Raw genomic sequence first — 57671 nt, 5'->3', positions numbered from 1 at the left:
CCCACCCGCTCGGCGATGGACGCGATGGACGCCCCGGTGTACCCGCGCTCGGCGAACACCTCGAGCGCGGCCAGCAGGATCTCCTCACGCCGGTCCCCACGCCGGTCCCTCCGCCCCGCCATGGGCCACTCCCCTTCACGCTGTCACGTCGTCCTGTCACGTCGTCTTGTCGCGCGGTCCTGTCGCGCCGTCCGGCCAGGGCAGCGTAGCCGCCTGGAACGTCTATAACGTGTTCATCTCATAACCTACCGAGTACTCGGTAAGTTTGTTCATACTCCAAGAAGACGAACGCGTCGCCGGCGCCGTCCTGGTCACCCGCATCAAGGGAGTTCGCTGAAAGTGTCCGAGAACAACACCACACATAGCACCGGGGAGAACGCGGAGCGGCCGGAGCTCCAGCCGGTGGAGCGTGCGCTGAGCCGCCTCGGCCTGGACGACAAGGCCCGCATCCTCGCCGGGCGGGACATGTGGACGCTGCCGCCGTTGCCGGAGATCGGCCTCGCGCCGATCGTGATGTCCGACGGGCCGATCGGCGTGCGCGGCACGCAGTGGTCCGGGGGCGACCCGTCGATCGCGCTGCCCAGCCCCACCGCCCTCGCCGCGACCTGGGACGTCACGCTCGCCCGGCGGGTCGGCAACCTGCTGGCGCAGGAGGCCCGGCGCAAGGGCGTCCACGTCCTGCTGGCTCCCACGGTCAACCTGCACCGCTCCCCGCTCGGCGGGCGGCACTTCGAGTGTTACTCCGAGGACCCGCTCCTCACGGGCGAGATCGCCGCCGGGTACGTCACCGGGGTCCAGGAGGGCGGGGTCGCGGTCACCGTCAAGCACTTCGTGGCCAACGACTCCGAGACCGAGCGCATGACCGTCGACGTGCTGGTCGGCGAGCGCGCGCTCCGCGAGCTCTACCTCGCGCCGTTCGAGACCGTGGTCAGGAAGGCCGGACCGTTCGGGATCATGGCGGCGTACAACTCCGTCAACGGGCACACCATGACGGAGCACGCCGAACTGCAGAACCGGATCCTGCGCGACGAATGGGGTTTCGACGGCTTCATCGTCTCGGACTGGACCGCGGCACGCGACACGATCCGCGCCGCCCTCGGCGGGCTCGACGTCGCCATGCCCGGCCCCTCCACCGTGTACGGCGAAGCGCTGGCGGCGGCCGTACGCGCCGGGGAGGTGCCGGAGGAGGTCGTGGACGAGCACGCGCGCCGGGTGCTGACCCTGGCCGCCCGGGTCGGCGCGCTCGAGGGCTCGCCACTGCCCGCCGTCCCTCCTGTCGTCGACGGCGAGGCGCTGGCGCGGGAGGTGGCCGTCCGCTCCTTCACCCTCCTGCGCAACGACGATGTCCTGCCGCTCGCCGGGGATCCCTCCGTCGCGCTCATCGGCGGCGCGGCCAAGGATGCGCGCGTCATGGGAGGAGGCAGCGCCCAGGTCTCCCCCGAGCACACCGTCTCCCCGTTCGACGGCCTCACCGCCGCGGGGGCGCGGCTGACGTACGCCAGGGGCGCCGACCCCGGCGATCGGCTCGCCCCCGCGCGCTTCCCCGTCCGGGCGGTCTGCCGGGCGGAGGACGGCCGGGTCCTCAGCGAGTTCCCGCTGCCCGAAGGCGAGGTCCAGTGGCTCGGTGAGCTGCCAGAAGGCGTCGTGTTCGAGGAGCTGCGCAGCGTCGAGATCCGCGGCACGTTCGTCCCGGAGACCAGCGGCGCGCACCGGTTCTCGGCCATCGGCATGGGCCGGTTCCGGCTGACCGTCGGCGGCCGCTCGTACCTCGACGAGATGATCACGGGCGAGAGCGACGACCCCATCGCGCTCTTCCTCGCGCCACCGCAGGCCGTCGCCGACATCGATCTCTCCGCCGGAGAGCCGGTCGAGGTCAGTCTCGTTCACGAAACGCTCCCCTCCGAGCTGCTGCCGTTCCCGTTCGTGGGGTTCACGCTGGGCCACCGGGAGCCGTCGCCGGGGCCGGACGAGCTGATCGAGGAGGCGGTGCGCGCCGCCGCGGCGGCCGACGTGGCCGTCGTCGTCGTGGCCACCACCAAGGAGGTCGAGAGCGAGGGCTTCGACCGCACCTCGCTGAAGCTTCCTGGACGCCAGGACGAGCTGGTGTCGCGGGTGGCCGCCGCCAACCCCCGCACGGTCGTGGTGGTCAACTCCGGCTCCCCGGTCGAGATGCCGTGGCGGCACGAGGTCGCGGCGATCCTGCTCACCTGGTTCCCCGGCCAGGAGGGCGGGCACGCACTGGCCGACGTGCTGCTCGGTCATGCCGAGCCGGGCGGGCGGCTGCCCACCACCTGGCCGGCCACGCTGGAGGACTGCCCGGTCGTCGAGGTGACGCCCCGCGACGGCGCCCTGCCGTACGACGAGGGGGTGTTCATCGGCTACCGGGCCTGGGAGCGGTCGGGCACCGCGCCGGCCTTCGGCTTCGGCTCCGGCCTCGGTTACACGACCTGGGAGTACGAGTCGGCCGAGTACAGCGGCGAACACGGCGGCGGGACGCTGACGGTGAGAGTGCGCAACACGGGCGGGCGCGCGGGCCGCGAGGTCGTCCAGGTCTACCTGGCGCCGGTGGCATCAGACGGGCTGGACGAGACGGCGACGCAGGGCGGTCCGGTGACGCCGGACGGGACCGTGACGCCGGACGGGACGCGCCCGGCGCGCTGGCTCGCCGGGTTCGCCGTGGCGGAGGCCGGGCCGGGCGAGACCGCCGAGGTGGTGGTGGAGATCCCGCGCCGCGCGGCCGAGATCTGGGCCGACGGCGGCTGGCGGCTGGTCGAGGGCGCCTACACGCTCCAGACGGGTCACTCCCTCGACGACATCCGGCTCACCACGGCCATCACGTTCGACTGATCAGCCCCCCGATCCTCGTGCCCGGGCGCGGACGTACGCGCCCAGGCGCGCGGCCCCGCCGTCATCTCGTCTCAGCCGGTTCTCAGGAGATCTCAGTAGGCTCTCGGCATGACGTTTCGGGGTGGGCGGCGTGCCCTTGCCGCACTGGTGGCGCTCGCGCTGGTGGTCGTCGGCGGCCTCGCCTGGCTCCTGTGGCCGTCCGAACCGCGGGTGCACGGCCAGGACGTGGCCATTCCCGTGGTGGACGGCCCGGCCGACGACCAGCGCGTGACGCTGGACGCCACCTTCTACCCGCCCGCCTCCGGCGGCCGGGCCCCGGCGGTGCTGCTCGCCCACGGCTTCGGCGGCAGCAAGGACGACCTGCGGGACGAGGCGGCGCGGCTGGCCGGGCACGGCTATGCCGTACTGACCTGGTCGGCCCGGGGGTTCGGGCGGTCCACCGGCGAGATCGCGCTGAACTCGCCCGACTACGAGGTGAAGGACGTCCGCCAGCTCGTCGACTGGCTCGCCCGGCGGCCCGAGGTGCGGCTCGACGGGAACGGCGACCCGCGCGTGGGCGTCGCGGGCGGCTCGTACGGCGGGGCCATCGCCCTGATGGCCGCCGCCTACGACGACAGGATCGACGCCATCGCCCCCCAGATCACCTGGTACGACCTGGCCGACGCGCTGTTCCCGGAGTCCACCGGGCAGGGCCCCGAGCAGGGCGTGTTCAAGAAGATGTGGGCCGGTCTCTTCTTCGGCGCCGGCGGCAGCACGTCACCCTTCGGCGGCCCCATCGGTTCCGCCGCCGGTTTCGCTGGCGGTTCCACCGGCGGTTCCACCGGTCCGGCGCCGGGCGGCCCGGCGCCGACGGCGCGGCAGGTCCAGTGCGGCCGGTTCCTGCCCGAGATCTGCGAGATGTACCAGACCGTCGCCAAGACCGGCCGGGCCACCCCCGAGGCTGTGAAGCTGCTGCGTGCTTCCAGCCCGGTCTCCGTGCCCGGGCAAATCAGGATCCCGACGCTGCTGGTCCAGGGCCAGCGCGACTCGCTGTTCCCACTGGGCCAGGCCGACGCGAACGCTCGCGTCATCGCGGCGACGGGGGCGCCCGTCGAGGTGATGTGGATGGGCGGTGGGCACGACGGCGGCGGCGACGACGCCGACAGCGACTGGGTGCGCGAACGGGTCACGGCCTGGCTCGACCGCTGGCTCAAGGACTCTCCCGTGCCGGGCGTGGAGGCGGGCCGGGCATCCGACGCGGGCGCAGGGGCAGCGGCACCCGGCATCCGGGGTCCCGATGTCTTCACCGTTTCCCGGGACGGCGGGCGGGACGCAGGAACGCGGCGTCCCGTCGTCGTCCACGCGACCGGAACGGCCTATCCCGGCCTGTACGGCGCGACCCGGTCACAGCTCCGGATCTCCGGTCCCGACCAGGAGATCGCCAACCCTCCCGGCGGATCGCCAACCTCGGTCTCGGCGGTCCCCGGCCTCGGCAGCCTCCTCGGCGGTGCCGCCGCCGGCTCGGGCATGGCCATGGACGTGCCCGGCCAGAGCGCGGTCTTCGAGTCCGCGCCGCTCTCCCGGCCGCTGCACGTCACCGGCACGCCCATGGTCCGGATCAAGGTGTACGGCACCGGCGAGGTGACGCTTTTCGCCAAGCTCTACGACGCGGGCGGCGGGCGGCCCGTCCTGCCGTCGAATCTGGTGGCCCCGTTGCGCGTCGCCGCGACGGAGAAGGGCACGGAGGCGACGGTCACGCTGCCCGCCATCGACCGGAGTTTCGCCGCGGGCCACCGGCTGCGGCTCGTGCTGACCACCACCGACCTCGGATACGCCACGCCCACCGCGCCCGCCGTGTACCGCGTCGGCCTGGCCGAAGACGCCCTCACCATTCCCAGCGACGCGTCGCTCGCGACGCCCGCGACCGGGCCGGGCTGGTGGACGTGGGCCCTGCCGCTCGCCGCGATCGTCATCGCCACCGGGCTCCTCCTCACCGGCCGCCGCCGTACAGCAGCGGCCGAGGACGGCGCGCCGGACGGCATCCCGCTACGGGTGACCGGGTTGACCAAGCGCTACCGCAACGGCGAGAAGGCGGTCGACGACCTCTCGTTCCAGGTCGAGAAGGGCCAGGTGCTGGGCCTGCTCGGACCGAACGGCGCGGGCAAGACCACCACGCTGCGGATGATGATGGGACTGATCCATCCGGACGAGGGCGAGATCCACATCTTCGGCCGCCGCGTGGTCCCCGGCGCGCCGGTCCTGTCGCGGCTCGGGTCGTTCGTGGAGGGCCCGGGGTTCCTGCCGCACTTGACCGGCCGGGCCAACCTGGAGCTCTACTGGCAGGCCACCGGACGGCCCTCTCGCGACGCGCACCTTGAGGAGGCGCTGGAGATCGCCGGGCTGGGGTCCGCGCTGGACCGCGCGGTGCGCACCTACTCCCAGGGCATGCGCCAGCGCCTGGCCATCGCCCAGGCGATGCTCGGCCTGCCCGACCTGCTCGTGCTCGACGAACCCACCAACGGCCTGGACCCGCCCCAGATCGCCGAGATGCGCGAGGTGCTCAAGGCGTACGCCGAGGGCGGCCGTACCGTGATCGTCTCCAGCCATCTGCTCGGCGAGGTCGAGCAGACGTGCAGCCACGTGGTCGTGATGCGCCGCGGCCGACTCATGTTCCACGGCTCCGTCGGCGACCTGCTCGGTGTGCGGTCGCCCTCGGACGGACCGGGTCCCCGCCTGGAGGACGCCTTCCTCGACCTGATCGGAGAGAACCGTTGAGCGTGAACGGGAACCCCGCGGCCCCCGGCTACGCGCCCGGGTACGCGCCCGGACGGACGCTGTCACTCCGCGTGGAGTTCGTCCGCCAGTTGCGCCGCCGCAGGACGAAGGCGATGTTCGGGCTGCTGCTCGCCCTACCGTGGATCCTGGTGGTGGCGTTCCAGTTCGGCCCCGGACCCGCCGGCCAGGGCAACACCCTGCGGCTGTCGGATCTGGCCACCCAGGGAGGGCTGAACTTCGCCGCCTTCGCCTTGTCGGTGTCCGCGAGCTTCCTGCTGGTCGTCGCGGTGGCGCTGTTCTGCGGGGACACTGTCGCGAGCGAGGCCGACTGGTCGTCGCTGCGCTACCTGCTGGCCGCGCCCGTGCCACGGGACCGGCTGCTACGGCAGAAGCTGATCGTCGCGATGGGTTACTCCGCCGCGGCGGTGACCGTGCTGCCGCTCATGGCGCTGGTCGCGGGCACGCTGGCCTTCGGCTGGAACGACATCCAGGTGCCGGGCACCGGCGAGACGATCCCGGCCGCCGACGCGCTGCCGAGGTTCGCCGTCGTCGTGGGGTACGCCCTGGTGAGCCAGTTCGTCGTCGCCTCCATGGCGTTCCTGCTGTCGGTCAGCACGGACTCGCCCCTCGGCGCGGTCGGCGGCGCCGTCGGCCTGGTGATCGTGAGCAGCATCCTGCAGGCGGTGGAGGCGCTCGGCTCCATCCGCGAGTTCCTGCCCACGTTCTGGAACAACGCCTGGACCGACGCCCTCACCCCCGACCCGGACTACAGCGGGATGATCAAGGGCGTGGCCGTCTCGGTGACGTACTCGGTGATCCTCATCGCGGTCGCCTTCCGGCGCTTCCGCGCCAAAGACGTGGTGTCCTGACGCGCCGAGCAGGACGGCCCAGAGCGGCCCACACGACACCCAGCCGCGCGCCGGTCCGCACCATCCGCTTCTGGTTGCGACCTAGTCCCAGTGCGGTGGGCGCTCCTCGATCAGCCGGGCGTCGTCGGAATCGGCGTCGCCGCGCCACTCGCCCCACCCGAGGTCGGTGTCGTCGCTGGTCTGGTCGGGCAGCACCGGCAGTCCCTCGTCAAAGAGGTCCACCGGCCGCATGTCATCCGGGTGCCGCTCAGTCACACGACGATGGTAACCGGACCGGCGGCCGGCCGCGTGCCCCGTCGGCGCGTCGCGGCCGTCATCCCAGATGGCCGTAAATCACGGTGAATTACACCGGAATATGCCGCTAAAAGGTGATTCCTTACTAGAGGTGACAGTCGAAGATCTCAGACCCGAACATTCAACCGGCAGCAAAGGTACGATGCGGAAACAGGTAGCAGGCCGGACGCGACCCCCGTGAGGCGGCATGGCAACGCCAGCAGGATGGCGTCGAGAGGGCAACCTGCCCGCGGAGCTGACCAGCTTCGTGGGCCGAACCAGGCTTCTCGCCACCATCAGACAACGACTGCACGACTCCCGACTGGTCACCGTGACCGGGATCGGAGGCGTCGGCAAGTCTCGTACGGCTCTGCGCATCGCCCATCTGGTGCGTCAGCAGTTCAAGGACGGCGTCTGGTACGCCGACCTCGCGCGGCTGCAGGACGCCGGGATGGTCCACCACACGATCACGTCGGCGCTCGGCATCGCCGACCAGTCGCACCGGGCCGGTTCCGAGACCCTGGCCGAGTGGCTGGGCGACCGTGAGCTCCTGCTCATCCTGGACACCTGCGAGCATCTGGTGGACGCCTGCGCCGAGCTGATCCAGGAGCTGCTCCTCCGAGCGCCCAACCTGCGGATCATCGCGACGAGCCGCCGGTCGCTCAACGCCCCGGGCGAGTACACGATCGCGGTCCCGCCGCTCGCCGTGCCGGGAGACGATCCCTCGGAGAACCCGTACACCAACGAGGCGGTGCAGCTCTTCGCCGTGCGGGCCAGCGCGGTGGTGCCCGACTTCGTGGTGGACGAGAGCAACGTGTCGGCCGTGTCCGAGCTGTGCCGGCGACTTGACGGGATCCCGCTCGCCATCGAGCTCGCCGCCGTCCGGCTGCGCGCGTTGTCGGTCGAGCAGATCCTCGCGCTGCTCACCGATCGGTTCAGCCTGCTGGCCGGCGCCAGCCGTACGGCACTGCCGCGGCACCAGACGCTGCGCGCCGCGATCGGCTGGAGCCACGAGCTGTGCGAGCCGGCCGAGCGGCTGCTGTGGGCCCGCCTGTCGGTGTTCGCGGGCGACTTCGACCTGGACGCGGCCCGTTACGTCTGCGTGGGCGACAGCCTGGAGGCCGCGACCATCCTGGACGTGATCACTGGCCTGGTCGACAAGTCGATCCTGTTCAGCTTCACCACCCCGGTCGGTCAACGGTACCGACTGATCGACACGCTCCGGCAGTACGGCGCCGAGTGGCTGGAGAAGCTCGGCGAGACCGAGACGCTGCGGCGCCGCCACCGCGATCACTACCTCCAGCTCGCCAGGGACGGCGAGCACTCCTGGTCGGGTCCCCGGCAGGTCCAGTGGTACATCCGGATGGGGCAGGAGCACGACAACATCCGGGTCGCGCTCGACTACTGCCTGTCCGACCCGGTCGAGGCGCGCGTCGGGCTGGAACTGCTGTCGTCCCTGTGGTTCCTCTGGGTCGCGTGCGGGTTCGCCCGGGCGGGCGCGGTCTACCTGGAGCGGGCGCTCGCGGCGTCACGCGTGACGAGCAAGGAACGGTGCAAGGCCCTGTGGGTGCTCGCGTACATCCGCAGCGCTCAGGGCGACCTGCCGGGCGCGCTCGCGGCGGCCGAGGAGTGCAGCAGCGAGGCGGTGCGCGCGGGCGACTCCGGGGCCGTCATCCTGGCGACCAAGATGCAGGGCACCACCGCCATGCTGCAGGGCGATGCCAATAAGGCCACGGCCCTGCTCGGCGTGGCTATCGAGTTCCACCGGGGAGGGCGTGAGCTCAACCCCGGGTTACTGCCCGCGATCGTCGAGCTGTCCATGGTCCTGTTCGCACAGGGGGACCATGCCGAGGCCGCAGAGCTCCTCGGCGACTGCATCAAGGTGTGCACCGAGCGCGGGGAGCAGTGGCTGCGCTCGTACGCGTGGTATGCCACCGCACAGGTCCAGCGGGCCACCGGCCGTCGCGACGACGCGCTGGAGAGCTGCAAGTCCGCGCTGCGGATCAAGCGTCACTTCCACGACGTCCTGGGCATCGTGCTGTGCGTGGACGTGATGGCGGGGCTCTACCTCGAGATGGGGCGGCCGGAGTACACCGCCCACCTGCTCGGCGCGGCCCAGACCAACTGGCGGACCTTCGGGCTGCCGCAGTTCGGGTCGCCCTTCTTCACGAACGAGCACGAGCAGTGCGTCAAGGAGTGCGAGAAGCTCCTCGGCGACGCCGCCTACCAGGAGGCGTACAGCCGGGGCACGCGGCTCTCGCTCAGCGAGCTCATCGAGTACGCGCTGGACGACTTCGAGGAGCCGCACGCCCTGGACTGATCGGCCTCGTGCTCAGACGCCGGTGTTCATGTGCCGGTGTTCATGTGCCGGTGTTCATGTGCCGGTGTTCGTGTGCCGGTGTTCATGTGCCGATGTTCGTGTGCGGGCTTTCACGGGTCGGCGTTCAATCGTCGACGCCGGGCAGCGCCGGTGCCGGCCACGCCTGCGAGTAACGGGAACTGGTCAGCGAGTAGTCCACGCTCCCGCTGATCCAGCACTCCAGGCCCTTGACGTACGCCGCGACCCCGGGCGAGCCGAGGGCGTCGAGCCGGGGCTTCAGCGACACCATCCCGGCGACCGCCTCGTTGCGCATCCCTCCGATGAGGTCCATGGCCTCCTGGGTGGAGCACCCTTTGTGCCGGCGGAGCACGCTGACCAGGTTGTTGTTGATGTTCGGGCCAGAGCGCTCCTTGGCGTACGAGATGAGGTCGTTGTCCCAGACGACGACGTCGTTCGCGTGCTCGGTGATCGCCCGCACGTCGGGGAGCCGCCACTCGTCGGGGGTGAGGTAGCTGCCGGCGGCCACGTCGATCAGCGCGAAGACCGTGAGCATCGCGCCGGTCCTGCGCCGCATGACGATGTAGTCGTCGAAGGACGGGACGACGTCCTGCTCCCTGTTGGCGGCCTCCCAGACCTGGGCGAAGAGGTAGTCCTTGGTCATGGCCCGCCAACGGTCGAGTTGGTCGGCGTTCCCCGCCGCGGCGATCCTGGTCTTGATCTCCAGCAAGGACCGGGCGAAGACGTTGCCGACCTGGTCGCCGTCGTCGAGGTCGTCGATGACGGAGATGAACAGCGGGAGAGCGCTGGCGATCTCGGCCGCCGCCCGGTCCGACTCACAGAACACGTCGTCGAACGCGAACAGCCACACGCACCAGTCGGTGACGAGCCGGCACAACTCCCGGGTGGCGTACGGATAGGTTCTCGCGCCAAGCCAGCCGTACCTGGCCGCGCCGTAACGTCCGAGGTTTTCGGTCCCCTCGATCATTCCGGACGCGGCCAGCCAGGCCAGCGTGTCCCTGTCCACTTCCTCGACGTACGGATTGACCTCGCTGGGGAACGGGCAGGTCAGCGCGGGGATGCGCAACAGCGGTCTGCTTTGGGAAAGCGCGGAAGGATTAGACACGCCCAACAGCATGACTATCGCTTCAACAAATAGCTAGAGTCACAGCAAATACCCGAATTGCGGACTTAGTGGAAATACCACCCCGCGTGGGATATTCCTCTACCTCCGGATCACTCTTCTCGAACGGCCCGTCCAGCCCGAAACATGCAGGGGGTGCCGAGCCCGGGCGGCTTGGTCGCGAACTCCTCCAGTTCCGGGTCCGACTCCATGGGAGCCGTTGTCCACCCGGTAGGGTCCACCACACCGACGCGGAATCCACGGGACCTCTCGCTGGTTCACCAGAGAAGCGTTCATGAGGAAAGGCTGGGACTCAGGTGCTCGACCCGACGGATCTCTACAGGCTCGACGGCGACGCCCCCGAGCTGGCCGATCCGGTGCTGCTCTACCACTTCGAGGGCTTCGTGGACGCCGGTGGCGCGGGCAGACTGGCCCTCGGGCACCTGCTCTCCGAGCTGGACCACCGGCTGATCGCCACGTTCGATGTGGACAGACTCCTTGACTACCGCTCGCGGCGCCCCGTGATGACCTTCGACGGTGACCACTGGGCGGACTACGACACGCCCGAGCTGGCCGTCTACCTCGCCGACGACGTGACCGGCACGCCTTTCCTGATCATGACCGGTCCGGAGCCCGACCGCGAGTGGGAGCTGTTCACCGAGGCTGTGGGCATGCTCGTGACCCAGCTCGGCGTCGGCAAGCTGGTGACTGTGCACGGCATCCCGATGGGCGTCCCGCACACCCGCCCGCTCGGCCTCACCGCGCACGGCAGCCGGCCCGAGCTGGTCGCCGGGCCGCCCAGCCCGTTCGGCAAGGTCCAGGTGCCAGGCAGCATCGCCGCCCTGATCGAGCTGCGCCTCGGCGCGAAGGGGCACGACGCGCTCGGATACGCGGTGCATGTCCCGCACTATCTCGCTCAGGCGGAGTACCACCAGGCGGCGGTGGCGGCCCTGGAGGCGGTCACCAGGGGCACCGGCCTGGTCTTCCCCACTGAGGCCCTCCGGGACGCCGCCGAGAAGACCAACCGCGAGATCGAGGAGCAGATCCAGGCCTCCGACGAGCTGTCGAGCGCCATCCAAGGGCTGGAGCAGCAGTACGACGCGTTCCAGTCGGGCGCCGAACGGGAGAACCTCCTCGCGGAGGACACCCCCATGCCGACCGGCGACGAGCTGGCCGCCCAGTTCGAGGCGTTCCTGGCCGAGCGCGACGACCGGGACAACTGATCCGCCGCCCGGCGACGATCACTCCGTCAGGCCACATGGGTGGCCGGGTCGGCCCTTCAGAGGACGCGTCGCGGGGCCAATGGGGCTAATGGGGCTAATGCGGCTAATGGGGCTGATGGGGCCAATATCGTTGGGCCATGCCGTACGAGTCTGAGATCCGCGTCGGCCTCGCCGGGTACGGGACGGCCGGCGCGTTCTTCCACGCGCCGCTGATCGCGGCCACCCCCGGCCTCCGGCTGGCCGCGGTGGTCACCAGGGACCCCGAACGAGCCGGCCGGGTACGGCACGCGTATCCCGGCGCGGAGGTCGTGACGTCGGCCGAGGAGCTTCCCGGCCGATGCGACGTGATCGTGATCGCCTCGCCCAACCGCACGCACGTGCCGCTGGCGCGGGCGGCGCTCGGGGCGGGTCTGCCGGTCGTGGTGGACAAGCCGCTCGCCGGCACCGCGGCGGAGGCCCGTGGCCTCGTCCGGCTGGCCGGCGAGCGCGGCCTGATGCTGACGGTGTTCCAGAACCGGCGGTGGGACGGCGACTTCCTCACCATCCGTCGCCTGCTGCCGGAGCTCGGCCCGATCCACCGGCTGGAGTCCAGGTTCGAGCGCTGGCGTCCGGTGCCCAAGGGCGGCTGGCGCGAGCTGGGCGGCGTGGACGAGATCGGCGGCGTGCTCTACGACCTCGGCAGCCACCTCGTGGATCAGGCGATCCAGCTCCTCGGCCCCGTGTCCACCGTGTACGCGGAGACCGACGTGCGGCGGGCGGGCGTCCTGTGTGACGACGACGCCTTCGTGGCGCTGACCCACGCGAACGGAACGCGTTCCCACCTGTGGATGAGCGCGGTGGCGGGACGGCTCGGCCCCCGGTTCCGGGTCCTCGGATCGCGGAGCGCGTACGTGAAATGGGGCCTCGACCAGCAGGAGGACCGCCTGCGCGCGGGCGAGCGCCCGGGCGGCGAGGGCTGGGGTGTGGAGGCGCGGGAGCGCTGGGGTGAGCTCGGCGTCGAGGGCGACAACCGCACGGTCCCGACGGAGCCGGGCGCCTACCAGGAGTTCTACGCCGGTGTCGTGGCGTGCCTGCGGGACGGCGCCCCGCCGCCCGTCGATCCGCGCGACGCCGTCGAGTCACTCACCGTCCTGGAGGCGGCCAGGCACTCCGCGGCCACCCGTACGACCGTTGCCCTGGAGACGCGCTAGGCGGGTCCACCGCGCCGGGTGCCCGCGCGATCCTCAGCGGGCAGGCGGCGCGCCGTCCCCGGGTGGATCGGTGATGCGGTAACCCACGCCGGGTGTGGTGGTGATGATCGGGGGGTCGCCGAGCTTGCGGCGTAGCCGGCCGATGGTGACGGTCACGGTGTTGGTGAGCGGGTTGGCGTGTTCGTCCCAGACCTGTTCGAGCAGGTCTTCGCTGCTGAGGAAAGCGGGGCTGGCGCGCAGGAGGGTTTCGAGGAGGGCGAACTCCTTGACCGACAGATCGAGCAGCCGGCCGTCGCGGGTGACGGTGCGGCGTAGGGGGTCGAGTTCGATGCCCGCCGCGCGCAGGGTCCGGGGGCGGGCGGAGGGTTGGCGGCGGGCCAGGGAGCGGATGCGCAGGACCAGTTCGGGGAAGTGGAAGGGCTTGGCGAGGTAGTCGTCGGCGCCCAGGCTCAGGCCGGTGACCCGGTCGCCGGGTGAGCCGGCCGCGGTCAGCATCAGGACCATGACGCGGTCGTCGCGTTCGGTGATCATCCGGCAGAGGGTGTCCCCGTGGATGCCCGGCAGGTCGCGGTCGAGGACGACCACGTCGTAGGCGTTGAGGTCGAGCTTGGCCGCGGCTTCCAGGCCGTCGTACGCCACGTCCACGGCCATGCCCTGATCGCACAGCCCCTCGACCAGGACGGCGGCGAGGGCGCGCGCGTCCTCCACTACCAGGACCCTCACGCCGGGACACCCGCCTGTGCGCTCGTCAGAGGGAGCGAGACGGCGACCCGGAGGCCGCCCTCGGGCCGGGCACGCAGGTCCAGGGTGCCGCCGTGCGCGGCGGCGACGGCGGCGACGATTGACAGGCCGAGCCCCGAGCCGTTGCCGGAGCCGGTCCGGTCCGCGCCGAGCCGTTGGAACGGCTGCGCCAGCAGCGCGACCTGGCCCTGATCGAGAACGGGCCCGCCCGTCTCCACGATGAGGAACGCGCCCTCGCCCTCGGCCCCGGTCGCGCACCGGATCCAGCCGCCGTCGTGGTTGTGCTTGACGGCGTTGTCGATCACGTTGTCGATCATCCGGGCCAGTAGTGTCGGGTCCCCCCGCGTCCACGCGCGGTCGTCGACCGTACCGTCATGAACGGTCAGTCCCTTGGCCGCGATGTCGGCGGCGCGGGCGTCCAGGGCCGCGGACACCGCGCGGCCGAGGGAGAACGCCGTACTGTCGGACGACGCGCCGTGCTGGGCGCGGGCAAGGAGGAGGAAGCCCTCCAGAAGCCGGTCGACCTGGTCGAGTTCGGCGCGGAGCCGGTCGGCCAGCGCGGCCGTCTGGGCCGGCACCGGCTCCGGCTTTGCCATGGCCACGTCCAGCGAGGCCCGCATGGTCGTCAGCGGGGTGCGCAGCTCGTGGGAGGCGTTGGCGACGAACCGGCGTTGGGCGGCGAAGGACGCCTCCAGGCGCTCCAGCAGTCCGTCGATGGTGTCGGCGAGGTCCTTCACCTCGTCGGCCGGGCCCGCCACGGCCAGGCGTTTGTGCAGGTCGTCGGCGGAGATCTGGCGGGTGGCCGCGGTGATCGTGCGCAGCGGGCGCAGCACCCGGGCCGCGACGACACGGCCCAGCGCGACCGACACCACGGCCATGACGGCCAGCGCGACAATCGAGCCGACCAGGAGCTGACGCGATTGAGCGGCCTTCACCTGCGACAGCTCGGCCTGGAGGAGCTGGTTGAGCTCCATGGCGGCCTCGAGCGTGGCCGGCCGGCCCGGCGCGGCGCCGGGAGGCAGGGCGTGGCTGGTCTGCGTCCCCCACAGTCCCACCAGGTTGTTGATGACCAGCAGTCCGGCACCGGACATGAGGAACGTGGCACCGTACAGGGCGGTGAACCGCCACCGCACGGTGCGGGCCCGCATGGCCAGACGACGCGGCGTCCTCATCGGTCATCTCCTTGCTCGGTGCCGACCTTCAGGATGCCGTGCCCGACCTAACACCGATGTGACAGGACTCGTTCGGGCCGTGTTAGGTCCGGGTCCGTACAACCGGAGCCATGCACGCAACCATCGAAGTCCACGGCCTGCGCAAGCGGTTCGGCCAGACCGTGGCGCTGGACGGGATGTCCTTCACCGTGTCCCCGGGACACGTCACCGGCTTCGTCGGCCCCAACGGCGCGGGCAAGTCCACCACGATGCGGGTGATCCTCGGCCTGGACGCGGCCGACGAGGGCACCGCGTTGGTGGGCGGGCGGCCGTACCGGAGCCTGCGCACTCCGCTGCGCCACGTCGGCGCCCTGCTCGACGCCGCAGCGCTACAGCCCAGCCGTACCGCGCGCAACCACCTGCTGTGGCTGGCGCACTCCCAGGGTCTGCCCGCCGGGCGGGTCGACGAGGTGCTCGATCAGGTCGGCCTGCGATCGGCGGCCCGCCGCAGGGCCGGCGGCTTCTCCCTGGGCATGCGGCAGCGTCTCGGCATCGCCGCCGCACTGCTCGGCGACCCGCCGGTGCTCATGCTGGACGAGCCGGTCAACGGCCTCGATCCCGAGGGCATCGTGTGGATCCGCGGCTTCCTGCGCTCGCTGGCCGCGCAGGGCCGCGCCGTCCTGGTCTCCAGCCACCTGATGAGCGAGCTGCAGGACACCGCCGACCATCTCGTGGTGGTGGGCCGGGGGCGGGTCGTGGCCGACACCAGCGTGGCCGACCTGATCGCCGCCGCGTCCCGTGACCGGGTCAGGCTGCGTACGACGGCCCGGGAGCGGGCGACGACGGCGTTGTCGCAGGCCGGGGCCACCGTGGCCGTCGCCGACCGCGATGTGATCACCGTCTCGGGGCTGGCGGCCGAGCGTGTCGTGGCGGCACTCACCGCCGGCGCCGTGCCGTTCTCGGAGGTGGCCGCCGACCGGGCCACGCTGGAGGAGGCCTACCTGGAGCTCACCCGGAACGCGGTCGAGTTCCGCGCGGCGGACGCCGAGGCGGGCCGATGAGCGCCGGCACGGCCCCGCGACGCGGCGGCTTCGGGCGCCTGCTCCGCGCCGAGTGGACCAAGTTCAGGACGGTACGCGGCTGGGTGCTCGGCCTGGCGGTCGCGCCGCTCGTCATCGTGACGCTCGGGCTGGTCTCCGCGTCGGGCAGCCACACCTCGTGCGGCGGTCCGTACGATGTCTGCCCCGCCGTTCCGGTGGGGCCGGGCGGGGAGGCGGTGGACGACAAGTTCTACTTCGTGCACAAGCCGCTGACCGGCGACGGCAGCATCACGGCGCGGGTGAGCTCCATGACCGGCCACATCCGCAAACCCGACGTCACCCCGGGGGTGCGCAACGAGGTCGACGGCGTCGTGCCGTGGGCGAAGGCCGGAGTCATCGTCAAGGACGGCACCCGGCAAGGATCCACGTACGCGGCGACGATGGTCACCGGCGGCCACGGGGTGCGGATGCAGTACGACTTCACCGGGGACATGGCCGGCCGCCCGGGCGGCGTGTCGAAGGACTCCCCACGCTGGCTGCGGCTGACCCGCTCCGGGGAAGAGCTCACCGGCTACGAGTCAGCGGACGGCCGGCACTGGACCGTGGTCGGCACCGCCCGGCTGGCCGGACTGCCGGACACGGTGCAGGTCGGGCTCTTCGTCGCCTCTCCGGGCGACCTGACGGTCCAGCAGGCCGATTTCGGCGGGAGCATCCAGGCGGTCCGGTTCACCGAGGCCATCGCCGTCTTCGACCAGGTCGCCCTGGAGGGCAGGACGTCCGGCGGCGCATGGGAGCGGGACGACATCGGCGTGACCTTGGAGCCCGACGGGGCGCCCCACCATCCGGGCGGGTTCGCGCAGTCCGGTGACACCTACACCGTGACCGGGGTCGGCGACATCGGGCCGACCGGGGAGGGCCAGCGGATCGAAAGCACCCTCTCCGGCCTGCCGGCCGGACTCATCGTGGTGATCGTGGCGGCGGTGATGTTCGTGACCGCCGAATACCGGCGGGGCCTGATCCGCACCAGCCTCCTTGCCGGCCCGCGGCGCGGCCGAGTGCTGGCGGCCAAGGCCACGGTGATCGGCACGGTGACGTTCGTCGCCGGGCTGGCCGCGGCGGGCATCGCGGTCGTCGTCGGCACGCGGATCCTGCGCTCCAACGGCAACCCTGTCCTCCCGGTGAGCACACTCACCGAACTGCGCGTCATCGCCGGCGTCGCGGCGCTGCTGGCCGTCGCCGCCGTCCTCGCGTTCGCTCTCGGCGCCCTGTTCCGGAACAGCGCCGCGGCGGTCACCGTGGCCGTCGCCGTCATCGTCGTGCCGCACGTCCTCGCGACCACGTCCGTCCTGCCGCTCGGCGCGGCCCAGTGGCTGCTCCGGCTCACCCCGGCCGCCGGATTCGCCGTCCAGCAGAGCATCCCCGAGTACCCGCACGTCCTCGCGTACTACGCGCCGTCGGCCGGCTACTACCCGCTGGCCCCCTGGGCCGGCCTGTCCGTGCTCTGCGCCTACGCGGCGCTGGCCCTCGGGCTGGCGGTCGTCCGGATTCGCCGGAGGGACGCATGAGGCGGCATCTGTCGGCCGAGTGGACCAAACTGCGCACCCTGCCAGGAATCGGCTGGCTGCTGCTGGCCGTCGTCACCCTGACCCCCGCCGCGAGCGCCGCCGCGGCCGCGGTGGTCTCCTGCCCGCCCGCGGGATGCGCCTACGACGTCCCCAAGCTCAGCCTCATGGGGGTCCAGGCAGGCCAGGCCGTCGTCGCCATCCTGGCCGTGCTGGCGGTCACCGGCGAGTACGGCACCGGCCTGGTCCGCACCACCTTCACCGCCATGCCGCGCCGGGTCACCGTCCTGACCGCCAAGGCGGCCGTCCTGACCGGGGTGACGCTGTCCGCGGCGACCGGCGCCGTGCTCGCGTCCGTGCTGGCCGGGCGGCTCATCCTGGCCGGCAACGGCTTCGTCCCCGAACACGGCCAGCCGCTGCTGTCCCTGGCCGACGGGCCGACATTGCGGGCGGCCACGGGCTCGGTCCTCTATCTGGCGCTCATCGCCCTGCTCAGTCTCGGCGTCGCGGTCGCCGTACGGGACTCGGCGATCGCCATGGGGATCGTGTTCGGGCTGCTCTACATCCTGTCGGCCCTTCCCCTCATGGTGTCCGATCCGGGCTTGCAGAAGCTCCTGTGGCAGATCTCTCCGATGAACGCGGGGCTCGCCGTCCAGGCCACCACGCGTCTGTCGGCCCTGCCGCTCAGCCCGTGGGCGGGCCTGGCCGTGCTCGCGGCGTGGGCCGTCGCCGCGCTGCTGTGCGGCGGGCTGCTGCTACGGACGCGCGACGCGTGACCCCGCCCCACAGCCGGCACCCCGCGCTCTCGCGCTGGAGCCGGCTTACTGGCTAGGCGATGAGGCGGGAGCGGAGTGCCTCGGTGTCGCCGTCGGTCCAGCCGTTGCGCTCCAGCCAGCCGAACGGGCCGCCGAACCGCACGTCGAGCGTGTACAGGAACTGCTCCATGTACTCCGGACGCGGCAGATGGTGGTCGGCGGGCTTGCCGTCGAGGTCGGCCCGGTAGGTGTCGCTGGCCCGCAGGCGGGCGAGGACTCCCTCCAGCCGCTCACCCGTGACGGCGTAGTCCGCGATGATCGCCTCCCGGGTCACTCCGGCGACGGCGAGGGCGAGCGCGCTCACCACGCCGGTGCGGTCCTTGCCCGCGGCGCAGTGGACCAGCGCCATGCCGTCGTCGCGGGCGAGCACCCGCAGCGCCGCCACCACCGAATCGGGCCGCGCGCGGAGATATCCGTAGTAGTAGCCGGTGACCCGCAGTTCCTCGTCGACCTTGGGCGACCGTCCCCAGGGGAGGACCCGGTCACCGTCGATGGTGTCGGCCTCCACGTCGGTGAACCGGCCCGCCTCGGCGAACAGGCTGTGGTGGTGGTGTCCGACCTCGGGCATCCGGGTCAGCGGGCCCGGCCCCTCCAGCCGTACCTCGGCCTGGGAGCGGAGGTCGACCACGTGCCTGAGCTTGAACTCCCCGACCAGCCGGGCCAGGTCTCCGGCGGTCAGTCCCTGGAGGTTGTCGCCTCTGAGGATCCGTCCGAACCTGGTGGCCCCTCCGTCGGCGGTGGGGAGGCCGCCGAGATCTCTTACATTGACTGCGCCGTCGAGAGCTATCCAACGCTCATGTTCGTTCATCGCCTCGACCTTATCCGGCGCGCGCGTCGGCACCATGAGAGGAGAGTGAATGCTCGATGGCCGGGTCGCGTCCTCCGTACCGGCCAGAGGCCCCCGGGACGCACCTGCCAGAGGCCGCCGGGGCTCAGCGGATCACCGCGTGTGGCGACACCATGCGGCGTGTCAGAAGCCCGGGCCGAGTATGTCGGCACACGACGGAACCTGTCAGGGCGCGTTCGTCGCCCGCATGTCGGGGCGAGCGGCCACCCGACCGCCGATCACCTGCTGATCATCAACCGATCGCGTCACGGTCATCCGGAACACGCGTCGCGGTGGACCGATTTTTCCAGAGGATTCACCGCTGACTCATGCGTCTACTGTGACAAATGCCCGTAATGTAAGCCGTCGCAGAAGGCGATCAAACAGGAGGACGACGATGCGACGGCCGGTTCACCGGTTGGCCATGGCGGTATTGGTCATGACTGCGGTGATGGCGGGAGTGCTTCCCACGTCACCGGCCGGGGCGGAGTCCCGGCGCCTGGTGGGGACGTGGTCCGCCGCGAGTGACCGGCTGACCGCCGGCGACCGGTTGACCACCACGATCGGCGGCCAGACCATCCGCATGGTGGCGCGCACCAGCATCGGAGGCTCCGGCCTGCGCATCCGCCTGTCCAACGTGTTCGGCACGGAGCCGGTCACCTTCAAGAGCGTCCACATCGGCCTCCAGGCGTACGGAGCCGAGATCGTCACCAAGACCAACCAGGCGCTGACCTTCAACGGGCGCAAGTGGATCACAGTTCGGCCCGGCCAGGCCATCTGGAGCGACCCACTCCCCGGGAAGATCCCCGGCCGCCGGGATATGGTGATCAGCCTCTACGTCCCGACGACCGTGGAGGAGGTCACCGGCCACGATCGGGCCTACGCGACGACCTACCTGTCCACGCCCGGGAACTACGCGGCCGATGAGTCCGCGGAGGCGTTCGCCACCACCAGCACGCAGTGGTACTTCCTCGACCGGATCGCGGTGACCACCGCTGGCGGCACCGGCTCCGTCGTCGCGCTGGGCGACTCCATCACCGACGGCACCGGCCAGGGCAACGACGCCAACCGGCGGTGGACCGACTACCTCTACCAGCGGGTCGGACAGCTGCCCGCCGAGAAGCGGGTGGGTGTGCTCAACGTCGGCATAGCCGGAAACCGCATGCTGTCCTCGGGCGTCGGGCCGAGCGCGCTGACCCGGTTCACGAGGGACGCGCTCTCGCAGCCGGGCGTCCGCACGGTGGTGGTGCTCGAAGGGATCAATGACATCTCCCGCGGGGAGTACACGTCGGCGAAGCCGCTGATCGACGCGTACAAGAAGATGATCAAACAGGCGCATGCCAAAAAGCTGCGCATCCTGGGCGGCACGCTGACACCGTTCTACGGGTACTCGACCTGGACCGAGGAACGCGAGGAGATCCGCCAGCAGGTCAACGTGTGGATCCGGACCAGCAAGGCGTTCGACGGCGTGATCGATTTCGACCAGGCGGTGCGCGACCCCGGATTCCCCGCACAACTCGCCGCTGAGTACGACCACGGCGACCACCTACATCTCAGCGACGCCGGGCGCCGCAGGCTCGCGTACACAGTGCGGCTCTCGCATCTCTGACGTACACGGTGCGAACTCGCATCTCTGACGTACACGGTGCGAACTCGGGACTCCCCGGTCCACGGTTGTGAGCTCACGGCCCTGCGGTTGCGAGCTCACCGCCCTGGACGGTGCCGGGCGGCTCTGAGTGCACCGGTGCGACCGCGGCCCTGATGTGCAAGGCGCGACTCCCGGTTCATGTGCAAGGTGCGACCCACGGCCCTGATGCGCAAGGTGCGACCTCGCAGCTCTGACGGCAGGCAGCGCGCCGACCGTGCCAGGTCCCGGCAACTCCCACGGCTGGTGCCGGAGATCTTGTGGTCAGGCACCGGCGTTCCGGTCATGTGCGGCGTTCCGATCAGGTACCGGTGGTGGGGCGGGGGCCGAGGTAGGCGAAGGCCCAGCGGTCCTTTCCGGCGCGGTACAGCTGGTAGCGCTCAGGGTGCCGGTAGCGGTCGCGGTTGTGGAACTGGCAGGTGGGTCCAAGCTTGTCCAGGTCGGTGGCGCCGCCGTCGCTCCAGTTGTCGATGTGGTCGATCTGGCACAGGTGGGCGGGCAGGTGGCAGCCGTCGACCATGCAGGTGGCGTAGCGGGCGAGGATGGCCCGCCGCTGTGTTCTGGTGGCGCGCCGGACTTTGCGGCCCATGTCCAGGATCTGGCTGTCGGCGTCCATGACCAGCCGGGTGAGGGTGGAGGTGGATGCCAGGCGGTGGATGTCGGAGACGGGGAGGAACTGTCCGGTGGACAGCAGCAGTCCGGGCAGCCTGCGGCCCGACATCAGCCCGGCGGGCAACGCCCATCCGGCTATCTGCTCACCCCATGACGGCTCGCCCGACGGTGTTCCCATCAGTGGTGTCGTATCGGGTGGCGGCTCATGCGGCGCAGGCCCACCCCGCTCGGACTCACCGGTGTGCGGCCCGGCCGAGGACGGCGCTTCCGTGCCCTCAGGCGGCTGAGGCCCACGGCATGGGCTTTGGTCGGGTGCCGGGTCATCATCAGCTGACTCGCGAGGCGATCGCCGCGCCCGCGGCGCCTCACGGTGGGGGCCCGAACCTGGTGCACACGCCTCGGACTCGTCAGAGTCGGGCACGCCAGAGTCGGGCACGCCAGAGTCAGGCAGGTCAGAGTCGGGCACGTCAGAGCCGCGGGTGGCCACCTGAGACTCGCCCGACCGGTGTTCCTCTGACTGTGAACCTCCAGTCCCGGCTTCGCCGGTCCGTGAGCTGCTAGAGCCGGAGCCTGAGCGTGAGCTGGGGCGGGGGCCGGCAGGCCGGGAGCGGCTTGGCTGGGAGGTGCCGCACCTGGAGCCGGGGAAGCCGTCGGGCGGGAGGTCGCCGGAGCTGGAGTCACCACCGGTTCCGGCGTGGCCGGTACGTGAGCCTGAGCTGGGGCGGGATCCGGCAGGCCGGGAGCGGCTTGGCGTGGTCGTTTCAGGGTCGTCGGGCAGGGAAGCGGCGTTCACCAGCACGAGAAGCTCGGTGCTGACCTGCTGCTCCAAGAACGCGATCAACGTGTCGGCGTTACGCACCCGAAGCGGCCGGTCATCACCCTGCGCCCGAGGCTTGGCATAGGCGTCCAACAACGCGCGCAACCGGGCCCCCGCCTCACGGGGCAGCCGGAACTCGCCCTCCAGCCCGCCGGTGGAGCTTTCCCGCACCAGCAGGAAACGCTGCTCGTAATCGGCCTCCGCGTCATCCTCGGCGCCGTCGGGGTTGAGCACCTCGTGCAGATAACGACCCGCCCGCGCCACCTCCGCCGGGGTCGCCTGATCCGCCAGCGTGACCAGGATCGGCTCGGCCAGCTCCGCCTGCTCGTCGGTCAACCGGCCTGTGGCGGCACAGATCGCCGTCACCTGCCCCTCGGACAGGCTCCCCTGGGCGAACCGCTCACGCACCACCGGCAGCCGGGCCAGCTCCACCGCCAGCCCGACCAGCCTGCCCGCACCCGACGTCGTCATCCCCGCCGCGCCCCGCAGCCACGTCCTGGTCGAGGCGTGCCCATGGGTCCTGGCCTCACCCGCCGCGTGCACCCGCCGGATCCGGGCCGTGATCGCCGAGGTCAACCGATCCCGCGCGAACAGCAGATCCTGCGCCTCGGCCAGACACACCCCGGCCGAGTCCGGAACCGTCGCCACCGCCAGCGCGGACGCCGACTCCCGGATCGAGGCGACCAACGGCCACGACGCCCGCGGTGTCCGCGACGTCTGTGTTCGTCCTGCGTCCGGGTCGCCGTCACGGCCGCCATCGCCCAGGCCGGCGGCCACGCCCGCGCCTGCGCCTACGCGAGCGGGGCCTGCGGCGCCGCCGTCGATGCTGTCGGCGGTTCCGGCACCCGCCACGCCTGCCCCGACGCCGCCGTCACCGTCACCGCCGCCGGCAGCACGAGAACCGCTATCGAGGTCGTCGTTGGTGATGCCGGAGGCACCGACGTTGCCATTATCGGGAATGTGGCCGAAAAGACCGTCGAATGCATCATCGAGAACGAATGCCGAGCTGTCGCGTGACGCACGGGCGGCCGCTCCAGACTCCATGACCTTCGTCCACCACTCGTCGTCGCACGGCCCCGTGCGAGAACGGTGTGGCCGCTTTTTGGTAGAGAACTCGAAAGACCCGAATGACCGGTTCACGCCACCCCCTCAAGCCAGTATGCGAACGCCTACACGAATTATCGCACGAGAGTGCGGCGACTCTCATTGGTTTTCCACAGGAGATTCGATGAGAATATCGAGAAGATTGCCCATTTTGGGACTACCGCACAACAGGAAGGCGATCACGAGTGAACCTCGCCACCGAGGCCACGAAGCGTTACATTTCCCGCCATAGCGTCGACTTACTTAAATGCCCTCACATATCCTCACATGCTCGCTGGAAAAGAATTCACTGGACATCCCGCTATTGATGGTTCTAACCCGAGCAAAGGCTGACTTTTGAGCGATGAAGCAGGAATTACCCGGACTCCTCCTATCGGCCCCCGCAGGCCACTCCGCCGATCCCAGCACCGCCAGGGCAACGGCAAGGCGGCTGATCCACGAGTGGCCGTGCGAGCAAGACACGCCGCTCCAGGAACCGATGCGAGCGATCTCACACCACGCCGAGGAGGAGAGCGCGATCCTGTCCACTCTCGCCAAAGCACTGCCGCGCGAATGCCTGGCGGAGATGGGTGGCGCGTTCAGCGAGCGGAAGGCGCAGGTATTTGAGGCCCGACCAGGCTCGCCGCTCGATCGAAGAACGAACCGCACCCTGAGCGGCCTCTCAGTGTGGCTGCCGCTTCACATCACCCGTCTGCGGGCGGCCTCACCCCGCATGGCGCATGCGGCTCAGCCCCGGAAGCGACACGCCCGGTAAGCGCACGGCCCCGGAAGCGACACGCCCGGTAAGCGCACGGCCCCGGAAGCGACACGCCCGGTAAGTGCACGGCCCCGGTAGCGCACGGCTGCCAGCGTCGGCGGGGCCCGGCACCGCCGCAGGCCCGCGCTGGCCGCGCGTACGGGCCCGCGCGGCCACGCCGGTCGCCGCCAAGGCGCGCGCCAGGGCGCGTGCGCCGACCACAGAGCGACACGGAGTCACGAACCGTCAGACCAGATGGGCTACAAGATCGGCAAGGCTATCGACGACCACACCGGCTTCGGCGGCCTCCGGCCGGGCCGCGTGGAGGTAGCCCCATGGGCCCCGGCGCAGCAGTGCAGTGCGCATCCCCGCCCGCTTGGCCGGGAGAACATCGTTGTCGAGCCTGTCGCCGACGTAGAGGATCTCCTCCGGTCGTCGGCCTGCCACGGCGGCGACCTTGGCGAAGAACTCCGGAGCGGGCTTCTCGACCTCCCAGGCGGCCGAGGTGTGGATGGCGTCCACGGGCAGATCCATGGCGACCAGAGCGTCGTACGCCTGGCTCGGCTGGTTGCCCGCGATGATCAGCTCGTATCCGGCGGACCTGAGCACCGCGAGGCTGTCGCGCACATCCGGGTACAGGTCGTCTCCGTCGAAGTTCTCGCGCAGGCTGTACGGGTCGTCCCGCCGCCATGCCTCGATCTCGGCGTCGAGGTCGAGGCCGGGGCGGATCACCTGGAACGCGTCCGCGTGTGAGCGGTCGAGCGCTGCCATCCCGCCGAGGACGCCCATGAACGTCAGACACGGCACCCCGAGCCGGTCGGCCCACCGGGACCAGATCCGCGTCTCGTCGATCAGCGTCTCGCCGACGTCGAACACCAGTGACCGGATCACGGCCGCTTCCACGCTTCCCCCACGTTCTTCCATCACAGTTGGTCCATCGCCTTGCGGATGCGCTTCTCCGAGATCGGGGCCGGGGTGCCGAGCTGCTGGGCGAAGAAACTCACCCGCAGTTCCTCGATCATCCACCGGATCTCGCGTACGGCCGGCGCGTCCCGCTCGGCCGGTTTCAGCCGGTCGAGCAGGTCGCGGTAGTCGTCCTCGACGTCGTGGACGCGGTGCATCCACTCGCGGTCGCGATAGGGGTCGTCCGGTAGCTTCTGCAGGCGGCGCTCGACCGCCCGCAGGTAGCGGTGCAGGTCGGACAGCCGGGTGTACCCGGTCGTGGTGACGAACCCCGGGTGGATCAACCCGTCGAGCTGCTCCTTGATGTCGGCGACCGCGTCCGCCGGGCCGGCGATGGAGTTCTGCACGGCGTGCCAGGTCGCCAGGACGCGCTCCGCCTTGCCGACGACGTCCTCGGTGGTGTCGTACAGCCCGGCGCGCACGTGGTCGTGCAGCCGCGCGAAACCGGCGGCGTCCCACGCGGGACCGCCGGCCTGACTGATCAGCCGGTCGGCCGCGCAGGCCGTGCAATCGTCGAACAGCTCGGCGGCGCCTCCGTGCGGGCTGCGGCTGAGCGCCAGCTTCTGTGCCGTGGTGAGCCCGCGCAGGATGGCCTTGGCCGGGTTGACCGAGCCCAGCAGCAGCAGGCGGCGGGTGCCGGCCCACATGGCGCGCCGCTGTTCGGCCTGGGTCTCGAACATCCGGACGGCGACGCTGTCCTTCTCGTCGACGAGCGCGGGGTAGCCCTTCATCCTGCCCTGCTCGAACACCTGCGGCAGCGTGCCGATGGTCCACTCGCGCAGGCCGGTGCGTTCGAGATCGTCGGCCGCCTTGGACAGGGTCGCACGGAGCTTCGGCGCGAGCCGCCGCTTGAGCCCGTCGAGGTCCTTGTCCTCGGCGATCGCGTGCTTCCTGTCGTCGATCACGCGGTACGTGATGCGCAGGTGGTCGGGCACCTGGTCGAGGGCCCAGGCGTCGCGCGGGATCGTGACGCCGGTCATCCGGTGCAGCTCCCGCTCCAGGACGTCGAACAGCGCGTCCGCCGGTGCCCCGCTCTCCTGCCTCGCGGAGACCGCCTCGAGTACGGCCTTCGCGTAGTTGGGAGCGGGCACGAAGTTGCGGCGCAGCTGCTTGGGCAGCGACCTGATCAGCGCGGTGACGAGGTCCTCGCGCAGCCCCGGGATCTGCCAGTCGAACCCGGCCGGATCGACCTGGTTGAGCACCGCGAGGGGCACATGCACGGTGACGCCGTCGGCGTCGGTGCCCGGTTCGAACTGGTAGGTGAGACGCATCCGCTGGCCGCTCTGCCGCCAGGCGTCGGGGTAGTCCCGGGCGCTGACGCCGGCGCTCTCGTTGACCAGCATCTCGGGCGAGAACGTCAGCAGGTCGGGCTTGGCCGGGGCGGTCTTCTTCCACCAGCTGTCGAAGTGGCGTCCGGAGACGACGTCGGTGGGGATCCGCTGGTCGTAGAAGTCGAACAGCGTCTCGTCGTCGACCAGGATGTCGCGGCGGCGGGCCTTCTCCTCAAGCTGCTCCACCTCCTGGAGCAGCTTGCGGTTCTCGTGGAAGAACTTGTGGTGGGTCCGCCAGTCGCCTTCCACGAGCGCGTGCCGGATGAACAGCTCGCGGCTCAGCTCGGGGTCGATCCTGCCGTAGTTGACCTTGCGCTCGGTCACGATCGGCACGCCGTACAACGTGACCTTCTCGAAGGCCACGACGGCCGCCTGGTCCTTCTCCCAGTGCGGCTCGCTGTAAGTGCGCTTGACGAGGTGCTGGGCGAGCGGCTCGATCCAGCCCGGCTCGATCTTGGCGTTGACCCGGGCCCAGAGCCGCGAGGTCTCCACCAGCTCGGCCGACATGACCCACTGCGGCTGCGCCCTGGCCAGCGCCGACCCCGGGAAGATCGCGAAGCGGGCGTTCCTCGCGCCGATGTACTCGGTGATGGGACGGCGTGGGCCGTCCTGCTTCCGGGCTCCCTTCGACTCGACGTCCTTGACGCCGATGTGGGACAGCAGCCCGGACAGCAGCGAGACGTGCACCCGCTGGGGATCGGCGTCGACACTGTTGATGACGACGCCGAGGTTCTTGGCGACCTGGCGGAGCTGGCTGTCGATGTCCTGCCACTCGCGTACACGCAGGTAGTTGAGGAACTCGGTCCGGCACAACCGGCGGAACGCGCTGGAGGACAGCTCCCGCTGCTGCTCCTTGATGTGGTTCCACAGGTTCAGATAGGTGACGAAGTCGGATTCCTTGTCGGCGAACCTGCGGTGCTTCTCGTCGGCCGCCTGCTGCTTGTCCGCCGGGCGCTCGCGCGGGTCCTGGATGGACAGCGCGGCCGTGATGATCATGACCTCGCGTACGCAGCCGTTCTTGTCGGCCTCCAGGACCATGCGGGCCAGCCGCGGGTCCACGGGAAGCTGCGCGATCTTGCGGCCGACCGGGGTGAGCCCCTTGGCGTCCATGGCGCCGAGCTCGTGCAGCAGGTTGACGCCGTCCTTGATCTGCCGGCTGTCCGGCGGTTCGACGAAGGGGAAGGCCGCGATGTCGCCGAGGCCCAGCGAGGTCATCTGGAGGATGACCGACGCCAGGTTGGTGCGGAGGATCTCCGGATCGGTGAATTCGGGCCTGCTGAGGAAGTCCTCCTCCGAGTAGAGCCGGATGCAGATGCCGTCGGAGGTGCGGCCGCAGCGTCCCTTGCGCTGGTTGGCGCTCGCCTGGGAGACGGGCTCGATGGGCAGCCGCTGCACCTTGAGCCGGTGGCTGTACCGGGAGATACGCGCGGTGCCGGGATCGATGACGTACTTGATGCCGGGGACCGTGAGGGAGGTCTCCGCGACGTTGGTGGCGAGGACGATCCGGCGGCCGCGGTGCTGCTGGAACACCCGGTGCTGCTCGGCCGCGGACAGCCGGGCATACAGCGGGAGGACCTCCTCGGGGCGGCCCTTCAGCGCGTCGGCGGTGTCCCGGATCTCCCGTTCGCCGCTGAGGAAGACGAGGATGTCCCCCGGGCCCTCGGCGCACAGCTCGTCGACGGCGTTGACGATGGCCTGGGTCTGGTCGTCGTCCTCCTCGATCGGGCGGTGCCGTACCTCGACGGGGTAGGTGCGGCCGGAGACCTCGACGATCGGCGCGTCCCCGGCGGGCGAGGAGAAGTGCCGCGCGAACCGCTCGGGGTCGATCGTGGCGGAGGTGATGATCACCTTGAGGTCCGGCCGTTTCGGCAGCAACTGCCTGATGTAGCCGAGGATGAAGTCGATGTTGAGGCTGCGCTCGTGCGCCTCGTCGATGATGAGCGTGTCGTACCGCAGCAGCAGCGGGTCGGTCTGCATCTCCGCCAGCAGGATGCCGTCGGTCATCAGCTTGACCAGAGTGCCGTCGCTGGAGTGGTCGGTGAAGCGCACCTTGTAGCCGACCGCGTCACCGAGGGGGATCGACAGCTCTTCGGCGATGCGCTCCGCCACGGTGCGCGCCGCGATCCGCCGCGGCTGGGTGTGGCCGATCAGACCGTGCACGCCGCGGCCCAGCTCCAGGCAGATCTTCGGGAGCTGGGTGGTCTTGCCGGAGCCGGTCTCGCCCGCGACGATGACGACCTGGTTGTCGCGGATGGCCTCGAGCAGGTCGTCCTTGCGCCGGCTGACCGGGAGCTGCGGCGGATAGCTGATCACGGGTACGGCCTCACGCCTGGCCGCGACCCGGAGTTCGGCCGCCTCGATGTCGGCGGCGATCTCGGCGGCCACGGCCTGGCGTGCCTTGCCGTCCCGTATCTTGCGCATGCCGTCGATGCGCCGGCGGAGCCTGCGCTGGTCGCGCAGCATCAGATCAGGCAGGCTTTCCTGGAGATCGGCGAGCGAAGTTTTCATCCCGCCGTAAGCATAGGTAAGAGCGGGTACGTCTCCGCCACCGGATTACCTCCGGCGTGATCAACCTCGTGATCAACCTCGTGATCAGCGGCATGATCGGCCACTTCCGGGGCCGAAATCTATGGTGTCCGGGTAGGAATTCCGGCCATTGGTCCACAGTGACAGACCGCTGCCAGACTGCGAGGCGAGGACGGCTGGGGAGCCGACCGGGGCGACCAGCACCGACCGGGAGGAAGAATGATCATCGTGTGCGGCGAGGCCCTCATCGACCTCGTCCCTGCGGGCGCCGAGAACACCTGGCGCGCCGTTCCGGGAGGCGGCCCGGCGAACACGGCCGTCGCTGTCGCGCGCCTCGGCACCCCCGCGCGCCTACTGTGCCGGCTGTCGCGGGACGGGTTCGGATGGCGACTGCGCGACCACCTGACCGCGAACGGAGTCGACCTCGGCCTCGCGGTCGAGACGGCCGAGCCGACGACCCTCGCCGTGGTGGACCTCGACGAGCACGGCTCCGCCGACTTCCGGTTCTACATGGAGCGCACCGCCGACTGGCAGTGGACTCCCGGCGAGCTGCCCGCGTCGCTCCCGCCCGGCACGCGCGCGCTGCACGTCGGCTCGCTCGCCGCGGTCGTACGGCCGGGCGCCGCCGTCCTGCGATCATGGGCGGCCGGACACAGGGACGCGGTCACGGTGGTCTACGACGTCAACGTGCGGCCGGCCGTCCTCCCCGGGCGGGAGCCGTACCTGGAGCAGGTGGAGGCGTGGCTCCGGGTGGCGCACGTCGTCAAGGCGAGCGAGGAGGACCTCCGCTGGCTCCACCCCGAACGCGACCCGCTCGACACGGCCCGCGCGTGGCTCGCCGACCACGGCCTGGACCTCGTGCTCGTGACCAGGGGCGCCGCCGGGGCCGTGGCGCTGGGCGGCGACGGTCCCCCGGTGGAGGCGGACGGCGTCGCCGTACGCGTGGTGGACACGGTGGGGGCCGGAGACGCCTTCACCGGCGCGTTCCTGCACGCGTCGATGGACCGGGCCATGCCCCTCGCCGAATCCCTGCGCTACGCGGTCCGGGCCGCCGCGCTGACCTGCACGCGCGAGGGAGCGGCGCCGCCGGCACGCGCCGAGGTGGACGCCGGTATTTAACCATTTGTCCGTTACACACTGTTTGTACGCCATTGCGAAGGGTAGCGCTAACAAGGCAAACCACCACCAGGGGGGAACATGATCAGCACACTCCACAGGATGGGGCTGCGCTCCGGCATGATGTACACGGCCGGACTCGCCTCGATCGGCTTGGCCGCCGCGTCGTGGTTCGTGTCGAGGAACTACGAACCCGCGGGCCAGGAGCGGGCCGACCACTGGGGCCTCTTCCTCGGCGAGTGGGCACCCGCGTTCTTCGGCATGGGGATCGCGCTCCGCATCGAGGAGATGCGCGAGACGAGGCAGCAGGAGATGTCCGAGTGGCAGGAGGCGCAGCAGCAGGCCATGCGCACCCCTACACGCGCGGGCGTGTGACAGGCTGATCATTCCGCGCCCGGTTCCACTCCGCCGTACCCGGGCGCGGGTACGACCCCTGGCGGGCTACCGGCGAGAATGGGCCGGTGAGCACTGACCTCGGTTATCCCGATCCGGCCAGCCCGGCGTTCCTCTTCGACCTTGACGGCACTCTGATCGACAGTGTCTACCAGCACGTGATCGCGTGGCGATCCGCGCTGGCCGGGATCGGCATCGACCTGTCGGTCTGGCGGATCCACCGGCGCATCGGCATGAGCGGCGGCCTCTTCGTCACCGCGTTGCTGCGTGAGACCGGCCTGTCCCTGACCCAGGAGCAGATCGACGACCTGCAGCACGCGCACGCCGCCGCCTACACCGAGCAGCTGGACTCGGTGAAGCCGCTGCCGGGGGCGATCGAGCTGCTGTCCGAGCTCACCGAGCGCGGGGTGCCGTGGGCGATCGCGACCAGCGGATACGCCAAGACCGCCCGGCGGGCGCTCGACATGCTCCGGCTGCCGGAGGACACCCCCATGGTCACGCGTGACATGGTGCGCCGGGCCAAGCCCGACCCCGACCTCTTCCTCGCCGGCGCCGCCGCGCTCGACATCGACCCCCGCTCGGCGATGGTGGTCGGGGACAGCGTCTGGGACCTGCTCGCCGCACGCCGCGCCGGGGCGCTCGGGATCGGCCTGCTGTCCGGCGGGTACGGCAGGGACGAGCTGGAGCGCGCCGGAGCCTTCCGGGTCTACGCCGACCCGGCCGACATGCTCAACCGCCTCGACGAGCTCGGCGTACGGCAGAACCCGTGACGCCCTTCCCACGACCTCAAGCGATGCACGTGCCCGTGCGGGGAGTGCTTCAGGCCGAGAACGTGGGGTGAACGGGAGCCCGCGTGGGCTCCCGTTCAGCCGGTGACGATCGTCAGGTCGGCGCGGCCGCGGACGTCGTCGGCGGCGTAGAAACGCTCCTCCTGGTCCGCCCAGCGAGTCCAGTGGGGCAGGTAGAGGTCCCCGTCCCGGGTCAGGGCCCGGGACCTGCGGACGTCGTCGGGGGCCTCCACCCAGATCAGGCCGCTCAGGAACGGCGCGGCGCTCCTCGCGCCGCAGCCGACGCCCTCGACGAGGAGCGCCCCCGTTCTGGGCTCCTCGCGCCATTCGGCGTACTTCCCCGCGGCCCAGTCGTAGCGCCGCCAGCGCGCGGGGCGTCCCAGGCTGAGCGGCCGCAGGACCCATTCCACGAGCGCGTCGATGCCGCCGAGCAGGCCGTCCCATCCCGGATAGAGATCGTCCATCCGGACGACGGGCAGGTCCCGCCCGGCCGCGAGCACCGTGGCCAACGTGGACTTGCCCGCTCCTGACCGCCCCTCAATGGCCAGGACGCGTGTGCCGCCGGCCCGGGCTGGAAGGCCGCCGGCCCAGGCGGCGATGCCGGGCGCGTCCATGGTCATGCCCGGCGCCGTCCCCCCGCCGGGGACAATGCCTCGGCCCGGTGTCGTCCCCTGTACCGGGGCCATGCCTCGTGCCTGGGTCTCCCGCACTGCGTCACTTCCCTCGTACGGCCCGCGTCAGGGACCCATGATGCGTGGTCAGGCCCCGCAGAACCACTTCGAGGTCCAGATCCTGATCCACTCCCCTGGCGGGTAGACCCGGCCGTTGGTGACGATCCACTTGGTGCGGGACCGTCCGTCCCGCGTCTTCGGCCGGTTGCGCGCCCCTGTCCGTCCTCAGCCCGTACGGCGCCCGCGGGGCGTGTCGAGCACCATGCTGGTCTCGCCGAAGTCCGCCACGATCTTGAGCTGGCCGCCGAGCGCCGTCACGTACGCCGCCAGTGTCGCCACCTCACTGACCATCCCATTCTCGATCTGCGAGATACGCGCCTGGGACACCCCCATCGCCTGAGCGACCTCTTCTTGGCGCAGGCCACGCCTTCGCCGCGCCTCCGCCAGTTGGTGGGCACGTTGGCGGGCCATCAACTCGTCGCCGCGTTCGGCGATCTCCTGCTCGTCTTCAGGACGGATGAGTTCGGCTCGCAACTTCTCCCAGGTCACCGCCCGATCGCTCATAGTTCCCTCTCCTTGAGATACCGCGAGAAGCGCACTTCCGCCGTCTTGATCGCAACGTCGTACCACCCATGCCAGTCGGCGGACTTGTCCCCCGCGACCAGGAAGACGGCCTGACGCCATGGGTCGAAAGCGAAGATCAGCCGCACTTCGCTACGTCCGCTCGACCCGGGTCTGAGCTCCTTGAGATTCCGGATGGTAGAACCCGCGAGGGTGTCGACCAGCGGCCGCCCCAGCCCCGGACCCTCCTGCGCGACCCGATCCAAGGCGGCTGCGATCAACAGGAGCGTCTGCCGATCCACCTTCCTCAACTCGTGAAGCCAGTCACGAACCTCCGGAACGATCACTATCTGCCAACTCACGTCAGCATAATAAATTTCTTATGTCCACCCAAGAGGGCGGTTGGCAACTCTTCGTATTGGATGCGTCACAGGAACCAGGTGGTGAGACGGGGAACGACGGCGACAAGGGCGCGGGTGTACGGGTGCCGAGGCAGGAAGAAGACGTCGTCCACGTCGCCCCCTCGACGACCTCGTCTTTCATGAGCATTCCCCTGGCAGACCGCCGGCGGCGCGCGTAACCCGATCGTGGAGGCGGCGCTCGATCAGGCGTCGGCGAGCGGCGCGGTCGACCGGTACGTGCGCCAGATCGTTACGTCGTAGCAGATGGCGAGCGCGGCGCCGACGAGCAGGGGCGCACCGGCGAGGCCGAGCGGTCCGGCGAGCAACGCGGTCGCGACGAGGGGGCTGACGGAGACCGCGACACTGCGGGCGATGCTGGTCATGCTGGCGGCCACCGTCCGCTCGCTCGGCCGTACGATCACCGCCATGAACGCCTGACGCGCCGGTACGTCGATCTTCGAGAGGCTCTGCCGCAGCAGGAGCAGGACGACCGCACTGCCGAGGCCGGGGGCGAAGGCGACGCAGGCGAGGATCACATTGGACGCGAAGTGCGGCACCAGCATCGCGGCGAGCAGCCCGCGGCGGGCGGCCAGCAGGGGCGCGGCGAGCTGCGCGAGCGCGGGCAGCAGGTTGGCGGCGAAGAAGATCAGGCCCAGTTGCGCGGTGGTGGCGCCGAAGCGGTGCGCGAACCACCAGGCGAGGACCGCCTGCACGACGAGACCTCCCGCGAAGGCATCGACGGCGAACAGTCCCACCAGCCGGCGTATCCGACGCGGCAGCCGTGACGTGGTCGCGGGAACCACGCCCTCGGGAACCGCGTCTCCGGGAACCGTGTCTCCGGGAACCGTGTCAGGCTCGGCTTCCAGTGGTGCGTGGGCTTCGGCGGCGGGCGAGAGCCGCAGGAACAGGAGCACGGTGGAGGCCGCCAGCAGCGCGTACAGCGCGAACGCGGCGTCGCCGGGGGACACGACGTGCTGCATCCCCAGCGCGGCGGCGGCCAGGCCGCCGAGCGCGCCCGCCGCGAGCGCCGTCACGTTGTAGACGGTGAACATCCGGGTGAGCCGGGCGGGCGCGCACGTCTGCGCGAGTATCGACTGCTCGACCCCGGAGAAGGGGGTGTTGTCGTTGGTCGACGGCGAGATAGTGCCGACGAAGGCCGCCGCGACCAGAGCCGGGAAGGACTCGCTGACGGCGAAGACGACACCCGCGACCGCCATCAGGCATCCGCACACGATCAACGCGCGCCGCCGGCCCCAGCGGTCGGCGAACAGCCCGAGCGCCAGGCTGGACGCCACGGAGCCCGCCGACGCGGTGGCCAGCAGCAGCCCCGTCTGCCATGGAGAGTCGCCGTCCTGGGCGAGCATCCCCGCCAGTAGAACGCTCGTACATCCGTAACCGAACGTACGCAACGCCCTCGCGGTGATGACCAGCCGCGTGTCATGCGCCATCCCGTTCGGCGATATCCGTCCGGACCGTGCAGCCATGGGTACACGGTGAGCGGCGGCCCACGCGACCGCCGCCCCGACACGCCGCCGCGACCTCCTGGAACCCCAGCGCCTCGGAAGACGTCACCCAGCTCGTACGGCTTCCGCCGGAACACCAACCGAACGAGAGGACGCCTCCTCGATCGGGCACTATTCTAAAAATCGTTAGAACATGAGAGGAGTTGTCGATGTCGTATCCCGAGGCGCGGTATCTGGGCGAGACCGGCGAGGCCAGCGGAGTCTTCCGGCCCGCCTCGGCGCCGCCGGACCTGGTGATCAGCGCGGCCACCGAGGAGCGGCCGCACAAGAGGACCGAGGTGCACTACCTGAGCACTGGCGCCTCGACCAACGGGCACTTCGGCCTCTACCGATGGGAGATGGGGCCGGGGCCGTCCGGTCCCAGCCCGCACTTCCACCGGACGATCACCGAGTCCTTCTACGTCCTGTCCGGCACCATCCGGCTGTACAACGGCGAGCGCTGGGTGGCGGGGAAGCCGGGCGACTTCCTCTACGTCCCCGAGGGCGGGGTGCACGCGTTCCGGAACGAGTCGGGCGAGCCCGCCTCGATGCTGCTGCTGTTCACACCGGGAGCGCCGCGCGAGGCGTACTTCGAGGAGCTCGCCGAGATCGCGATCACCGGGCGGCAGCTCAGCCCCGAGGAGTGGACTGAGCTCTACCGCCGGCACGACCAGTACATGGTCTGACATGGCGTCTGACATGGCCGGATTCCCCGAGGAGCCGATCTATCAGCAGCTCGCCCGCATCGGGAAGGCGTTCGCCAGTCCCGTGCGGCTGCGACTGCTGGACGTCCTGGGCGAGCGGGAGCGCACGGTCGAGGAGCTGGCCGAGGAGGCGGGGATCGCGCTGAAGAACACCTCGGCCCAGCTCCAGCAGCTCCGCGCGGCGCACCTCGTGACCAGCCGGAGGGCCGGGACCCGCGTCTACTACCGGCTGGCGGACGAGCGTGTCCCGCTGTTCCTCGGCCAGTTGCGCGACTTCGCGCACGAGCGCCTCGCCGATCTCAGGACCGCGCTGTCGGAGCACATCGACTCCCTGGAGGCGGCCCCGCCCCGGCGCGGAAACGTTCTGACCCGCCCGTACGGCCAACGGCGCGTGAAGTGACGGAGACCGGTCACTGCCGATCCGAATTTTCTTTCCCGGAATCTCGGCGGGATGTCGAGAATGGAACAGCGTGCTTCGACCTGTGGGTGAAGGCGTCGATGAACGTGAGGAGCGAGACCATGAAATACATGCTGCTGATGCAGTTCAGCGAGCAGACCGACCTTCCGCCGATCCACACCTGGCCCCCGGAGGACGTCAAGGCCCACATCGAGTTCATGCAGACCACGAACAACAAGCTCGTCGCGGACGGCGTGTTCGTGGACGCCCAGGGGCTGGCGGGCCCGGACCAGGCCAAGATCGTGCGGGCCGGCGACAGCGCCCCCGTGATCACGGACGGTCCGTTCCCCGAGACGAAGGAGTTCCTGATCGGCTACTGGATCGTCGACTGCGAGGGCCCGGAGCGGGCGGTCGAGCTCGCCGCGTACATCTCGGCCGCGCCCGGGCCCGGAGGCACGCCGCTGAACATGCCGATCGAGGTCCGTCAGGTGATGTCCGGGCCGCCGGAGGAGCTGTGACCGCTGGATAACCCGATCGTCGACGACCTGCTGCGCGAACTGGCGCCGCAGGTCGTCGGCGTGCTCACCCGCCGTTTCGGGGACTTCGACGCCGCCGAGGACGCGGTGCAGGAGTCGATGCTGGACGCCGTGGCCCAGTGGCCCGGGCAAGGCGTGCCCGGCAACCCCCGAGGCTGGCTCATCCAGGTCGCGCAGCGCCGGCTGACCGACCAGGTGCGCAACGAGCAGGCGCGGCGCCGCCGGGAGGAACTCGTGGCCGCTCAGGCGCCCCCGGAACGGCGGACGGCACCGCCGGCCGAGGACGCACGCGAGGCGGAGCGGGACGACACGCTGATCATGTTGTTCCTGTGCTGCCATCCCGCGCTGACCTCGGCATCGGCGATCGCGCTCACCCTTCGGTCCGTGGGCGGCCTCACCACGGCCGAGATCGCCAAGGCGTTCATGGTGCCCGAGGCGACGATGGCGCAGCGGATCAGCCGGGCCAAACAGCGCATCAAGGCGTCCGGCGTCCCGTTCCGGATGCCGGATCCCCACGAGCGGGCGACGCGGCTCGGCTCGGTGCTGCACGTGCTGTACCTCATCTTCAACGAGGGCTACGCCAGCAGCGTCGGCCCCGGCCTGCACCGCGTGGAGCTGTCCCGCGAAGCGGTCCGGCTGACCCGGATGGCCCACCGCCTGCTTCCGGACGACTGCGAGGTGGCCGGCCTACTCGCCCTGATGCTGCTCACCGACGCCAGGCGGCCCGCGCGGATCGACGCCAGGGGCACTCCGGTCCCGCTCGCCGAACAGGACCGGAGCCTGTGGGACGGACGGGCCATCGCCGACGGCGTCGCGCTCATCACCTGCACCCTCGCCAAGGGCTCCGTCGGGCCGTACCAGCTCCAGGCGGCGATCGCCGCCCTCCACGACGAGGCGACGACGGCCGAGGAGACCGACTGGCCGCAGATCCTGGCGCTGTACGGCCTGCTGGAGCGGATGACCGACAACCCCGTGGTCACACTCAACCGCGCCGTCGCCGCCGCCATGGTGCACGGCGCCGCGACCGGCCTCGCGATGCTCAAGGCGCTCGACGCCGACGGCCGCCTCGCCGGAAACCACCGCTTCTACGCCGCCCGGGCCCACCTGCTGGAGATGGCCGGCGACCGCCAGGCGGCGATCGACGACTACCGCAGAGCGGCGAGCCGGACGACCAGCATCCCCGAACGCGACTACCTCACCACCCGCGCCGCCCACCTCGCCCGCGATGCCTCCGGCAGGGTCTAATGCTTGGGTCTGGCCTACTTCCTGGCCTCGGCGGGCAGGAGCTCGGGGCGCGGGTGGCGGATGGGGGTCAAGGTCGCGCACAGGGCGATCGCCAGGCAGGTGATCCCGGCCGCCAGGCAGACGACCGCGACACCGAAACGGGCAGCCCCCCAGGTCAGCAAGGCCGCGCCGATCGGGCCGAGGGCCGCGTGGATGGTCCAGAACGCCGAGGTGACACGTCCCAGCAGGCGATCCGGGGTCACCTCCTGCCTCAGTGACATGGAGCAGATCCCGGCGGTGCCCCTGCAGAAGAGGAAGACGGTCGCCAGCACCGCCACCGTGGGAACGTTCGCGGACAGGCCGATGAACGAGATGGCGACACCGCACAGCGCGTACGACCCGATCCAGCAGGCGCCGAATCCGAGGGACCGGCGTGCGAAACCCGCGAAGACGGCGGCGGCCATCGACCCGACCGCGGCGGACGCCAGCACGTATCCGGCCGCACTGTCGGGCTGCCCGAGATCGTGCTTCAGGTGGAAGATGATCAGGTCGGTCAGGCCGAGGGTGAGGAATGTCAGGAACGACAGGAGGACCGTCAGCGACCGCAGCGCCGGATGCCCCCAGAGGAACCGCGCGCCCACCAGGACGTCCTTCCAGCCCGCCTGCGATATGGGCGGCGACGCATCCCCGACGGCGGTGGCGCTCCGCAACCGCGGGCGGACGAAACACAGGCCGGCGGCGGACACGGCGAAGCTTCCCGCGTCCGCCGCGATCGCGGCGGATGGGCCGTACATCGCCGAGACGAGACCGGCGAGCACGGGTCCCATGATGCTCGCGATGGAGTACGTCCCATAGAGACGGCTGTTGGCCTTCATGATCTGGCCCTCGTCGACGAGGCCGGGCACGACGGTGACGTATGCGACCTGGAAAACCATTCCAAGGGCGGCGCCAATCGGTACGACGACGTAGAGGAGCCAGATCTGCGGAGAGAAGAGCCAGACGAGCGGGATGAGCGCGTAGACAAGCGCCCGGACAAGGTCGCAGGCGATCAGCAGGGCCCGTCGGTTCACCCGGTCGGCCAGCACCCCGGCGAAGATCCCCGTGAAGATCGACGCGGCCCCCGCCAGGCCGGTCAGCAGGCCCATCTGGACGATGGAGCCCGTCGCGTGGAGAACCAGCAGCGGCATCGCCAGAGTGGAGAAGGAGTCCCCCACGACGGACAAGGTCTGCACGCTGAGAAAAACGTTGAAGTTCCGGTTCCTCCAAAGTGGTCGGGGCTGCTCCCCCGCCGCGTCCCTGGCCAACGGTTCTCCCTCAGCAGGTCTTCCCCTCGGCCCCCGGCGAATCCACACCCCCGGCCCGGCCCGCGGACCTCACAACATCTCTTCGCTACCAGGCGAGGCCGGAGACCGGGCGGTCCCCGATTACCGGCTTTCTGCCGTCATGGCCTGATTGACCGAGTGATCTCGACAGCCTAAGCAGATCCTTCCCCTCGGACCTGGTGCGACTCATGCTCGACGCCGCTCGCCACGCGCTCCACGCGACGTCACGCCAGTTGCGTCCTGGCGATCGCTTCGCGGAACTGCGCCGACGTACGGCCCGCTACTGCAACGGCGCGTTCACCCCGGCGGGAGCATCAGCGCAGCTGACGGCCCCGCACCCGAGTCGGCGGCGGACCAACCGATGTTCAGCCCCCCGCGCTGAGGGGGAGAAACCAGTACGTACCTGACTAACCTGGTGGAGAGGTGATCACGGGACAAGACCAACGATCGTTTCGGATGCGTCCCACCGGCCATACCGTACGGACCCATCCATCGAATTGGGCGGCTCAAGGCACCAGGCATTTCGACTGCTAGGACAACGGAGATCCGGAATGTCGTCGCTGAATTCCGCGCAGGACGGGCCCAGTTTCGAGCAGATGTTGTCCGAGGCCTTCAAGGTGGGGCTGGATCTGCCTGCCGAAACCGACGTGACCACGTTGGTCTTCGGGCAGCATCGACACTGGGATTCGCTGGGCCACATGTCGCTCGTCATCACTCTTGAGCAAACCTTCGGGGTATCGCTTGGGGAGAAGGACGTGCTGGAGATCGACAGTTACGCCTCCGCTGCCGCCGTCCTGAGGTCAAAGGATCGCGCCGGCTCATGAGACCAGCGCTTCTGGGGTGGTTGGACCGGCCACCGTCTGGTACGGCCATCGTGGATAGGCGGGCCGACCGGAGCTGGACCTACGCCGAGCTCGCGGCCGACGTCCTCCGGCGAGCCGCGGCCATCCCCAGCCGACGTAAGTCCCTGGTGGCCTGCCTGTGTCGTCCGGACGCGCAGTCAGCCATCGCCTATCTCGGCGCGATGGCGGCCGGCCACGCGGTCATGATGGTCGACGGCGCCGCTGACAGGGCCGCGATCGCCCGCCTCCTGGATCTCTACCAGGTCGAGTTCCTGCTGGACGGCGACCGCTGCGAACGGCTCCATATGTCGGACGGGCCCATAGACGATGAGCTGGCGGTCCTCCTCAGCACGTCAGGAAGCACGGGCAGCCCAAAGTACGTGAGGCTGAGCCGGCACAACATCGATGCCAATGCCGCACAGATCGTCCGGATCCTCGACATCGACGGTGACGAACGGGCTGTGCAAGCCCTTCCGTTGCATTACTCCTACGGGCTTTCGGTCCTCAATTCCCACCTGTTCGCCGGGGCGTCCGTGGTGTTCCCTGGTGCCAGCCTCGTGCGGCCACGGTTCTGGGAGGCCATGAGGGACAACGCGTGCACCTCCTTGGCCGGTGTGCCCTACACCTACGCGATCCTCACCCGGGTCGGCTTCGAGGACACCACCCTGCCGGACCTGCGGACCCTGAGCCAGGCCGGCGGCCGGATGGAGCCTGAGACGGTGCTCCGCTTCGGACATCACATGATCGAACGGGGCGGACGGCTCGTCGTGATGTACGGCCAGACCGAGGCGACCGCGCGGATCGCGTATGTACCGCCCGACCGGGTGCTGGACAAGCCGGACCGCGTGGGCGTGCCGGTTCCCCGTGGCCGCCTGTCGCTCGCCGACGACGGGGAACTGCTCTATGAGGGACCCAACGTCATGCTGGGGTACGCGCGACGGCGAGCGGATCTCGCCTCCGGCGACGTCAACCGCGGCCGGCTCGCGACGGGTGACCTCGCCAGCGTCGACGACGAGGGTTTCTACTCGATTGTCGGCCGTAAGCGCCGCATGGCGAAACTGAGCGGTCAGCGCGTGAACCTCGACGAGCTGGAGGTGCTGTTGGTGGCACATGGCCGGGTGGCCGCCCTGGAACTGTCGGGGCGGCTGGTCCTGGCGCGGGCGGCTGGTGACGCGACGACGTCGAGGCGTGAGCTGTCGCGGCACGCGGGCGAGCTCATCGGCATACCGACCCGTTTCATCCGCGTCCTCGACGTCGATCGGCTCCCGCTGACCAGCACCGGCAAGACCGACTATGGAAGGCTTGCGGACGAACTGGCGACCAGTGATGACTGATACCGGTATCCGCGTCGGTGCCTCTGCTGTGGGGCAGGACGACACTGTGGAACACGACGAGATCGAGCGACTGATCCAGTCGAGCAGAAGGGTCATCGGCTGCGTGGCCCCCGACGTCGAACCGGGTGTCGACGTGGCAAGTTGGATCAATGTCAGCCGGTTCGTCGACGCGTCGGGTGATGACAACCCGCTTTACCTCGATGTGCAGTACGGCGCGGGCTCGGTCCACCACACGATGCTCGCGCCCCCGACGTTCGTCCTGGCGGTCCGCGCGCCCGCCTCGACCGGGGTGCTCGACCTGACGGAGCACCGGCTGACCGGCACGCTGAGCTCGTTGCACCTCAGCTGGGACGACACCGTCCGGCTGGGTGACGCCCTCGCCGGGCGCGTCTGCGTGAGCGATGTAAGCCGACGCCTCGCCGCGGCCGACCGGGCCCGGGCCTGCGTCCGCTCCACCGTCGAATACCAGCGCAACGGAGTAGGGTTCGCGCGCGGCTGGGCGGAGGTTGAGGTTGCCCCGCTCGACGAGGACCCTTCGATGTTCCCGCACCGCTCGATCCACCGGTACGAGCCCGCCGACGTCGAGCAAATGGTGCGGGAGTTGGACACCGAACAGCCCTCCCGTGGCGCGGTCCCGCGCTTTTGGAGCGACGTCGCCGTGGGGGACACGACACCGACCCTCTTGAAGGGTCCGCTGACGCTGGCCGACCTCGAGCTGTGGGTCTTCGCCGAGGGCCGCCCGGTACGAGCCGGCAACCTGCACCACGCTCGGCTGGCCGAGCTCAAAGGACGGCGGACGACGAATCCGGTCACCGGGTGGCCGGCCTGGGACAGGGCCGAGACCTCGCTGGATTCGGCGGCCACGGCCCCCTCCGGGCCCAGCGCGCCCGGAGGTCTGCTGTTCACGCTCGCCGGCCAGCATGTGACGCACTGGATGGGTGACGACGCGTTCCTGCGGCAGTTGAGCGTGCGCATCATTCAGCCCTTCCGCTATGGCGATGCTCTGCGGCTGACCGGAGCGGTCATCGACCGCCACACAGCGACCGATGAGGCGAGGACCCGTTACCACGCGATCACTCTCCGGGTGGTGGGAAGGAACCAGCTCCGCGAGCCCGTCGTGGAGGCTTACGCCGTCGTGTTCTTGCCGGACCATGGAAAGCCGGTCAGGCTCCCCATACGGGGAGGACTGACCTGCGATGTACCGCTGGAGAACTGATGCAGACGTTCGACGAAGCCCTGGCAGAGTTCATCGAGCGAAGCAGGCAACTCCTCCACAAGGAAAGCCCTGAGGACCGCCCGCCGCCGCATCCCGCGCCGCCCTTGGATCCCAACGTCATCCCTGTGCCCAGCGCGCTGATCTTGACAGAGGATCTGATCCGGCGGTACGCCTACGCCATCGGCGAGGACAACCCGCTCTACACGGATCCGGCCTATGGGGAACGGTCCTGGCTGGGCAGTCAGGTCGCCCCTCCGACCATCCTCATCCACGTCCGTTTTCCGGCCGACCATGGTGTGCAGCGACCGCAAGGGTATCCCGTGGCGAACTTCCTGTCGGGGGTGGCATGGGAGTTCTACGACGTGCTGCGTCCCGGAATGCGTTTCACCTCGTCGAAGATCCCCCGCGAGCTCGTCGTCACCCGTGGACGGCAGGGGAAGGTCATCTTCCATCATTCCGAGAACTTCTACTGGACCAACTGCGGTGCGCTGAAAGCGAAGGCCTACGGACGCCTCATCCATCTGCCGGTGGAGCAGATGGGTGGGACCCGCGTGATGCCGGTCGAGCGGTTGGGCGAGCGGATGCTCTACAACCGCGAGCCCCATCACTACTCATCCGCTGAGATCGAGAAACTCAGCGAGGCGCTTGAGAAGGAGCAGCGCCGTGGTGCTCGCGTCTTGTCCTGGGAGGAGGTCGACGAGGGCGACGAGCTGCCGAACATCGTGCAGCCCCCGTACAGCATCCGCGACGCGTTGACCTATCAGTCGCTGGACCATGGGCTCCTCGCCGCCTTGGACGGCACGCGCCTGGTGCGTGCGTTCCGGCCTGCCTACCGGCGGTCTCGCCAGAACCCGGCCTTCGCCCGGACCCATCCCGTGACCGGATGGCCCTACACCCCCTACGACGAGCACGAGGACAGGCATCTCGCGCCCTATCGGTGCCAGCCGCTGCCCTTCGACTTCGGCATCCAGCGCGCGCAGGCACCGATCCGGCTGCTCACCAACTGGGCGGGCGACAACGCGTTCGTGCACCGCATGTACACCACCATGCGCAGGCCGATCTTCTACGGCGACGCGGCGATCTATAAGGGGAAGGTGATCCGCAAGTACGTCGCGGAGAAGACGGATACAGCGGGGCGGACCGTGTCATACGCGGCGGTGGCCATCGAGATCGTCGGCCTCAACCAGCGCGACGAGGTCCACTGCCTCGGTTACGCGACCGTATTTCTGCCGTCGGCGGCCATGGGCCAGCCGGTCCTGCCGGTTCCCCATGCCGACCGCCCGGAGTACGTGCCGTTCGACGTGCACCGTCGGGCTGGATGGTTCTAAGTCGCCTTGCCGGCGGTGCCGATCAAGCCCACGCAGGAGAGGGCCAGCCCCGGGTGCGGAGACATTCACGATTGCGGTAGGCCATGGGAAGTTCGCATACCCGCACCCTTCCTGCCGCGCCCGCCCCCGAGCCCACCAATATGGAGAACCAGGAGTCCTGGTGCTCCATATTGACGAAGATTTCTCTATATTTCCGACGATTCGGCTGCCAGGGGACGGCTCCCGCCCGGCCGCATTCGGGCCGACTCAGATGGCGCCGGACTGGAGGGCGGCCGCGGCCTGGTAGACCCGATACGTCGCGCTGTCGAAGTAGGACGAAGCGACGGTGTCGGTCCAGTGGTCGCCGTCGGTGTCGAAAACCCCGACGGTCAGGCCGTTCAGATAGCCGGTGCGGATCCCGGAGTTGTAGTCGAGCAGCCACGCCGCCCCCGAGAGGCCCCCGCCTGGGAGGTCGGAACTGACACCGACCAACTTCTTGGCCCTGAGAATGCTCGGGATTCCCCAGCGGTCTTTTTCCCAGTCCAAGGCGACCACGCCGAAACTCGGACCGTAGGTCCACTTCAGAGTCTTTCCGGTGAGGTCTCCGCCGGGAAGCGGTCCGCTCGCATAGCCGAACACCCGGACGTTGTCGCCGACCTTCTGGTTGTAGGCCAGGCCCTGGCCGCCGGCGTTGTCGCCGAGGCGGCCGACGTCGCTGAGGTTGCTGTCGACACCGTTGTGGACGGTGACGAACGAGTAGTCGCGGCGGCTGTCCCGGCGGGAGTTGAAGTCGCTGTGGGCGTACCCATGCTTGCCGACATAGATGCCCAACGGGGCCTTGCCCTCGTAATAGCAGGGGATGAACACCCAGTAGGAGTGGTACGTCTGGCTCGTGGGCTCGTACACGCAGTGCCCGGCCGTGGCGACGACGTTCTTGTACTGCGACAGCATCGCCGTGGCATTGCACCAGCGCGGGTTGCCGTCGATATCGAGGAAGAACACCTTTCCCACGCTCCTGGGAGGATTCCTGGTGTTCTGCGGCGATTTCGGCGTGATGTTTTCCCCTACCAGCCCGGGAGGACCGTCAGGAGTCGGCTCACTGCCGGTGGATGGCCTGACGGTGACCGTGGGCTTGTACGGCGTTGCCTTGATGAGGTTGGCCGCGCTGTTCTTCACCCAGTAGTCGACGATGCCGCGTGCGTAGGCACCCGCACCGGCGAGCGGTACGTAGGTGACGTCATCGGCGGCCTGCGCCGGGGCGGCGGCGGGCAAGCCGCCGGCAAGACCGACGGCGGCCAGGACGCACAGGGGGAGAGCCAGGTGCCGGGTCCGGGGGTGCATGAGGGCTCCCTTGGTCAAAGACGGAAACTGAGGTGAAGATAGGCAGCCTCTCTTACAGAGCACTTACAGGATGCTGGACACGCAGGAGTACGCGGAGAACTACCGCTTGACGGGCTGCGGGCTCCCATACCTCCGCATGCCCTTTCCCTGATCACCTGCCGGGTAGCCGGAGCGCATTGCTGCGCCCCGGCCCCCTCAGAACCGGACGTGCCCGTCGCCGGCCGTCACCAGTTAGCCGGCAGCCCCGGCGTGGTGGGAGGCAGTGGGTGACCCTTCGGGTGGATGACGTACACGATCCCGCCACTGCCGGTGCTGCGCAGCCAGACGTTCTCGAAGTTCGCCCGCGGGTAGACCCGGCGCACCGCGTCGTTGTCCCGCGAGGCGGGGTCGTTGGCGATCACGTCACCGGTGGCGGTGAAGCCGACGATGACCATGAGGTGGCCGTTGGTGCCGTACCCGGCGCCGGGCAGTTCCTCCGCCTTGAACGACTGGGAGGTGACGACCGGGATGCCGGCGCGGATCAGCCGCTCCAGCTCGGTCAGCGATCGGAGCCGCGTGACGAACCCCTCCAGCCCGTACCGTCCCGCGTAGGCCGCGTTGAACGGCCAGTTGCCCGCTCCCTCGTAGGCGTAGTCGTAGGTGTACCGGGCGGCGTAGTCGACCTCGGGGTTGGGATCGGAGACGTCCACCCAGGAGGTGTCCTGCTCGCTGGGCCACTTGCCCCAGTAGCCGAGAACCATGGTGGTCGAGGTCGGGCTGCACCACGCCTCTCCCCCGCCGTCCCACTCGGGGTAGTGGCCCTCGTGGACGTTCTGCGAACGGCGCGGCACGGGCAGCTCGACGCCCCAGGCGACGCCGCCGGGGCTGACCGGGACGGTCGCCCGGTTGGGCACAGCGGAGGCCATCGCGCCGAGCGTGCGCACGACAGGCGTCACGGACGAGCCCGGCGTACGGTACAGCGTGGCGCGCAACTGGTACGCGGTGATCGCCTTGCCCGCCGCGGCCACGAACGTGTCGACCGAGACCGTGCCGTCGGCGTCACGCTGCCCAGGCAGCGACGTGCGGCGGATGTCCTCATCGCCGTACGCCCAGCGGCCGAGCACGTACCACTTCGTCAGCCCGGCAGCGTTGCGGCCGCGCATCTCGACCTGCAGCCAGCTTCCGGCCGGCACGTCGGCGTTCCAGGAGGCCACCAGCTCGGTGGCCGCGAACCCGATCGGCCGCTCGGTGCCGGTCCACCGGGCGTACTCCCAGCTCTTCGTGCCCAGCGCGTCGGTGTAGGAGATCGTGCCTACGGGGGCGGCGAAGGACAGAGTGTTTCCCCCCTTGACGCCCTCGCGGGTGCCGGGGCCGAAGTTGGCCCGCTCGTAGACGACGTCGACGGCGGCGGGCGGGGGTTTGGTCTCGGCCTCGGCGGCAGCGGAGGTGAGGGCGGATGTCATCAGGACTGCGGACAGGAACACGGGAAGGAACACGCTCGGCACGCGCATGGCTCACCTCGGGGTGTCGTCGGCGTCCTCGACGGTAGAGATCTCCGCCCGCCCGCACATCGGCAGGAATACGTATTACGACCTCTCTGGGCATCCTTCGGGTATTTCGCGGCGCGCACCCGGCAGATCCGGCTGGTCACGCAGGTGCTGGTGCTCGGCTACCACCACCCGCTCACGATCGCGCCTGGGGCTGATGATCGCCGGTCCTCAACGCCACGGTCGGTTTAAGGGGATCCCTGTGCGCGACAGATCTGTGCCCTTGAGCTGCACGGATGAGATTTTCGGCAGCCGTATGATCGCCACAATCGGCGCCAAGATCCCCAAACGCCCCACTCAAGAATTGACTGAGGCTAAGATCAGAAAAAACCGCTTTCCTGGAGGCCGGCATGGCCAACAACACGCACTTCCCCCCGTCGTCTGAGACCCCAGAGTCGACCTCAGTGAAAATCGACACCTCGGTGCCGCATCCCGCTCGTGTGTACGACTACTGGCTCGGCGGCAAGGACAACTTCGAAGCCGACCGCAAGGTCGCCGAAGCCACCAGGGCCGCCTCCCCTGGAGTGGTCCAGGGAGCAAGGGACAACCGCGCCTTCCTTGGACGTGCGGTGCGCTTCCTCGCAGAACAGGGAATCAGCCAGTTCCTGGACATCGGCACCGGCATCCCCACGCAGGGCAACACGCACGAGGTCGCGCAGGGAGTGATCCCGGAGGCCAAGGTCGTCTACGTCGACAACGACCCCATCGTGATGAACCATGCCCGTGCGCTTCTGCGCGGCACACCCGAAGGCAGGACCAGGTACATTGAGGCCGATCTCCGCGACCCGGAGAGCATCCTGACGCATCCGGACGTTCTGACGACCCTCGACTTCGACGAGCCGATCGCCATCGTGATCGTGGGCACGCTGATGTTCATCAAGGACGAAGAGGACCCCTTCGGCATCGTCAAGCGGTTCACCAAGGCCGTGACAGCCGGGAGCTACCTGGCCATCTCTCACGTCACCGCCGACTTTGAACCCGAAGCCGTGGATGCCAGCGCGAAGGCGTACAACACCGGCCCCACGCCCTTCACCCCGCGCAGCAGCACCGAGATCACCCGGTTCTTCGACGGCTTCGAACTCGTGGAACCCGGCATGGTCGCGGTCTTCGACTGGCACCCGGACGACGATCCCACCCGCGCCACCCGCATGGCGGGCGCGTACGGAGCCGTCGGGAGGAAGCTCTGACGGAATTTCACGTGTGGGGTGCGGAAACTCAGCCGTAGTGGCTGACCTGGGGGTTCACGGCCCGAGCATGATGAGGTCTCGGGCATCCTGCTGACGGTGTCGTGGTCCCTCCTCTACCTCATCCTCGGACGTGTCTTTCAGCTCCTGGTCCTACTGGGGCGTGGTGATCGGGCCGAGGCGGCCGAGACCGTGGTGCTTCGTCATCAGGTCGCCGTATTGCGCCGTCAGGTGAGCCGGCCCGATCTCCAGCCGGGGGGTCGGGTCGTGCTGTCGCGGCTAGTTCCTCGCCCGTTCTCATCGCCCGGGGGTGGCAGTCACGAGGCATCATCAGGGGTTCACCCACGCGTGTACGCGAGCCGGTCGCCGTTCCTCGATCATCGGACGCCAACCGTCACAGACGGGCTTGAGCCGTAGGAGATGGTCTGCTGGGCTTGCCTGGGTCGTGGCAGGCGGGACGATCAGGCTCCCACCCCAGCCAGCTACAGACCGGCTCACGCTCGGGCGACCATCCCGGAGCCGAGGCCCCCGCCGGAGGCAGAACCGGCGAGGAGAAAGCAACCCGCATTTCGGCCATAAGGCCTCAAGAGCCCTCTCTAGAATGATCTGTGACTCTGCGGCGAGTGAGGCAGAATACCGGCGTATGAGGGATAGACCGGGGGGTCTGGCGGAGGCCGAACTGGTGGTGGCACTGGCCGAGGGCTGGGACATTGAGCCCCATTCGGTTGAGTACCTCCCGGTGGGCGCGGGCAGTTACCACTGGTCGGTGGTGGATCGGCGCGGGACGGCTTGGTTCGTCAAGGTTGACGATCTCGGCGTTGAGGTCGCTGAACGTGATGACGCATTCAACCGGCTCGGCCGGTCGTACGGTGCCGCCCTGGCACTGTGCCGGGACGCAGGGCTCGACTTCGTCCTCGCGCCGATCCCGACCGCGACTGACGCCGCGGTCTGGCGGCTAACCTCGCGGTACGCCCTGTCGGTGTTTCCAATGGTGGCGGGTGCCGCCGGGCAGTTTGGCGCGCACAGGCCCGAGGACCGCGTAGAGGTAATCGACCTGCTGGCCGAGCTGCACAAGGCAACCCCGATCGTGGCGGACACCGCATCACGGGCTGACCTGGTGTTGCCCGGTCGGGACAAGCTGGAGGAGGCGCTGCAGGACCTCGATCGGGAGTGGACCGACGGGCCTTATGCCGAGCCAGCCCGTAAGCTGCTGTCTGTCCATGCCGGGCAAGTCCAACGATTGCTCGCCGACTTCGACCGGCGAGTCGACCAAGTACAAAACACCGCGCCGGGCTGGGTGGTCACGCACGGCGAACCGCACCCCGGCAACGTCATGCGTACCCCGGCTGGACTGCTGCTCATCGACTGGGGCACCGTGCAGATCGCTCCGCCAGAGCGGGACCTGTGGATGCTCACCCCCGCCCTCTCCCGCATGCTCGGCGAGGACCCAGATGGCGACGTCGACGACGTACTCGCCCGCTACACCCGTGCCACCGGCCGAACCGTCGCACTGGCCGGCCTCGCTCTCTATCCTCTCTGGTGGCGGCTCGCCGACATCGCCATCTTCGTCGACGAACTGCGCCGACCACACGGCCTCGGTGAGGACATCGCCGCGTCGTTGACCTATCTAACCGGCTATCTCGAATCCAGCCGAGACTGACCTGCGGTCTGGATGGCGGTCCGGCGCCCTATGCGGCGGGACGCTTTGGGCCCGGCGGGGGCGTAACCGCGGTCGGCCCGAGCCGCTGCCGGCCGGGACCGGCCTCAGGCCGCATGCCCGGCCAGCGGGCGGGCGACGGGCCGCAATGCGGCGGCGCGCCGCGCTGCCGCCTTGATCCCTATGAGCACAATTCGGCAAGGCATGTGGTTGCCGTCAAGTTTCATGCTCAGGCTGATGCGCGCCGCTGGCGCCTGCGGGCCATTGCGCGTGCGATCAAGGGGGAGTCGATCAGGGCCGGGAGCAGCCAGTAGGCGACGGTTGGAAGTCTGTCCCATAGCGGCAGGTGTTGGCCGTCGTCGTGTAGAAGCCGGTCAGGAGTAGCACGTAGGACGCGCCCATTCCGAGGATGTGGATGTCGGGCCGGTCACTGGCGCGCGGGGCGGCATCCTCCGGCGAAGCAACTTCCGCCGGGCGGCCGACTGGACGAAGAACACGAAGAAGATCGGCTTCCCCGGCCTGCACTTCCATGCTCTCCGGCATACCGGTAACTGTCACGCAGTTGGTCACTCACCCGACCCCCTGCTTGCAACGGGAGCCAGTCACGACGTAGAGGGCTCCTCACCCTGCTGAAAAGGTGCCACCCTTCGTGCTCTCTACATGACTAGGTCGCGGAGAGAATATGAGTCCGCACGCAGTGTTGCTACGGGTTTGGCTAGTCCAACCTCACCACGCCATCGACAATCGGGCGTTGGCCGTTTCTTTTTCGTTGAGTTTGTGATCATCCGCGGTTAACCGCGAACTGGAAATGTTCCTTCTCGTTCGAGAAATCGATGCAACCAGCTTGGGAAAGGCTGGATATCTTGTCAGACAGAGTGCGAGCCAAGAACGCCATTCGCCTCATCCGTCCTTAGCTCTGAGGAAGACTTATGAAACGCGCACTTTCGTCCATCTTCGGCATCTTCTTTAGCCTCGCCCTACTGTTTTCTCAGGCGGCGCCCGCCTCGGCCGCGGTCACCTATACCAAAATTCAGGGCAGTCCGGTGCTCCTGACTTCAAACAACGGTGTGTGGTTCCACGCCAAGGCGGGCAGATGCGACTACCAGTCGAAGTTCGTCATCGCTTCAGGAGCTGTTGGGAGCAACGGCGGAATAGGCTCTCAACTTTCGGTGCTCGGCCAACTTCTGCCGGGTTATCCGAAGACCTCTTCCGGGAAGCCGAACTGTCACGTCGTTCTCAACATCGGCTTCTACAACTGGACCACCAACGCATGGAGTTCCGTGTCCCTGGTGATGGATCCGGTCAAGGCGGACGGGGGCTGGACAACGAACTTCGACCAGAATTTGAATAGGATCCTCGGTGACTACGTGCATTACAGCGGCCTCACCCTTGAGTCCCTCAGCCTGGGCGTGGAGGATCTGAGCCTGGGCAAGGCTAACGGGACGTATGCAGGAAAGCTCTACGACATCCGGATGTGCAGCCCGCTCGGTTCCAAGATGCGGTGGGACTGCGGCTACCTCACCAGCGGCACCATCTAGATCTGCTGACACCCGACTGTATGGAAGACCCGCAGTTGAAATCACACCCGAACTAGAGAGCACTGGAAAGCACCCGATGGGTCGGTGCCGCCCGCTCTACCCACGTTCGCATCGAAAGGGTCTGGGTTCAAATCCCCATAGCTCCACAGACGCAAGAGGCCGGTTCCGCCAAGTGGGGCCGGCCTCTCCGGTTTCTGACTGGCTAAGACGCTTACGAATGTGGCCAAGCGCGCCGCATCCGTGGCGTACGTCGATCTCGCAGTGGACCAAGAGACCGTCCTTTCTCAGTAAAATATCTCCGCGAATTTCAGAGCACAGCAAACCCTAGCATTCCGCGGTTTCGGGAGATTGACGCCGGGGATACCGCGAAGGTGGGACATAACTAAGGAAATAGTTCAACCATGCATATATCTCCGGCGATATAAGTGTCAACGTCGCATATCCAGTGGTTTCACGTTGATTGGGTCAGTTCAGGGTAAAAACGCTTCTGGATCGGGTTTCAGCACGTCGGCGTAGTCGAGTCCCAGCCACGGTCGGCGCTGGTGAACGTGCCGGAGCGGCCTGTCACCTTTCCTCCAAACTTGATCAGGCGGGTTCCGTGGGTAACCCGGCGTGCTATCTCACAGTGTCGATGTCGATTCGCGCTGAATGGATCGGCACTCCAGCCATCGAGAGGGACAGGAGCATGAGTCACGATATTCATCCCCGCATACCTCGCCTACCGGCCCTGATCGGCGCACTTGCTCTGATCGGCGCACTTGGTCTGGTCACCGCTTGCGGCGGCTCGCCGCAGCGCGGCCCGGCGTCCCGCGGGATCACCCCGGGCGCCGGCCAGAGCCTGCCCGGCAGGCCCGGCGGCACCGGCCCGGCATCTCCCATCCCGGTGCTGCCCAACACGGCCACAGCCGCACCCGCACGCAGCGCGCCGGCCACGCCGGTGGGCCCGAACTCCGTGACGATCAAGAATTTCGCCTTCCATCCCGCTGCGCTGACCGTCAAGGCAGGCACTACGGTGACCTGGACCAACCAGGACCCTGAACCGCACACCGTGACGAGCCAGGGCCAGGGTCCGCTCCGCTCCGCCGCGCTGGCGTCCGGTGCCCGCTACCCCTACAAGTTCACCACGCCGGGCACCTACAAGTACCTGTGCAGCATCCACCCGTTCATGACCGCCACTGTGACGGTGACCCAGTGACCGGCCCTATCGATCCGCGTGGAGCCGAGCCGACGCCGGAACACGGGATGTCTCGCCGCCAACTGCTGCGCCACGCCGGCTGGTTCGGCTCCGCCGTGGTCTTGATGGTGGCCGACGGCCAAGTGATCAGCAGCATCGCAGGCAGCCAGGACAGCGCCGCCGCACAGGCCGCCGCAAACTCTGGCGCGCTGCGGTTCGTGCAGATTTCCGACAGCCACATCGGCTTCACCGGCGCCGCCAACACCGACGTGAACCGAACGTTCACCGAAGCGCTCAATCAGGTCAACAGCCTGGGCTTCCAGCCCGACTTCGTCATGCACAGCGGAGACCTCACCCACCTGTCCACCCCGGGCCAGTTCGACCAGGCCAAGCAGATGATGACCGGCCTGCGTACCGGTCGCGTCTTCACGGTGCCCGGGGAACACGATTCGATCGGCGACGCCGGACGCGCGTACCGGCAGCGATTCGGCGCAAACACCCTCGGCGACGGCTGGTACAGCTTCGACACCCATGGCGTCCACTTCATCGCTCTGGTCAACACCCTGCACATGGAGCAACTCGGGCACCTTGGCACCGACCAGATCGACTTCGTCCGCAAAGACGTCGCTGATCTATCGGCTGGCACTCCCATCGTGGTGTTCAGCCATATCCCGCTGTTCGCCATGTACCCGGCCTGGGGCTGGGGCACCAATGACGCCATCAAGGTCCTAGGCCTGCTACGCCGCTTCTCCTCTGTGACCTGCCTGAACGGCCACGTGCACCAGCTGTTCACCAAGACCGAAGGCAACGTCACCTTTCACAGCGCCACCACCACCGCCTACCCGCTGCCCAAACCGGGCATCGGGCCGGGACCCCTCCCACAGGTGGTACCAGCCGGCCGCCTCAAGGACGCACTGGGCATCCGCACTGTCACCTACCGTAAGGGTGTAGGCGGCCTGGCCGTCACCAACCACAAGCTGGCATGAAGGCGTCCGCGGCCCTCGCCGCCCGCCTGAGCACGGCCGCCGCCATCGCCGTCAGCGGCTATATCCACGCCGACCTCTACCTCAACGGCGGCTACCGGCACATCCACATCATCGGCACGGCGTTCCTTGCTCCAGGCCTGCGGCGCCTTCGCCGTCACCCTACTGCTGCTCGTCAGCGACTCGGCCATCGTCAGGCTCGGCGCCGCCGCCGTGGCCCTGGGTACGCTGGGCGGCTTCACGCTCTCCCGCACCATCGGGATTTTCGGGTTCACCGAGCACGGATTCACCCCCTCCCCGCAGGCTGCGATCAGCGTGATCGTCGAAGTGGCCGCGCTGCTGCTGCTCGCGGCCTGGCAGCTGGCCATGCGCAAGCCGGCGGAGGGCCTCACGGGCGCCGAATAATCATCCACTCGATACTCGTGGCGCATGCCGCTGTCGATCTTGCCGGGTGAACTGATATCCCGCGCGAGTTTCTGGTACCGAATAGAGGCCACCTGCGGCTGGCTGGATCGCACCGTCGGCGCCTACGCATGAATTGACGGGCGACGAAACCCAGCGGGGCGATAACGCCAAGTATTTCTCAGTAACATAATCCCGCGAATTTCGGAGCACAGCAAAACCTGGCATTCCCCGGTTTTCGGGAGATTGACGCCGGGGACACCGCGAAGGCGGAACATAACTAGTTGAACTACGTTGAGCGGGCTGTTGCGGCGGCGCCGACAGCCGAGACCACGCAGGGATCGGAGGAACGTGGGAGCAAGCCACAGGATGTCACCACCCCGCCCGGCCGGGCTGCGGCTGACAGCAGCCGCCGGCCTCGCCCTCGCCGTGACGGCAGCCCTGTACGCGTTCGGCCGGATACACACACCCGACTACGCCAGCAGCCTGTTCGGACGCCGCGGCAACGACGCGAACCTTCTGAAGGCGCAAGTCGGCACCGCCCTGCTGGGCCTGGCCTTCTACCAGCTCATATTGGCGCTGTGGATCTACCAACGGCTCCCCGGGGCCGGTGCCGCCCCCCGCCCGGTACACCTCGCCCACCGCATCGGCGGAGCCGTGCTGTTCGTGCTCTCCCTGCCCATCGCCTACCACTGCATCACCGCCTACGGAGTGCAGACGGACAGCGCTCGGGTCGCCCTGCACTCCCTCGCCGGCTGCTTCTTCTACGGCGCATTCGCCGCGAAGGTACTCATCGTCCGCAGCCGGCACCTACCCGGCTGGGCGTTGCCACTCGCCGGCGGCACCCTGGTCACCCTCATCGCGATCCTGTGGTCCTCAGCGGCGCTCTGGCAGCTGGCCCGGCCGTAGCAGTCCCCCACAGAGCGCGAGGTACTCGACCGTGCATGGCAGGGTTTTCGGGGTTACACGACGTGGGAGGAGACGCCGGTGGACATGACAGCACTGGTCCTGACCAGGCAGAGCCTGCATGGAGTGGCCGAACTCGTACTGGCCGGGCCGCAGTACCGCCAAAGCGGCACCATCAGGCTCCGGGCCGTCCCCGGGGGCAGCTTCGCCACCACCAAGCACCCCGACGTGGCCGTCAACGGAGACCTGCTGCTCACCAGCGGCTGACCGCTCGGGAGCAGTTGGTCACTCACCCGATCTGTTCCGAGACTCCATACACCAGCACGAACGCTAGGAGCAGAAGACCGCTAATGGCCACGACCAGGGCGCGATACGGTGCACGGGGATTAGGCGGCCCTACCCAGCTTGTGGGCATACCCGCTGAAGCAGCGAAGATTACGCCCGAGGCGATGCCACCTGCACCGACCACTCCCACGACCGGAAACACCAGAAAGATCAAGCCGCCGAGAATAAGAACGCCAGCCACCGTGTAGAGCACAAGCCTGCGAACCACGCTTTTCTCCGTAGCCGCCTGCTTGGCCGCTCGGGCGCGTTGCCGTTTTGCTCGCCTGCCTGAGTGCTGCGCGTTGCTCACTTGCCGCCCTCGGCTCTTCGATCTAGTCAATCATGGAACGTTTACTGTTTCGCTCTGGTTCCAGGCTGCTCGGGCGCGAGCATGTTCTCTGCCCCCTCTGTCCCGCTTGCCATCGATCCACTGCGAAGCGGCAGCGCGCCGACCCGGGGCTCTCGGCACCTGGCACACCCCCTGACTTTCTGCTTGCAAACGGGAGCCAGTCACGACGTAGACCTTGATCAGTCACGGGTAAGGCGCGAGGGCACTTCTCGAGTGTGAAGCCGGTCTTCGGCCCCGAGTTCGATCATGTTGTCAAGCTACTGGGCAGCGGTCCGACCCGGCTGTCGCGTCGGGTGGGCGTCGGTTCCATGGGCCGACGTGGGGGGGTTCCTCCGGGGTCTGCGGTCAAGGGACATGAGTGGTGGCGTCAGCCGGGCGGGGCCAGGGCGAGCGCGAAGGTGAAGCAGGCGGCCAGTTCGCGGGCCCAGGGCCAGGTTTCTGGGATCTTGAGCTTGCGTTTGCGCTGGCCGCGCACGAGGCGTACGGCGGTGTGCAGGAGCCGGTAGCGCAGTGTTTTGGGTTCGGCGTGGGCCATGGTCCCGGTCAGGCAGAGCAGCCGTAGCCAGCACAGCAGGTCAGTGGCGATCGCGGCGGCGACACACCACGCGGTGTTGACCTGCATGGATGTGCTGGGCAGGTGAGCGAGCCCGGTGGATTTTCCATTCCGGATGCGGTCCTCGACGCGGGCGTGGACGCGGTGGCGGGCTTCGAGGAAGTCGAGTTGGCGGCCGTGCGTGTTGGTGACGAACAGGCTGTATCGCCATCCGTCGGCCTCCTCCAGCAGCGACAGTTGGGCGCCGCTGCCGGGGCGTTCGCGGCGGCAGATGACTCGCATGTCGGCGGGCCAGCCGGCGAGTTGGTCGCCGCCGACGCTGCGGCGGAGCAGTCCGGTGAGTTCGACGACACCGGCGTTGTCGAGGTCGCGCGGTTTGCCATCGGCGTCGATGACGTGCTGCCAGGCATCTTCGGGCAGCAGGGTGATCGCGTTGGTTTCGCGTTCACCCAACTCCCAGCCGATGGAGTAGTCCAGGTGCTGGCCGCGGCGGTGGGCCAGGTCGTGCAGGTGGTTGATGAAGTCGTGGGTGGCTCCCGCGCCGTCGGTGGTGATCAGCAGGTTGCGCCGGTACGGCCAGGGGACAGCGGCGATCGAGGTGTCGACCACGTCGATGTGGTCGCGGGCGGTGTTGCTGCCCGCGGTGCCGGGCCGGAGCTTGACCACCAAGGCCTCGCCGGTGTTGTCGCAGAACGACGCGAGGGGGTGGTGGCCGTAGCCTTTGAAGTTGGCCGCGGCGCCCTGCTTGTCGGAGTGACTGGGGATCATTGTTGCGTCCAGTCGGATGACGATCTGTTTGCCCAGGTCGCGGTCGGCGACGCGGGAGGCGGGGATGCCGCCGTGCCGGGCGGCGATCAACTGCCACACGTTCCGGCGGGTAGCGGCGCGGGCGGCGGCGATCCGATCGAGTTGCAGGGTGTCGATCTCGGTGAGTGCCCGTCGCAGGGTCGGGTCGGAGGCGACCGGCCCGAACAGTTCCCCTTGGTCGCGCAGGGTGGCTAGATCGGACAGCACTCGCCCGCCGTCAGCGATCATCACGGCGGTGTCGGTGAGCACGCGGCCGCGATCGTGGACCGGGGTGAAGCCGCGGCGGCGCAGTGCCCTGGACAGGCGTTCGGTCAGCCCGGTGCCGTCGGCGAACAGTCGAAGTACGGCGGATCCGGCGTGGTTGACCACGCCACGTCCGTCGACTTCGACTGTGAGATCGCGGGACCACGCGGTAGGGTCAGACACCTGGAAAGTGCTCCTCGAACTGTGGTTATCAAATGCTTGGTCGCTTTGATTTTCCCAGTTCAGGGGCACTTTCTGCATGTAAATGGGTTAGTCGATCAAGTCTGCCGTGATTACTTGAGGTAGAGGGCTCCCCGCCCTGCTCACGTGGCAGATACGGGCGGGTGGCGTGTGATCGTGCAAGGCGGCGTTGCTGCTTCCCCATCTCTGCGTGGAAGCGCTCCGGGCACTCCGGGAGAAGCATGAGCACCGCTCGGACGCGGTCACGCTCGGCGGTCGACAGCCACCGCGAAGCGGCAGCGGGCCAGCGACGGAGGGGCAAGCCCGTCTTCGTGTGTACCTTAACCGGTCGCCGTTCCTCGGCGATTGGACGCCAAGGGGCACAGACGGGCTTGAGTCGGAGGAGTTGGCCTGCTGGGCTCTGCCTGGGTCGATGGTAGGAGGGGTGCGCGGGCTCCACCTCAGCCATCTACGGCCTCCGGGCCTCGATTGGCGATCACCCCGGAGCCGGAGTGCCCTCGCCGGAGGCATGCACTCTTCAGCGCATATTGTTGGGCGCTTCCGTTGCCTGCCAACCATCACGAGCTGCCTGCTCTCGGAGAAGCGGAGGCCAGGTCCCGATGAAGTCACGAACAGCCGGATCCCACGGGCCCACGTTCTCCACGAAGGAAGTTCCAACCAGGTTCCGAACGTGGACGTCTGTCGACTGAAGAGCACGCTCAAGGAAGTCGAGACAGCGATCGACAATTTTTCGGTTTCCTCGCTCATGCGCGTCAAGGACGAACATTGTGACGTCCCAAAACAGCACGTGCTGTAGGACCTCTCCATTATCGGCTACGTGTTCTTGCCAAACCGGAGTGAACTCCGGAACCTCCTGCACGAACCGGTCCACCACATCCTCGTACATCATTGGCTCCATGTTCTGATCATTCTGCGTATGTGGGATCCGTGTCCAGGCGGGGGCAGGGCACAACGGCGCCGATGCGGCGCCTAAGGAGCCTCGAAGAGCAGGGCGCAGCGGCGCGGCGCTGTGGTCGTCGGTGCGTTGGATTACGGCGTCTGCTGCGGTGCGGAGGACGGCCCGAGCCGCTGCCGTCCGGGACCGGCCCCCAGGCCGCATGCCCGGACGGCGGGCGGGCGATGGGCCGCGGTGCGGGGGCGCGCAGCGCCGCCGCCTTGATACCTATGAGCACAATTCGGCAATGCTCGGACGGCTAAACGGCTAGCTCTACGGTTCATCAAGGGAGCCGCAGCGCGGTGGCTCTGGCTAAGTAGCCCTCTAAAGATGCCGTCTGTCAGTGTCTAGTCACGGTCACGGCTGACTCCTATCCGATGGCGCCAAGATGGCCTACTTTGTGAGGTATGCCTGAGCTGCTAGCAGAATAGCCTGAGATCTGGAGTTTAATAAAGGCGAACGTAACTGTTGAACGAGCTTCACTATTCGCATCTATTATCGCCTTGATTGTTTCAATGCGAGCCACCAGGCACGCCAAGCACAGCGCTTGGGCTGCCGAAAGTCAGGCAGAAGCCGCTAGGGAGCAAGTATTCGAGGCGCAATCAGCAGTTATAGAATCGCAGCGTTCAGCGGAAGCGGCCGAACTTGTCGGCGTACACCTCCATGTGCAAAGGCGCGTACGGATAGACGCGCATAGCATGATGGTGTTGTAGTGCCTCTGCCAGGAACGGCGAGGCGAGCTCGACGGTGAGGCTTCTGATCTGCGAGGG

The 57671-nt window shown here is 69.0% G+C and carries 47 protein-coding genes (1 of these 47 running past the window's edge); 29 read left to right on the top strand and 18 right to left on the bottom strand.

Annotation, left to right across the window (positions count from 1 at the left end; translation table 11 throughout):
- On the bottom strand, positions 1–122 hold the beginning of the coding sequence (locus QSK17_RS02975) for a TetR/AcrR family transcriptional regulator (RefSeq protein ID WP_285702792.1). The gene continues 469 nt to the left of window position 1, outside the view; 122 of the gene's 591 nt are visible here — the first part of the coding sequence; its start codon is at positions 120–122; the stop codon falls past the left edge of the window.
- 217 nt (positions 123–339) lie between these two features.
- Between QSK17_RS02975 and QSK17_RS02970 the strand changes: the two genes are divergently transcribed.
- The 3 genes from QSK17_RS02970 (at position 340) to QSK17_RS02960 (ending at position 6470) form a co-directional block, all read left to right on the top strand.
- Positions 340–2847, top strand: a complete 2508-nt coding sequence (locus QSK17_RS02970; protein ID WP_285702791.1) for a beta-glucosidase family protein — start codon at positions 340–342, stop codon at positions 2845–2847.
- A 108-nt stretch (positions 2848–2955) separates the two neighbouring features.
- Entirely contained in the window at positions 2956–5601 is a 2646-nt protein-coding gene (locus QSK17_RS02965) for an alpha/beta fold hydrolase (protein ID WP_285702790.1), read from the top strand.
- A gap of 2 nt (positions 5602–5603) precedes the next feature.
- Positions 5604–6470 carry an ABC transporter permease gene (locus QSK17_RS02960; RefSeq protein ID WP_352231763.1) on the top strand — a complete coding sequence of 289 codons (867 nt, stop codon included), beginning with the start codon at positions 5604–5606 and terminating at the stop codon, positions 6468–6470.
- 81 nt (positions 6471–6551) lie between these two features.
- On the opposite strand, the gene QSK17_RS02955 is transcribed toward QSK17_RS02960, so the two are convergent.
- Complete coding sequence (locus QSK17_RS02955) at positions 6552–6725, bottom strand: hypothetical protein (RefSeq protein ID WP_228644807.1); 174 nt, start codon at positions 6723–6725, stop codon at positions 6552–6554.
- Between the two features lie 226 nt (positions 6726–6951).
- Between QSK17_RS02955 and QSK17_RS02950 the strand changes: the two genes are divergently transcribed.
- A complete protein-coding gene (locus QSK17_RS02950) occupies positions 6952–9063 on the top strand; it encodes an ATP-binding protein (protein WP_285702788.1) in 2112 nt (703 codons plus the stop codon).
- 124 nt (positions 9064–9187) lie between these two features.
- Here the strand turns inward: QSK17_RS02950 and QSK17_RS02945 are convergent, their stop codons facing one another.
- The gene (locus QSK17_RS02945) at positions 9188–10186 is read right to left on the bottom strand and encodes a 4-epi-cubebol synthase (RefSeq protein ID WP_285702787.1); all 999 of its coding nucleotides are present in this window, start codon (positions 10184–10186) and stop codon (positions 9188–9190) included.
- Between the two features lie 314 nt (positions 10187–10500).
- Between QSK17_RS02945 and QSK17_RS02940 the strand changes: the two genes are divergently transcribed.
- Together QSK17_RS02940 and QSK17_RS02935 are read left to right on the top strand one after the other, a co-directional pair.
- Positions 10501–11406, top strand: coding sequence for a proteasome assembly chaperone family protein (locus QSK17_RS02940; RefSeq protein WP_285702786.1), 906 nt, complete (start codon positions 10501–10503; stop codon positions 11404–11406).
- 137 nt (positions 11407–11543) lie between these two features.
- The gene (locus QSK17_RS02935; RefSeq protein WP_285702785.1) at positions 11544–12596 is read left to right on the top strand and encodes a Gfo/Idh/MocA family oxidoreductase; all 1053 of its coding nucleotides are present in this window, start codon (positions 11544–11546) and stop codon (positions 12594–12596) included.
- Positions 12597–12629: 33 nt separating this feature from the next.
- Here QSK17_RS02935 and QSK17_RS02930 read toward each other — a convergent pair whose 3' ends face one another.
- Positions 12630–13319 (bottom strand): response regulator transcription factor, encoded by a 690-nt coding sequence (locus QSK17_RS02930; protein ID WP_285702784.1) that lies wholly within the window; start codon positions 13317–13319, stop codon positions 12630–12632.
- Positions 13316–14509 carry a HAMP domain-containing sensor histidine kinase gene (locus QSK17_RS02925; RefSeq protein ID WP_285702783.1) on the bottom strand — a complete coding sequence of 398 codons (1194 nt, stop codon included), beginning with the start codon at positions 14507–14509 and terminating at the stop codon, positions 13316–13318. The genes QSK17_RS02930 and QSK17_RS02925 overlap by 4 nt, the downstream gene beginning before the upstream one ends.
- Before the next feature lie 110 nt (positions 14510–14619).
- On the opposite strand from QSK17_RS02925, the gene QSK17_RS02920 reads away from it, so the two are divergent.
- From QSK17_RS02920 to QSK17_RS02910, 3 genes are read left to right on the top strand one after another with little or no spacing between them, the layout of a single operon-like run.
- The gene (locus QSK17_RS02920; protein ID WP_285702782.1) at positions 14620–15549 is read left to right on the top strand and encodes an ATP-binding cassette domain-containing protein; all 930 of its coding nucleotides are present in this window, start codon (positions 14620–14622) and stop codon (positions 15547–15549) included.
- Positions 15546–17093: a DUF1349 domain-containing protein gene (locus tag QSK17_RS02915; RefSeq protein ID WP_285702781.1), complete on the top strand. Its 1548-nt coding sequence runs from the start codon at positions 15546–15548 to the stop codon at positions 17091–17093. The genes QSK17_RS02920 and QSK17_RS02915 overlap by 4 nt, the downstream gene beginning before the upstream one ends.
- The gene (locus QSK17_RS02910) at positions 17090–17866 is read left to right on the top strand and encodes an ABC transporter permease (protein ID WP_285702780.1); all 777 of its coding nucleotides are present in this window, start codon (positions 17090–17092) and stop codon (positions 17864–17866) included. The genes QSK17_RS02915 and QSK17_RS02910 overlap by 4 nt, the downstream gene beginning before the upstream one ends.
- A gap of 52 nt (positions 17867–17918) precedes the next feature.
- Here the strand turns inward: QSK17_RS02910 and QSK17_RS02905 are convergent, their stop codons facing one another.
- Positions 17919–18713 carry a tyrosine-protein phosphatase gene (locus tag QSK17_RS02905; protein ID WP_285702779.1) on the bottom strand — a complete coding sequence of 265 codons (795 nt, stop codon included), beginning with the start codon at positions 18711–18713 and terminating at the stop codon, positions 17919–17921.
- Positions 18714–19128: 415 nt separating this feature from the next.
- Here QSK17_RS02905 and QSK17_RS02900 point away from each other — a divergent pair, with 415 nt between their 5' ends.
- On the top strand, positions 19129–20340 hold the full coding sequence (locus QSK17_RS02900; RefSeq protein ID WP_285702777.1) for an SGNH/GDSL hydrolase family protein: 1212 nt from the start codon (positions 19129–19131) through the stop codon (positions 20338–20340).
- Between the two features lie 337 nt (positions 20341–20677).
- On the opposite strand, the gene QSK17_RS02895 is transcribed toward QSK17_RS02900, so the two are convergent.
- From QSK17_RS02895 to hrpA, 3 genes are all read right to left on the bottom strand, one after another.
- Complete coding sequence (locus QSK17_RS02895) at positions 20678–22849, bottom strand: HNH endonuclease signature motif containing protein (RefSeq protein ID WP_285702776.1); 2172 nt, start codon at positions 22847–22849, stop codon at positions 20678–20680.
- A 1042-nt stretch (positions 22850–23891) separates the two neighbouring features.
- Positions 23892–24536 (bottom strand): HAD family hydrolase, encoded by a 645-nt coding sequence (locus QSK17_RS02890; RefSeq protein ID WP_285702775.1) that lies wholly within the window; start codon positions 24534–24536, stop codon positions 23892–23894.
- A gap of 32 nt (positions 24537–24568) precedes the next feature.
- A complete protein-coding gene (gene hrpA, locus QSK17_RS02885; RefSeq protein WP_285702774.1) occupies positions 24569–28447 on the bottom strand; it encodes an ATP-dependent RNA helicase HrpA in 3879 nt (1292 codons plus the stop codon).
- Positions 28448–28684: 237 nt separating this feature from the next.
- Between hrpA and QSK17_RS02880 the strand changes: the two genes are divergently transcribed.
- From QSK17_RS02880 to QSK17_RS02870, 3 genes are all read left to right on the top strand, one after another.
- Complete coding sequence (locus QSK17_RS02880) at positions 28685–29584, top strand: carbohydrate kinase family protein (protein WP_285702773.1); 900 nt, start codon at positions 28685–28687, stop codon at positions 29582–29584.
- A 78-nt stretch (positions 29585–29662) separates the two neighbouring features.
- Entirely contained in the window at positions 29663–29956 is a 294-nt protein-coding gene (locus tag QSK17_RS02875) for a hypothetical protein (RefSeq protein WP_285702772.1), read from the top strand.
- A gap of 86 nt (positions 29957–30042) precedes the next feature.
- Positions 30043–30744 (top strand): HAD family hydrolase, encoded by a 702-nt coding sequence (locus QSK17_RS02870; RefSeq protein WP_285702771.1) that lies wholly within the window; start codon positions 30043–30045, stop codon positions 30742–30744.
- A 95-nt stretch (positions 30745–30839) separates the two neighbouring features.
- Here QSK17_RS02870 and QSK17_RS02865 read toward each other — a convergent pair whose 3' ends face one another.
- The 4 genes from QSK17_RS02865 to QSK17_RS02850 form a co-directional block, all read right to left on the bottom strand.
- The gene (locus QSK17_RS02865; RefSeq protein WP_285702770.1) at positions 30840–31382 is read right to left on the bottom strand and encodes a nucleoside/nucleotide kinase family protein; all 543 of its coding nucleotides are present in this window, start codon (positions 31380–31382) and stop codon (positions 30840–30842) included.
- A gap of 276 nt (positions 31383–31658) precedes the next feature.
- Positions 31659–31997 carry a helix-turn-helix domain-containing protein gene (locus QSK17_RS02860; protein ID WP_285702768.1) on the bottom strand — a complete coding sequence of 113 codons (339 nt, stop codon included), beginning with the start codon at positions 31995–31997 and terminating at the stop codon, positions 31659–31661.
- Positions 31994–32341: a type II toxin-antitoxin system RelE/ParE family toxin gene (locus tag QSK17_RS02855; protein WP_285702767.1), complete on the bottom strand. Its 348-nt coding sequence runs from the start codon at positions 32339–32341 to the stop codon at positions 31994–31996. The genes QSK17_RS02860 and QSK17_RS02855 overlap by 4 nt, the downstream gene beginning before the upstream one ends.
- 257 nt (positions 32342–32598) lie before the next feature.
- The gene (locus QSK17_RS02850) at positions 32599–33879 is read right to left on the bottom strand and encodes an MFS transporter (protein ID WP_285702766.1); all 1281 of its coding nucleotides are present in this window, start codon (positions 33877–33879) and stop codon (positions 32599–32601) included.
- A gap of 188 nt (positions 33880–34067) precedes the next feature.
- On the opposite strand from QSK17_RS02850, the gene QSK17_RS02845 reads away from it, so the two are divergent.
- From QSK17_RS02845 to QSK17_RS02830, 4 genes are all read left to right on the top strand, one after another.
- Entirely contained in the window at positions 34068–34583 is a 516-nt protein-coding gene (locus QSK17_RS02845) for a cupin domain-containing protein (RefSeq protein ID WP_285702765.1), read from the top strand.
- Position 34584: 1 nt separating this feature from the next.
- A complete protein-coding gene (locus tag QSK17_RS02840) occupies positions 34585–35001 on the top strand; it encodes an ArsR/SmtB family transcription factor (protein ID WP_285702764.1) in 417 nt (138 codons plus the stop codon).
- A gap of 119 nt (positions 35002–35120) precedes the next feature.
- Positions 35121–35516 (top strand): YciI family protein, encoded by a 396-nt coding sequence (locus QSK17_RS02835; protein WP_285702763.1) that lies wholly within the window; start codon positions 35121–35123, stop codon positions 35514–35516.
- A gap of 3 nt (positions 35517–35519) precedes the next feature.
- The gene (locus tag QSK17_RS02830; protein ID WP_285703246.1) at positions 35520–36779 is read left to right on the top strand and encodes an RNA polymerase sigma factor; all 1260 of its coding nucleotides are present in this window, start codon (positions 35520–35522) and stop codon (positions 36777–36779) included.
- A 14-nt stretch (positions 36780–36793) separates the two neighbouring features.
- Here QSK17_RS02830 and QSK17_RS02825 read toward each other — a convergent pair whose 3' ends face one another.
- Positions 36794–38110, bottom strand: coding sequence for an MFS transporter (locus QSK17_RS02825; protein WP_285702762.1), 1317 nt, complete (start codon positions 38108–38110; stop codon positions 36794–36796).
- A gap of 521 nt (positions 38111–38631) precedes the next feature.
- On the opposite strand from QSK17_RS02825, the gene QSK17_RS02820 reads away from it, so the two are divergent.
- The 4 genes from QSK17_RS02820 to QSK17_RS02805 are packed head-to-tail and all read left to right on the top strand — an operon-like array spanning position 38632 to position 42800.
- Positions 38632–38904: an acyl carrier protein gene (locus QSK17_RS02820; protein ID WP_285702761.1), complete on the top strand. Its 273-nt coding sequence runs from the start codon at positions 38632–38634 to the stop codon at positions 38902–38904.
- On the top strand, positions 38901–40256 hold the full coding sequence (locus QSK17_RS02815) for an AMP-binding protein (RefSeq protein WP_285702760.1): 1356 nt from the start codon (positions 38901–38903) through the stop codon (positions 40254–40256). The genes QSK17_RS02820 and QSK17_RS02815 overlap by 4 nt, the downstream gene beginning before the upstream one ends.
- A 46-nt stretch (positions 40257–40302) precedes the next feature.
- On the top strand, positions 40303–41472 hold the full coding sequence (locus tag QSK17_RS02810; RefSeq protein ID WP_285702759.1) for a MaoC family dehydratase: 1170 nt from the start codon (positions 40303–40305) through the stop codon (positions 41470–41472).
- Positions 41472–42800, top strand: coding sequence for an FAS1-like dehydratase domain-containing protein (locus QSK17_RS02805; protein WP_285702758.1), 1329 nt, complete (start codon positions 41472–41474; stop codon positions 42798–42800). Before QSK17_RS02810 ends, QSK17_RS02805 begins: the two co-directional genes overlap by 1 nt.
- 246 nt (positions 42801–43046) lie before the next feature.
- Here QSK17_RS02805 and QSK17_RS02800 read toward each other — a convergent pair whose 3' ends face one another.
- Both QSK17_RS02800 and QSK17_RS02795 read right to left on the bottom strand, forming a co-directional pair.
- Complete coding sequence (locus QSK17_RS02800; protein ID WP_285702757.1) at positions 43047–44120, bottom strand: trypsin-like serine peptidase; 1074 nt, start codon at positions 44118–44120, stop codon at positions 43047–43049.
- A 224-nt stretch (positions 44121–44344) separates the two neighbouring features.
- Complete coding sequence (locus QSK17_RS02795) at positions 44345–45610, bottom strand: C39 family peptidase (RefSeq protein WP_285702756.1); 1266 nt, start codon at positions 45608–45610, stop codon at positions 44345–44347.
- A gap of 440 nt (positions 45611–46050) precedes the next feature.
- On the opposite strand from QSK17_RS02795, the gene QSK17_RS02790 reads away from it, so the two are divergent.
- From QSK17_RS02790 to QSK17_RS02755, 8 genes are all read left to right on the top strand, one after another.
- The gene (locus tag QSK17_RS02790) at positions 46051–46833 is read left to right on the top strand and encodes an SAM-dependent methyltransferase (RefSeq protein WP_285702755.1); all 783 of its coding nucleotides are present in this window, start codon (positions 46051–46053) and stop codon (positions 46831–46833) included.
- Between the two features lie 679 nt (positions 46834–47512).
- A complete protein-coding gene (locus tag QSK17_RS02785) occupies positions 47513–48490 on the top strand; it encodes a phosphotransferase (protein ID WP_285702754.1) in 978 nt (325 codons plus the stop codon).
- Between the two features lie 926 nt (positions 48491–49416).
- The gene (locus tag QSK17_RS02780) at positions 49417–50025 is read left to right on the top strand and encodes a hypothetical protein (RefSeq protein ID WP_285702753.1); all 609 of its coding nucleotides are present in this window, start codon (positions 49417–49419) and stop codon (positions 50023–50025) included.
- 685 nt (positions 50026–50710) lie between these two features.
- Positions 50711–51220, top strand: a complete 510-nt coding sequence (locus QSK17_RS02775; protein ID WP_285702752.1) for a cupredoxin domain-containing protein — start codon at positions 50711–50713, stop codon at positions 51218–51220.
- A complete protein-coding gene (locus QSK17_RS02770; protein ID WP_285702751.1) occupies positions 51217–52185 on the top strand; it encodes a metallophosphoesterase family protein in 969 nt (322 codons plus the stop codon). The genes QSK17_RS02775 and QSK17_RS02770 overlap by 4 nt, the downstream gene beginning before the upstream one ends.
- A gap of 126 nt (positions 52186–52311) precedes the next feature.
- Complete coding sequence (locus tag QSK17_RS02765; protein WP_285702750.1) at positions 52312–52587, top strand: hypothetical protein; 276 nt, start codon at positions 52312–52314, stop codon at positions 52585–52587.
- A gap of 366 nt (positions 52588–52953) precedes the next feature.
- Entirely contained in the window at positions 52954–53493 is a 540-nt protein-coding gene (locus QSK17_RS02760; protein WP_285702749.1) for a DUF6529 family protein, read from the top strand.
- A 78-nt stretch (positions 53494–53571) separates the two neighbouring features.
- Complete coding sequence (locus tag QSK17_RS02755) at positions 53572–53757, top strand: hypothetical protein (RefSeq protein WP_285702748.1); 186 nt, start codon at positions 53572–53574, stop codon at positions 53755–53757.
- Positions 53758–54530: 773 nt separating this feature from the next.
- On the opposite strand, the gene QSK17_RS02750 is transcribed toward QSK17_RS02755, so the two are convergent.
- Positions 54531–55949 carry an IS1380 family transposase gene (locus QSK17_RS02750; protein ID WP_285702747.1) on the bottom strand — a complete coding sequence of 473 codons (1419 nt, stop codon included), beginning with the start codon at positions 55947–55949 and terminating at the stop codon, positions 54531–54533.
- Positions 55950–56484: 535 nt separating this feature from the next.
- On the bottom strand, positions 56485–56853 hold the full coding sequence (locus QSK17_RS02745; RefSeq protein WP_285702746.1) for a DUF7674 family protein: 369 nt from the start codon (positions 56851–56853) through the stop codon (positions 56485–56487).
- Positions 56854–57671: the final 818 nt, after the last annotated feature.

This window comes from Microtetraspora sp. NBRC 16547, from assembly GCF_030268965.1.
Lineage (GTDB): Bacteria > Actinomycetota > Actinomycetes > Streptosporangiales > Streptosporangiaceae > Microtetraspora.
The sequence above is the reverse complement of the archived record's forward strand: the minus strand, read 5'-3'. Positions and strand labels throughout refer to the sequence as shown.

What these genes read in the sequence shown, in the direction of transcription:
- QSK17_RS02965 (WP_285702790.1), top strand. Translation starts at nt 2,956, where the DNA reads ATGACGTTTCGGGGTGGGCGGCGTGCCCTTGCCGCACTGGTGGCGCTC.
- QSK17_RS02950 (WP_285702788.1), top strand. Translation starts at nt 6,952, where the DNA reads ATGGCAACGCCAGCAGGATGGCGTCGAGAGGGCAACCTGCCCGCGGAG.
- QSK17_RS02935 (WP_285702785.1), top strand. Translation starts at nt 11,544, where the DNA reads ATGCCGTACGAGTCTGAGATCCGCGTCGGCCTCGCCGGGTACGGGACG.
- QSK17_RS02925 (WP_285702783.1), bottom strand. Translation starts at nt 14,509, where the DNA reads ATGAGGACGCCGCGTCGTCTGGCCATGCGGGCCCGCACCGTGCGGTGG.
- QSK17_RS02920 (WP_285702782.1), top strand. Translation starts at nt 14,620, where the DNA reads ATGCACGCAACCATCGAAGTCCACGGCCTGCGCAAGCGGTTCGGCCAG.
- QSK17_RS02915 (WP_285702781.1), top strand. Translation starts at nt 15,546, where the DNA reads ATGAGCGCCGGCACGGCCCCGCGACGCGGCGGCTTCGGGCGCCTGCTC.
- QSK17_RS02910 (WP_285702780.1), top strand. Translation starts at nt 17,090, where the DNA reads ATGAGGCGGCATCTGTCGGCCGAGTGGACCAAACTGCGCACCCTGCCA.
- QSK17_RS02905 (WP_285702779.1), bottom strand. Translation starts at nt 18,713, where the DNA reads ATGAACGAACATGAGCGTTGGATAGCTCTCGACGGCGCAGTCAATGTA.
- QSK17_RS02900 (WP_285702777.1), top strand. Translation starts at nt 19,129, where the DNA reads ATGCGACGGCCGGTTCACCGGTTGGCCATGGCGGTATTGGTCATGACT.
- QSK17_RS02895 (WP_285702776.1), bottom strand. Translation starts at nt 22,849, where the DNA reads ATGGAGTCTGGAGCGGCCGCCCGTGCGTCACGCGACAGCTCGGCATTC.
- hrpA (WP_285702774.1), bottom strand. Translation starts at nt 28,447, where the DNA reads ATGAAAACTTCGCTCGCCGATCTCCAGGAAAGCCTGCCTGATCTGATG.
- QSK17_RS02880 (WP_285702773.1), top strand. Translation starts at nt 28,685, where the DNA reads ATGATCATCGTGTGCGGCGAGGCCCTCATCGACCTCGTCCCTGCGGGC.
- QSK17_RS02875 (WP_285702772.1), top strand. Translation starts at nt 29,663, where the DNA reads ATGATCAGCACACTCCACAGGATGGGGCTGCGCTCCGGCATGATGTAC.
- QSK17_RS02865 (WP_285702770.1), bottom strand. Translation starts at nt 31,382, where the DNA reads ATGACCATGGACGCGCCCGGCATCGCCGCCTGGGCCGGCGGCCTTCCA.
- QSK17_RS02860 (WP_285702768.1), bottom strand. Translation starts at nt 31,997, where the DNA reads ATGAGCGATCGGGCGGTGACCTGGGAGAAGTTGCGAGCCGAACTCATC.
- QSK17_RS02850 (WP_285702766.1), bottom strand. Translation starts at nt 33,879, where the DNA reads ATGGCTGCACGGTCCGGACGGATATCGCCGAACGGGATGGCGCATGAC.
- QSK17_RS02845 (WP_285702765.1), top strand. Translation starts at nt 34,068, where the DNA reads ATGTCGTATCCCGAGGCGCGGTATCTGGGCGAGACCGGCGAGGCCAGC.
- QSK17_RS02840 (WP_285702764.1), top strand. Translation starts at nt 34,585, where the DNA reads ATGGCGTCTGACATGGCCGGATTCCCCGAGGAGCCGATCTATCAGCAG.
- QSK17_RS02835 (WP_285702763.1), top strand. Translation starts at nt 35,121, where the DNA reads ATGAAATACATGCTGCTGATGCAGTTCAGCGAGCAGACCGACCTTCCG.
- QSK17_RS02820 (WP_285702761.1), top strand. Translation starts at nt 38,632, where the DNA reads ATGTCGTCGCTGAATTCCGCGCAGGACGGGCCCAGTTTCGAGCAGATG.
- QSK17_RS02815 (WP_285702760.1), top strand. Translation starts at nt 38,901, where the DNA reads ATGAGACCAGCGCTTCTGGGGTGGTTGGACCGGCCACCGTCTGGTACG.
- QSK17_RS02805 (WP_285702758.1), top strand. Translation starts at nt 41,472, where the DNA reads ATGCAGACGTTCGACGAAGCCCTGGCAGAGTTCATCGAGCGAAGCAGG.
- QSK17_RS02800 (WP_285702757.1), bottom strand. Translation starts at nt 44,120, where the DNA reads ATGCACCCCCGGACCCGGCACCTGGCTCTCCCCCTGTGCGTCCTGGCC.
- QSK17_RS02795 (WP_285702756.1), bottom strand. Translation starts at nt 45,610, where the DNA reads ATGCGCGTGCCGAGCGTGTTCCTTCCCGTGTTCCTGTCCGCAGTCCTG.
- QSK17_RS02780 (WP_285702753.1), top strand. Translation starts at nt 49,417, where the DNA reads ATGAAACGCGCACTTTCGTCCATCTTCGGCATCTTCTTTAGCCTCGCC.
- QSK17_RS02775 (WP_285702752.1), top strand. Translation starts at nt 50,711, where the DNA reads ATGAGTCACGATATTCATCCCCGCATACCTCGCCTACCGGCCCTGATC.
- QSK17_RS02760 (WP_285702749.1), top strand. Translation starts at nt 52,954, where the DNA reads ATGTCACCACCCCGCCCGGCCGGGCTGCGGCTGACAGCAGCCGCCGGC.
- QSK17_RS02745 (WP_285702746.1), bottom strand. Translation starts at nt 56,853, where the DNA reads ATGTACGAGGATGTGGTGGACCGGTTCGTGCAGGAGGTTCCGGAGTTC.